This window comes from Candidatus Zixiibacteriota bacterium, assembly GCA_019038695.1.
Taxonomy (GTDB): Bacteria; Zixibacteria; MSB-5A5; order GN15; family FEB-12; genus B120-G9.
This window is the reverse complement of sequence record JAHOYZ010000007.1, coordinates 173015-230685: the sequence shown is the minus strand read 5'-3', so window position 1 is coordinate 230685 and position 57671 is coordinate 173015. Positions and strand designations below refer to the sequence as shown.

Genomic DNA, 57671 nt, shown 5'->3' with positions numbered 1-57671 from the left:
CCACTACTGAGGCGACACAAGACTACCTCCTAAGTGATGATATTGTGTGTAACTTTAGAACTCCACGTTCTCCTCGCAATGGCAGAAACGTCACTTTTTCGATAAACTGCCAGAGTTTCGATATCTGCTCACCAATTATTGATGAATTCGTCGTTCTTAGATGCTAAGGCTCGCGACACATGTGGCCGATAACTCTGGAGAAGCTCTCAAACGCGGAAGGGACGAAATGTGATTCTCCGCGAACGGAAGCATTACATATGAAAGTAAGAGAATTGAGTATGTGTGAACAATATGCTAAGGAGGTAGTGCCTTGCGTATCAGCATAAGTCCGGCACCATTGTTATACAGTGGTTTGCTGGTGTTATTGTTGGCAACAGGCGCCTTGGGAGGTGTTAGCGGGAAGATATCAGGACAAGTTCTTGATGTCACTACGGGTGAACCTGTTGTCGGGGCTATAGTAACGGTTGTAGGTACCAACCTTGGAACACTTACAGATATTGATGGAGAGTACTTCATCATTAACCTTCCAAGTGGTAAGCACAACCTCTCGATTGAGGTGATGGGCTACGAGCCGGTGATCAAGACGGATGTCAGAGTACTGGTCGACCTCACAACACCGGTCGATTTCGAGTTGGACCCGTCACCGGTCGAATTGAGCCAGGCTGTAATAGTTAGGGCTGAGAACCCAATTATTCAGAGAGACCTCACGGTTTCGAGAGTTACGTTCACGGCCGATCGGATCAAGGATCTACCGAATATGATCAGCGTTCAGTCCATCTTGTCGAACTACCCCGGTGTAGTTGTTGATGGCGGAAGCGATCTTCATGTCCGGGGTGGTCGAGCAGGGCAGGTAACTTATCTGTTCGACGGATTCAATATCCAGGATCCGTTTGTGGCCGATGAGGGGATGCACATCATTACGGGGTCACTGGAGGAACTCTCTCTGACCGCCGGTGGGTATAGTGCCGAATACGGTGATGCCCTTTCCGGCATTGTTAACTCCGTGAGCCAGCACGGAACGCATACATATCATGGTGGCATTCGGGTATTCGAAGGAGCTACTCACCCCTACGATGTCACCAATGGCAAAATTGGTGGTCTTGAGCGGCTCGGGTATCGGTCTGCATCGATTGACCTGTCGGGACCGATTCCAGGATTGGATCCGCAGCGCTGGACGTTCTTCACGGCTGGAGAATACCTGCAAAATCCCTCATACTTGCCGCACAGCAGTCGCCAGGCATACACCGGAACGGCAAAATTGAATATGCAGCCGGCTAGCCGGATGAGACTTAAGACAAACCTGTCTTACAACTTCATCACTGGTGAGTCCTATGATCACCGCGATGTCAACGGCGTCTCCTACGACTTTAATCTGGACGGTCTCCCGAAGATTGAAAGAAAAGCATACCTGATTGGCCTCACCGGCGACTACGCCTTCAGCGAGCGCACGGTTCTATCGGCCTCAGTGAACCGCTTCTCAACCTCCACCAAGATCGCTCCAGAGCATTTGTTTGATCTGTATTGGGATCGGTGGCCAGGTTATTCGGTCGACGAAGACGGAGTATACAATGGCACTGTCCACGAAAACAACTACGGTAATGATATCGATTGGACCAATCCGCAGGAGATTGTTGGTTTCACGTCAGGTGACGATTTCAGGCCAATATATGGATATCGCCAGTCGAACTATGATGCTTTCAGCCTGAGCGCAGTAAACCAGATCAACAAGTGGAACCAGATCAAGACCGGTTTTGAATATCGCAAGTACAACGTCAAATGGGATGCCAAGCAGTTCCTTAATGACAATCCCTATGGCGAAAAATTCGATTGCGGGCCAACTTATGCTTCGGTCTATATCCAAAACAAAATGGAATACGACTACTTTATTGTTAATGTAGGTTTGCGCTACGATTATCGTGATGCCGACATTTCGTACAACGCGACCCCAACCGGTGACCAACCTATTTATAAGAATGCAGAATCCCAGGGTCGAGTGTCTCCTAGATTGGGTGTATCATTCCCGATCTCCCAGAAATCGGTCATGCACTTCAACTACGGACTTTATTACCAAACACCGCAGTTCTACTATATGTACACGAACCTGCAGGGTGATATCGAAACGGGTCTTCCCTTGCTCGGTAATCCGGACCTGGAACCGGAGCAGACCGTTGGTTATGAGTTGGGTCTGGATCACATGATTGGCAATAACTACCGTATCAATGTTACCGCCTTCTACAAGGACTTCCAGGACTTGGTTACCACCCGATCGTCATATAAGATAGCCGGAAGTCCGGTAACATATTTCGACAATGATGACTATGGTTCTGCCAAGGGCATTGATCTGGCTATTGAGAAGCTGCCGACCAACAGCAATCTCAGCGGCTCCATATCATACAGCTATATGATAGCCCGTGGCAACGGCTCTGATGCCACCGAACCATATTACACCTACCTGTCGGCCAGTGTTGACACTCTGGCACCGATTTCGGAGTTCCCGCTTGATTTCGATCAACGACACACGGCCAGCGCTGTGGTGAGCTATCGGGCGCCTCAGGACTGGCAGGCCAACCTGCTGGGCTTGAAACTGCCCAGTGCCTGGGGTTTGACTTTCGTTGGTTACTACGGTTCGGGTCTTCCTTACACTCCGACCGACGGTGCGGGTAATCGTCTGGGTGAACGCAACGAGGGTCGTCTACCGGCCTCGTATTCGGTCGATATGCGCTTCAACAAGGATTTCGGTTTCCGGACGGGGGATTTGAAACTGACCATGTTTGTTGAGGTCGACAACCTCTTCAATCGACGCAATGTTATAAACGTCTACTCCCGTACCGGTCTTGCAAACAACGACGGCTGGGACACCCAGGGCGGTCTGGCTCTGGATCAACAGGAGGTAGACCACTATGATGACCTGTACGATAATGATCCCCAAAACTATTCATCTCCCCGGACAATCAGGACCGGGTTAGAACTAAACTTCTAGGCCGGAGCTAATGACTATGAATACGTACAAACGCGTTTCAATGATTTTCCTGGTGGCGGGCCTCATGGTCCTTTCACAGGCAGTCGTGGCGAGCGGTGCAGATCCGGAAAACCGACTGGCGGGGGGGCCGGGAGGTGACTTAAGTCTATCTCCACAACCTTCCACAATGGACTACGCCACCCACAATGTTGCCAACGTGATGACCACCATCGACAACTTCGGTCGTATCGGAGGGTATTCTCATTACGGTCTACCTTCCGGGGAATGGCCTCGCAACTCGGGCCATTCGTATCTAGCCGAGATCAAATACTGGATGGGTACCATTACTCCAGACGGCGATACGCTAGTGGCTAACACCAATGACGACTTTCAAGCTCTGCCGGAAGCGTCTTTTACAGATAATCCGTACAAGATTCTCCTGTCAACCGATACGACCCGTTACTACAACTACGACCCTGATGATACTACGGGTATCGGTGAAGGCCGTGCGGCTCGCGGTTGGAGAGTCTGGAATTCGGAAGTGGCCGAGTGGGAATACAATGAGGTCTACAGCACCTTATCAACGAGTTATTCCCCTGGCGGACCCACTTCGATGCAGGATTCTCATTTCCGATTTGGTGATATAGCTGGCGGTGACCCGTTGATGGGTATCGAAGTTGCCCACACCTGCTATCAGTGGAGCTACTGTTACAATGAAGACTTCATGTTCGTCATTCTCGACATTACCAATACTTCTGCTGTTGATTACGCCAACTTCGCCTTTGGTCTATACACCGATATTGATGTGGGTGGTGACGATGGTCAGGGTGGTAATGGCCGGCTGATGGATGTGGTGGGCTATGATGCCGATGAAAACCTGGCCTGGACCTACGACGTAGGTGCATTTGATCCCGGCTGGGGACCAACGGTGAAGCCAGGCTTTTTCGGAACGAAACTACTGGAGACTCCTGACGATATTGGTATGACCTCGTTCCGTACCGGAGAGTGGGATTTGCTGCCGACCGATGATGCCGGCAGGTTTGAATTGATCGATGGTACTCAATTCAATGCCCCTCTGCCGCCAACCGATCAGTATTACATTCAATGTACGCGAGGTATCGACTTAGACGCCGGCAAGACTGTTCGGGTGGCTTTTGCTATTGTGGCCGGGGCTGATCTGGAAGAATTCCAGGCCAACGCTGCTATGGCACAGGACCTCTACGAAAGCAAGTATGCCGGGCCGGAGCCGCCGACAACGCCGGTTCTGACTGTTAGTGGTGCCAATGGCAAAGTCTATATTGATTGGAATGATTCCGCAGAAGTGGCTATTGACCCGATGTCCGGAGAGCAGGACTTCGTAGGCTACAAACTCTATCGCAGCGATAACCAGGGTAGAACCTGGGGCGTAGTCAATTATCAGACCGGCAATGATTGCCTCACGATTGACTATGATCCGCTGGCCTTGTACACCGTCACAAGTCCGGGAGATCCGATCCCCCATTCGTATATTGACACCGGTCTCCACAACGGAGTTGAGTACTGGTATTGTCTGGTCGCATTCGATGGTGGCGATACGACTCTCGGTGTAGATCCTCTGCAGTCAGGTTTCGGTGTTGCGGGCCAGGCCACCAACGTGGCGACCGCTACACCAGTCGATGATCCGGCCGGGTATTTTGATGCCGCCGGGACGGTAACTCACGATTACGATGGTTTGCAGGAGCCGTCGGAAGGTGAGGTGTTTCCTATTGTTTTTGACAGCGACCTCTTGCAGGGAGCTGACTATGCCATAGTGTTTGAGGACACACCGGAACGTTCCTATTGGCATCTGATCAACGAGACTACCGGGGACACCGTGTTGGCCTATCAGGATCGTGTCAATACCGACCCCGGCGAGTACGAGGTGATCCAGGGGTTGCGGGTGGTGGTTACCGATGGGGACCGCGTACCTGAAACCCATGGACAGACTGCCTTTACCGGAGCCGACACGACAATGGTGATGGCCTACTTCTACGGCGCTGCTATCCCTCAATTTACTGGCTCAAACGATGATGCTTTCGCCAACGCTCAATACAGAGCAGACTATGAATTGCGATATACCAGCGACTCCACCCGCGCCACCTGGGTGCTGGATGGATTTTACGCCACCGATTTCGAGTTCATGGTGCCTTTTGAAGTCTGGAACATGACTACCAACCAGCAAGTCTCGTTGGCCGTCTACGACTTTGATGAGAACTGGGTCTGGGATCCATGGGACTTACTCACCATCGTTGACTATCCCTATGACGGGACAACTTCGGTGACCGAGTTTGCTTTCCCCAATTACTACGGGTGGATGTTCGGTTTGGACGAAACATTGCCCTCTCCACAGGATGGAGATGTTCTCTCCATTGAAGGCGCTCCGCTAAACGGCCCCGACGATCGGTTCACCTTTAAGGCGGACGGTATCAACACTGCTGCAGCGATAAATGAATTGGCGGATATCAAGGTCGTACCTAATCCATATTTGGGCCGCTACTCATCTATGGTGGAGACGGCTGAAGATGAATCGGCAATCTATTTCAATGGCCTGCCAGGCGAATGCGCTATCCGCATTTACACACTGGCAGGAGATCTGGTGCAAACTCTAAATCATACCGATGGGACAGGTTCCACGCGCTGGGATCTTCAGTCCCGAAACGGCCAATTGGTGGTTTCCGGTGTCTATTTATTCCATGTCGAATCGACCTACGGTGAACACCTGGGCCGCTTCGCCATCATCAAGTAAAGGAGGTGGATGATGAAGAATATTATTACAACTCTCGCCATACTCCTGCTTCTGGTGGCCGGCAGTGCCCTGGCCGATTTCGCCAAAGTAGGTTCGACCGGCGCCCAGTTTCTCAAGATGGGAGTCGGTCCTCGGTATCAAGCTATGGGTGACGCTTCGGTAGCGGTTGCGGATGATATCTATGCTGCCTACTGGAATCCAGCCGGTTTGTCCGAGGTGGAAAATGCCACTGTGGGCTTCACTAATATCAACTGGGTGCTTGATGTCAATCTCAACTATTTCGCTCTGGCACGGTATTTCGAGGATGTAGGCACTTTTGCTGTGTCGGCCACCGTGCTATCGATGGGTGATCAGGAGATTACGACCTTTGAGCAACAGAATGGGACCGGAGATTTCTTCACCGCCACCTCTTACGCCATTGGGCTTTCGTATGCCCGCCAGTTGACCAACCGGTTTGCATTTGGAGGTACGGTGAAGTTTATTGGTGAGCGTATTCACAATGAAAACGCCAGAGGTATGGCCTTCGATTTCGGTACCCTGCTATATACCGGGTATCGCTCCCTTCGCTTAGGTATGTCCATCAGCAACATGGGTCCGGAAATGAAATTTGATGGCCCCGATCTGGATGTTTCCTACGATGAACGGGAAGGAGAAGGTTCCAATCACGGCGTCGATGCTCAGGTTAAGACGAGACCATACGAGCTGCCGATGGTTTTCCGTGTTGGTATGGCTTACGATTTCGAGATGGGACCCAAGTCGATTGTTACTCTGGCTGGGGAATTGAAACACCCCAACGATAATCTACAACAGAGTTCACTGGGAGCCGAGTATTCATACGCCGAGAAGTTCTTCGTGCGTGGTGGCTACAAGTTCAACTACGATGAGGAAGGCCTGTCTGCCGGAGCTGGACTCAAAACGGCTGTTTCCAGTGGTACCAGACTATTTGTCGATTATTCCTGGCAGGATCTGGGTCGTCTTCAGAACTCCCAGAGATTCTCGGTTGGATTTACGTTTTGATCATAGAGCCAATACTCACAAGGCCGTGATGGTAATCATCACGGCCTTTTTTCTGCGTGATTTCATCTCCTATCCACCTCCGATGCCTGAAACTACTACGCTGGCTCCATTTTGATGACTCGACACCCAAAACAGGTTATCCTGCGATATTATCGGTAACGTGTTGTAATACTGTGCATTAGAAGACGTGCTACAGGTTTATTTCAGGGTAATTACAGTCAAAATCTATTGGGCAAGCTTGCCTTCGAGGCAGCTATATGCTATATTTGAATACACACACGGTAGATCGCTTTGCATTTCCCGATTGTGGAGAGGGATTCACTACGGGACGCTTGCCGGATAATTGATTCAATCAATGACTTGGCATTATTAAATAACCGGCTTGCTGGCGTCGCCAAGGAGGCAAACTGCCCTCAGCCGTACAGAGCGATCCCTGAGAATGGAGGCTTAGCCATGCGTGTGACATATAGAGATGGGGTATCGCGGAGAGGAAGACCCCGGTCAGTACTCAACCTTAACAAAACACCACTGACCGACCGTGAGAAAGACAAGCTCCGCACGGTGATGAGGAGATATGCCTTTCGGGCCAATGACTACTATCTGAGGTTAATCGACTGGTCGGACCCGGATGATCCCATTCGGCGACTGGTGATTCCTCACGAACGAGAGATGGAATTCTGGGGTGAACTGGATGCTTCGCGTGAGGGTCGTATAACGGTTCAGAAGGGGGTCCAGCACAAGTATCGTTCCACGGTCCTGTTGCTGGTTACAGATTCATGCAATTCCTTCTGCCGTTATTGCTTTCGCAAGCGTCTCTTCATGGACGGCAACAATGAGGCTTGGCACGACTTGAGCCCTGGACTGGAGTACATCCGTCAACATCCCGAGGTGGACAATGTGTTGCTGAGTGGAGGGGATCCGCTTATACTCGGCACAGCAAAACTTGAGAAAATCGTTAGTGCCCTGCGTCGGATTGATCATATTCGGGTTATCCGTATTGGCACCAAGATGCCTGCTTTCAATCCGTTCAGGATACTCAATGATGACTCCCTGCTGGCGATGTTCAAAAAATACTCTTTGCCCGATCGGCGTATCTACCTGATGTGCCACTTCGATCACCCACGGGAGTTGACCCCTGAAGCCCGTGAAGCAATTCGACTCGTGATCGACAGCGGCGTTATCTGCCTTAACCAGAATCCCATTATCCGAGGTATCTCCGACCGACCGGAAGTGATGTCGGAGCTGTGGAATGAACTGTCACACATGGGCGTGTCACAGTATTACGTCTTTCAGGGGCGTCCTACAGCAGGGAATATCGCCTACGAAGTACCCATTGTTAAGGCGTTCCGTGCCATTGAAAAGGCCAAGCAACGCTGCTCCGGTCTGGCCAAACGCATCAGGTATGTCATGTCGCATGAATCAGGGAAGGTCGAGATTGTGGGGGTCGATTATCGGCGAATCTATCTCAAATATCACCAGGCCAGGAACGAGCGCGATAACCAGCGGATGTTCATTTGCCTACGCGATGACCAAGCTTACTGGCTGGACCAGCTCAAGCCTGAAGGAGGGTACGAGAACAAGTACCAGGATCGAGACCAAAACTACCGGCCATACTCGTGATCGCCAGACTTCTGATATTTCGTTCTCGACATACCTGTATCCTGCTGAAATCGCCGATCAGGATGTGAGGTGCTGGCTTGGTCTCTGTCTTCGGTAGTTGTTGTTGACGCCAACTCAGGGTGAAGATATTCTTGATTGTGAAAATTGTCTGACTCAGAGCTTTGCCCCACGCGGGAAGAGAGGAATATTCCGTGAAGTTACTACTGCCCGGGTTGTTGTTGGTTATTGCTTTGGTCTGGTGTACTTGCGATGAAGGCCATCCGATTATTTCTCCTCCTCCCCCTGCTCCCGTTCCTGCTCCCCCGGGAGGCTTGTTTGGTGTCCCTGCTGATGTTGATGAGGACATTAGTATGCTTCTTATGTGGGTTGCTCCCGATACAGGTACTAGTCCGACCGGATACGACGTTTATCGAAGTGTGAATGGCAACTTGTTTGAGAAGATCAACGAGTCCACTATCACAGCAACGTCATTTGGCCCCATAGGTCAAGATTACCCGTTAGCACTATCTTTTGCAGATACCTCCTATGACACGGCTTCTGCCCAACTCCATAAGTATTATGTTGTTTCGGTTGGCACTGACAGCGTCAGTGATCCTTCCGATACTGTCTCCTGCATTCCCAATACAATTAGTCGCGATAGCAGTGTTGCCAATATCACACCAGAGGATGGGGCTGTCAGTGTTGATCGGGTACCAACGCTGGGTTGGGATGCCAAAGCTAGTGCTGCTTCGTATTTTGTCTTTCTGAGAGAGGCCGACGAATACTACCCATTATGGATGCACAGGTGTTTCGATATTACTTGTGGATTCAAAATCACGTCTGGCACTACTTATCTGGTTGGCATTGGAGACAGTCTCGAATCAATTCACGAATACGAATGGCTGGTTTGGGCCATATCGAGTGACAACTGTGGATTCGCCCTTTCCGAGGGGACTTTCACTACTACCTATTCGGCAGTTGTAGGTACTGTTGTGGATGCTATCCAAGCTCCGGGATTCTACACGATCTGTTGGGACCAGACCGATGATCTCGATGTGCAGGTACCTGAGGGTATCTATGCGTTTCATATGGTCTCGAACTCTTTTGATGATCTTGGTCACCCCTTTGAGATTGCCGATGATGCCGAGCATGTCGGATCTATCTGTGACACTCCAGTAACGGTTCCGAGTGTTCCGTATCTTTATCAGACTGGCGACATCATACCGATCAAATATTCACTGCCAGAAGAAGCTGCTGTTCGAATCGATATTGTCCGTTAGTCATCTGTAGTGTCGATTGTGTTATACTTTCTGGGAGGCTGACCCATTGAGGGGTTGGCTTCTTTTGCGTTGTCTTGGGATTGGTGTTAGTTGACATTTCTTGCTACCTGATGTTTCTTGTCTCCCATGAACAAATCGGAAAACAAACAGGGTTTGACCTATGCCGAGAGCGGGGTCAATATTGCCGCCGGAGATGAGGCGGTGGAGCGTATCAAGACGCTTGCACGCGCTACCTTCAATCCGCAAGTTTTGTCCGACATCGGTGCTTTTGGAGGGCTTTTCAAACCAGATATCTCCGGCTTGAAGAAACCGGTTCTGGTGGCCTCTACTGATTCGGTCGGAACCAAGCTGAAGCTGGCCTTCATGACCAGCATCCATAACACGGTCGGCGAAGATCTGGTCAATCATTGTGTCAACGATATCCTTGTACAGGGTGCCCGACCGCTGTTTTTCCTGGACTACATCGGCGTTGGACATCTGGAGCCGGAGGCAATGGCCGAACTTGTAAGCGGCGTCAGTCGTGGCTGTGTGAGTACTGGTACGGCTTTGCTGGGAGGCGAGACAGCCGAGCTACCCGGCTTGTATAAGCATGGTGAATACGATCTGGTTGGCTTCATTGTCGGTATGGTCGATGAGAGAAAGATCATCGACGGTAAGTCGATTACGCCCGGCGATGTCTGTCTTGGGTTACCATCCAATGGACTGCACACCAACGGCTACACAATGGCGCGCAAAGTGGCTTTTGAGATCGCGGGACTCAAGCCTGATGATCATGTCGAAGAACTGGGTACGACTATTGCCGATGCTCTGATGAAAGTTCATATTTGTTACGCTTCTGTGATTCACAAATTAATGGACAAACACCCCATCAAAGGTCTGGCGCATATCACCGGCGGAGGAATAGCCGGCAACCTCAACCGTGTGCTGCCCGACAACTGTGATGCCGAAATCAATAAGCAGTCATGGCCTGTTCCACCGATCTTTGATTTCCTGAAGGAGCGTGGAAATATCGACCCGGATGACATCTATTCCGCCTTCAATATGGGAATCGGGTTTGTCCTGGTAGTTGAAGAAAGTAAGGCAGATGCAATTGCGGCCGACCTAACAGGTATGGGTGAGACGGTCTATCGAATTGGCCGAATTGTCAACGGTAATCGCATCGTGAAACTGACGGATTAGTAGACCGATAGCCGACACTTTGCGGATTGTAGCGAGTGATTATCTGTAATCCTTGATGGAGACTGAACACGGATGTTGAAGAAAGTAATATTTGTAATCTGTGATGGATTGGGCGACCGTCCGGTGAAGGGGCTGAACAACATGACCCCCCTGGAGGCGGCCAAAACGCCAAATCTTGATAAGCTGGCTACAGGCGCAGAATGCGGTCTGATGCACACCCTGGGACGTGGAAAAACGCCCGGAAGCGACACGGCCCATCTGACAATCTTTGGCTATCCCATCGATCAATGTTATTCCGGTCGTGGCCCTATCGAGGTCGCCGGTCTGGGGCTGAAGTGTGAGGATGGCGATGTGGCTCTGCGTGGCAATTTCGGAACCGTCGATGGAAACCTGACCATCAAAGACCGTCGCGCCGGACGCATTCTCGAAGTCGGCCCACTGACAGAAGCGATTGACGGCATGGAAGTAGATAGCGTGAAGTTCATTGTCAAGCCTGGCACCGCTCACCGAGCGGGTGTCATCATGCGGGGGAAAGGTTTGTCGGGGGCAATCGTTGATGCTGATCCGCATGTACCCGATGTTCCTGTTCGTACTGTAACTGCTACCGACGACACACCCGAGGCCAAACACACTGCCGATGTACTTAATAAGTTCCTGGGGAAAGCCCACGAAGTGCTTAAAAATCATCCGTTCAATGCTAAGCGTGTGAAGGACGGAAAACTCCCGGCCAATTTCCTCCTGGTTCGCGGAGGAGGTCAGTACAAAGAACTGGCATCCTTCAAAGAGAAGTTCGATCTATCCGCCTGTTGTATTGCGGGAGGGGGACTCTACAAGGGTGTAGCGGCGTTTCTCGGTATGGACATCATTGACGTACCGGGTGCGACCGGACTGCCCGACGCAAATGTCGAGAACAAATTCCGAGCCGCCCTTGAAAAACTCGAAGAGTTCGATTTCGTTTTTGTTCATGTGAAGGCGGCCGACTCCCTGTCCGAGGACGGCAACTGGGAAGCAAAGCGCGACTTCATTGAGAAGATTGATGCTGCCGCTGTGCTCCTGACCGATTTGTCACCGGAGACTTTATTGGTTGTGACTGCTGATCATTCGACCGCCTCTGAGATGAAAGCCCATTGTGCCGATCCGGTCCCGATCATGTTCTACGGCGGTGGGGGAGAGAGCATCAGAGTTGACGATGTGACCGCCTTCAACGAACGCGCCTGCGCTTCCGGCGGGCTGGGGCATATGGTTGGTCTGGACGTTATGCCGCAAGTCCAGAACCTCCTGGGCAAATTGCACCTGGTCGGCGCATAAGGATCATAATCTGTATTGTCGTTCGAGTAGGTCGAAACTGTCTTCAGTTTCGACAGGCATTGCTTGAGCCCTGCGCTCCGTATGAATAGGTTCCATGTTGCTACGTCGTCCTGAGCGGAGTCGAAGGGCGACCACACAAGGCGCACATCTTTGCGCTTCGACTCCGGATGGGTGCCACACAGCTTGCTGTGGGTTCCGTAATTTTAAGCCGGTCTCTTAGGCGGTGCTGTCGTGCATCACCCCTACGCCCCCAACTTTATGTTTACATGATAGGTCGACGTACTTAACTTAGTCCTTGTCAGATGAACCGATCATACGGACATGAGAGGGACATAGCAGGCGACCAATGGTTACTAATGACTCAGATGACGACAAGACCCAGTCCCACGTGATCCTGACCAAAGGCACGATGGTGTCACACTATCGTATCATTGAGAAGATCGGCGCCGGTGGTATGGGTGAGGTCTATCTGGCGGAGGATACGAAGCTCAAACGCAAGGTCGCCCTCAAGTTCCTTCCTCCGCATCTGTGTCAGGATGAAGATTGTCGCGAACGTTTCAAACGCGAAGCCCAGGCAGCAGCGAAATTGAACCATCCTAACATCGTCACCATCCACGAAGTCGCCGAACATAGCGGACGACCATTCTTTGCCATGGAGCATGTCGAAGGACAATCACTTAAAGATGTGATCAGGGACTACCAACCGGGTCTTGATGACATCATCAATCTCGTATTACAAATCTGCGAAGGATTAGCCAAAGCGCACGAGGCGGGGATCACGCATCGTGATATCAAACCCTCGAATATTGTTATTGATGCCGACGGCCGCCCGAAGCTTGTTGATTTTGGTCTGGCAACGATTCAAGGGACTGATAAACTGACCAAGACCGGCTCCACCCTTGGCACTGTTGGCTACATGTCACCGGAGCAGATCAAAGTGAAGGAAGTCGATCACCGGTCGGACCTGTTCTCCCTTGGTGTCGTGCTGTATGAAATGATCGCGGGACGGTTGCCGTTTGCGGCCGATAACGAAGCGGCCACGATGAACGCCGTACTCAACGAAGTACCGGAGCCGCTATCGCGGTACAAAAGTGGTGTCTCTGGCGAACTTCAGCGTATCGTATCCAAACTACTGGAGAAAGACCCCACTCTACGTTATCAAAGTGCGGTTGGTCTGATCTCCGACCTCAAGACATTAACCCGCGATGAGCCATCAGTTGCAAGCAAACCTCCCGTGGACTGGTGGAACCGTTTCGTGGTTGTCGGTGCTGTCATTGTGTGTCTTATCATGGCTGGGTACTGGTTGCTTCCGATGACAGAAGAGAAGGCAACTCAGGTCCAGTCGGAGAGAATCATGTTGGCCGTGCTGCCCTTCGAAAACCTGGGCAATCCGGATGATGAGAACTTCGCAGACGGCATCACTGATGCGATCACATCGCGCATAGCCAAGATTGGCGGGTTAGGGGTCATCTCCCGCACAAGCGCTATGAAATACAAAAAAACCGACAAGACGCTTAAGCAAATTGGTGCCGAACTTGGTGTGAGCTATATTCTTGAAGGAACGATTCTCTGGGACAAGAGTGGTGATACCGACCGTGTGCGCATCATTCCACAGTTAATTCGGGTCTCAGATGACAGCCACATCTGGACTGAAACCTATGAGCGCGTAATGACGCAGATTTTTGCGGTCCAGGCCGGCATTGCTACATCAATAGCGGAAAAACTTGATATTACGCTGCTCGAACCAGAACGTGATGCCCTGGCCGAACAACCTACTGAAAACGCTGATGCTTATCATGCGTATCTTGCGGGAAAAAGGTATGATGCAGATTCGCTCGCAGTGCAGATGTATGAGCGAGCAATCGAATTGGACCCGAGCTTCGCTCTTGCTTATGCAGCCCTTTCGAAAACTCACTCTGAGATGTATCACTACCAGTACGATCATACGGAGGAACGTCTTCAACTTGCTAAGGAAGCGGTGGATAAGGCTCTGGCGTTGCAACCAGGCCTACCGGAAGCGCATCTGGCTCTTGGCTACTACTATTATCATGGGTATCGGGAATACGATAAGGCATTAAAAGAATTTGCAATTGCAGAGAAAAGATTGCCGAATGATCCAAGAATCCTTCAGGCGGAAGCGTTTATCTGGCGGCGATTAGGGCGTTTCGAAGAGGCACAAGTCAACCTTGAGAAAGCTTTCCAACTGAATCCCAGAGATGATGATGCAGCCATACAGGTTGCTGTTATTCATCAATGGTTACGTAATTATCAGAAGGCTATTAACTACATAGACAAAGCCATTTCAATTCGCCCTGACATTTCGATGTATCACTATATCAAGATGATGACACTTATATTGATGGGTGATCTTCCTTCGGCTCACCAAACCATATCCAACGCACCACATCAGGAAGCACTCGCGTTGCCTTGGGTATATCTGCTTATGTTCGAAAGAGATTATGATGCAACTTTCAAGTATTTTGATTTAGGAACCAAACAATACGTTCTTGCTGGAAGTTCATTCATGTCTGTTGACCTATGGAAAGGCTCTATTTACAGGTTCATGGGTGAAGACGAACTTGCATATGCTGCCTTCGATTCATCACGTGTTTTCTTGGAGTCACACGAACAGGAATTCAGTGGTTTTTTTGGATACTATATGTCATTAGGACTAACATACGCAGGATTAGGTCGTAAGGAAGAAGCAATCAGATTCGGTCAACTTGCGGTGGAGAAATACCCAATATCTAAGGATGCCCTGTTGGGTACTCGTCAGGAGAAGGAACTTGCCGTTGTATATGTGATGTCGGGAGAATATGATTTAGCGATTGACCTATTAGAGCATGTCATGAGTATCCCCTTCAATCTTGAATCAGTTGCGACTCTGCGTCTCAATCCCATATGGGACCCCCTCCGCGACCACCCACGCTTCCAGGCGCTGATAGAAAAGTATGATACGAAATGACAGAGCATAATGACGACCGTACTCAGACCCATGTGATCCTGACCAGGGACACGATGGTGTCGCACTACCGGATCATCGAGAAGATTGGCGCCGGTGGTATGGGTGAAGTGTACCTGGCGGAGGATACGAAGCTCAAACGCAAGGTCGCGCTGAAGTTCCTGCCCCCGCATCTGTGCCAAGACGATGAATGCCGTGAACGTTTCAAACGCGAAGCTCAGGCCGCCGCCAAACTCAACCATCCGAATATTGTGCATATCTATGAAGTCGCCGAACATAATGCTCGGCCGTTCTTCGCCATGGAGCATGTCGAAGGACAATCACTTAAAGATGTGATCAGGGACTACCAACCGGGTCTTGATGACATCATCAATCTCGTATTACAAATCTGCGAAGGATTAGCCAAAGCGCACGAGGCGGGGATCACGCATCGTGATATCAAACCCTCGAATATTGTTATTGATGCCGACGGCCGCCCGAAGCTTGTTGATTTTGGTCTGGCAACGATTCAAGGGACTGATAAACTGACCAAGACCGGCTCCACCCTTGGCACTGTTGGCTACATGTCACCGGAGCAGATCAAAGTGAAGGAAGTCGATCACCGGTCGGACCTGTTCTCCCTTGGTGTCGTGTTGTATGAGATGATAGCGGGCCGATTACCGTTTGCAGCCGATAACGAAGCGGCCACGATGAACGCCGTACTCAACGAAGTACATGAGCCGCTATCGCGGTACAAAAGCGGTGTGTCGGGTGAGCTGCAGCGTATCGTTTCCAAACTACTTGAGAAAGACCCCACTCTACGTTATCAAAGTGCGGTTGGTCTGATCTCCGATCTAAAGACATTGACCCGCGATGAGCCATCGGTTGCCGGCAAACCTCCCGTGGACTGGTGGAACCGTTTTGTGGTCGTCGGCGCGGTGATTGTCTGCTTGATAATGGCAGGCTATGCTCTGTACCCAAGGCAAGAAGTCTCCTCAGGTGACAAAAAGAAGTCCCTGGTCGTGCTCCCCTTTGAGAATCTTGGCACCGACGAAGACGAATACTTCGCCGCCGGCATTACCGATGAGATCACGGCGCGGCTGGCGGGCCTAAGCGGACTGCGGGTTATTTCCAGAACAAGTGCCGTCCATTATAAGGACTCCGGCAAACCTCTCAAGCAGATAGCCAAAGAGCTAAAGGTCGATTATGTGTTGGAGGGGACAATCCGTTGGGACAAGTCGGGCGATGTTGACCGCGTACGAATCATCCCGCAGCTCATACGCGCTTCCGATGATTCCCATGTCTGGGCCGATACTTTTGAACGGGCTCTTACCCAGGTATTCGTTGTCCAGGCGGAAATCGCCACGCGTATCGCCGATGCTCTTGACGTAACGTTGCTGGAGTCGGAGAAGCAGCTTCTGACAGTCCAACCGACTGAGAATCTTGTCGCTTACGACTATTTCTTACGTGCTAAGGATCACTGGAATGAAGGAAATCACGCTTCTTTGGACAGCGTGATTCATTTGCTTGAGAAAACGACCAGTCTCGACAGCACCTTTTATCCTGCTTACTCCTGGTTAGTGCGCATGTATGGGGTTGAGTACATCAACGCTTACCGGCGGACCGATGAGTGCAAGGCGCAGGCAAAGGAGGCTGCCGAGAAAGCCCTTGAGTTGGCCAAGTCGAAACCGGACGGTTACATCGCTATGGGGACCTACCATTATTACATCAGCCGTGATTACGAATCGGCCCTCGAGCAATTCGAATTGGCGGCCCGGAGCCAACCGAACAACAGCGATCTGCTAACCATGACTGGTTATGTCTATCGGCGTATGGGAGAGTGGGATATCGCCGCTGATTATCTACAGAAAGCACTCATGCTCGACCCGCTGTCGATGAACATTGCTGCCGGGCTGATCCATACCCTCTTTATGATGCACCGACTTGACGAAGCACAGATCGTGGTTCTGAAAGGACTTGAGTTCGAACCTACTAACAGGGGGCTTCTCTTCTGGAATGTGGCTCTGCCCGGCTTAGGTAGTGGTGACAGTCTATACATTATGAAGGCAATAGAGAGGTACGAAGAATCCACGACCGAGAAGATGGCCGGGGTTCTTCAGGAGTCGGCTGACATCTATATGCGCCGCTACGAGTCGGCCCTTGCGCGACGAAGTTCGACGGACTGCAGAAACCTGAGCGACTCAGCCGTTTACTACCAGCAGCGGGGGGAAATCTATCGTTATCTCGGCGACACCAACCAAAGCCGTGTCTATTTCGATTCGGCCAGGGTCATTTGGGAGGCGCAGGTAGAGGCCAGTCCTGACGTAGCTGATTTCCACAGCCCCCTGGCGGAGGTTTATGTCGGCCTCGGTCAGAATCTCAGGGCCGTTGAACATGCAGAATTGGCTACCAGACTTATGCCTGTCTCCAAAGACGAGGTCGCGGGTTCAGAAAGACTTGTCTCCCTGGCGGTGGTCTACGCTTGGGTTGGTGAGTATGACAAGTCTATTGATTTGTTGGATTATCTACTGAGCCATCCTTCACGGATCCAGGTTGGTGGAATTCGTCTGCACCCTCGATGGGATCCACTCCGCGACCACCCGCGCTTCCAGGCGCTGATCGAGAAGTACTCCGACCAAACCGAACAATAAGTACACGCATCAAAATACTTGTTCCGGACTGTTCAATCTTGTAAGTAGTCTTGTAGGGCAGGAGCCCTGCGCTCCTGCCGGAAAACAGGCGATGCCTGGCGGAACCGCTAAAGGGTTCCACCCTACGACACTTGTCATTCCTGCGAACGCAGGAATCCAGAAGCCTGCGTCAGGTTGCAAGCAACCTGACTTACTATTGTCACCCTGAGCGGAGTCGAAGGGTGACCAAGCATTGAATAAGACCGCCGTACTTCGACTCTGCTCAGTATGACGGCCTGAAAAGGATACGACAACTGACGAACATACTGAAAAAAATTGGCCGATTCTTCCTACCGGCCGACATTGACCTGCGCAAACGCCGTCTGGAGTTAATTATCTGGGCGTTCCTCTTGTCGCTGGCGTTTTATCCCGGCTACTGGGGAGTCCTGGCATGGGTGGCGCTGGCCAGACCAATCATGATTGTCGCTCGTCTCAAAGGTCGTCAGGCCTTTAACGCCGCGTATTTCTTCAGCTTCTTTTTCAACCTGTTCTCAATCTACTGGGTAGCTATGGTGACTCCTCCGGGTATGGTGGCGGCAGTCGTGATCGTAGCCTTCTACTATACCGCTGTCTTTATGCTGTTCCATCGTCTGTACCACATACGGCCCATTCTTGCATTTGTGGCGATGCCATTCCTGTGGACGGGCATGGAGTATTTTCGTACGCTTTCGGAATTTGCTTTTCCGTGGTCGGACCTGGGCTATACGCAAGCGTACTTTCTTTATGTCCTGCAAGTAGTATCTGTAATCTCAGTTCATGGTCTGACCTTCCTGATTGTAGGCGTTAACGTTTTACTCTGCCAACTGCTCAGGCGATGTTTGTCACCGGAGAGGAAGCTCACTTCCGTCTTCGTATCGCTGGCCATCGTGAGTAGTCTGACCGCCTATGGCTGGGTTGTCACCCCGCCCTATCCGGTGCCTGGGACAATTGATGTCGCCCTGATGCAGGGATCGGTGCCTATAGAAGTCAAATGGGCGAAAGGAAATCAGGAGCACAGCTATCGTCTATACGATTCGCTTGCCCGTGCCGTTGACGACACTACGATTGATCTGTACATCTGGCCGGAAACTTCCGCGCCATCCTATCTGTCACACGATCAAAAAGCTCTTAAGCGAGTAGGGGGAATTGCGGCCACAACATCAGCTCCGCATCTGGTAGGAGCGTTGTCTGCCTCAAGATCAGGTGGACAGGCGCGTTATCACAACGCCTGCTTCCAGTTTGACTCTACCGGCCGGGTAGTTGGACAGCATGACAAGATGAAGCTCGTCCCGTTTTCCGAACATGTTCCTTACCAGGATCATCTTACGTTTCTGAAGAAAGGTGCGCTTGAGAGTTACCTGACGTTTATTGACCAATGGGGCGTACGCTGGTGGTCGGATTTCTATCCCGGTGATTCAGCCCGGTTGTTCGAGCTGGGTGATCATCTCTATGGGGCATTGATATGCTTTGAGTGTACTTTTCCGGAGTTTGTACGACAATCAATCCTTGATGGCGCTGACTTCATGGTGGGCATTACCAACGATACATGGTTTGGCAGGTCGGTGGGTATTCACCAGCATTCTCGTATGTTCATCACCAGGGCAGTAGAAAATCGGTGTTGGATGGCCAGAGTTGCCAACAGTGGCCTTACCTATGTAGTTGACCGCTATGGTCGGGTCCGAGACGAACTGGAGCTGTACGAGGTTGCGACTCTTGTCAGTAGTGTGGGTGTCGTGGATGGCTACTCGGTATTTACACGATTTGGGGACGTTGTGGGTCGGTTCTCTTTCTTGCTGACAGCTGTCCTAAGCTGTATATTCATTACCCTATGGTTAGCACGAAAACTATTGGCCATTATTTGGCGACGTTAAGTCTCTGCCTTTTCCTGCTGATGTTATTGTCGACAGGACTGACGGCGGCGGACGGCGACTGGACAACACTTACATCGTTTAGGGATGTACGACGGCTTTTGGTAATCGACGATGCCCTCTACGCGGCTACTTCGGGCGGGCTGTTGATAATCGACAACCCTGACCAACCAGGTCGACAATTTCTTAACACCGATGGGCTCGGTACAATCGACATCTCCGACGTAATGGTAGACGCCGATGGACAAACCTGGCTGGCCACTTTCGGAAGGTTGATCAAATTCGAACCGGATGATCCACAGCAGTTTCTGTTTCGTCCGACCGATGCCGATCTGTTCCTTTTGACCGCGCTTGAAGACGACGGTGACAATCTATGGGTTGGTACCGACACCGGCTTGGTTTTGTTTTCGAAGATCAACGACGGTGGGCAGATCGAGGGCCATTTCCCGCTGACGACTATCAACTCATTTCCGTCTGTCTATGATGTTGCTGTCGATGGAGACCAGGTGTGGGTGGCTACATCATTTGGCTTGGTAGCAGCCGACAAGAGCGGTTCCGGTTCATTGTTTCCACCGTCAGCCTGGACGCATTTTACTGTCTCAGATTATCCCGAACTGGGGTCCGATACGATTACGGCCGTAGCTGCTTTCGACTCCGAACTCTATATTGGCACATCACAGGGTCTCTTCCAGCTTGACATCAGTGACTCCGATACTTCGTTTTCTTTGGCCTCGATAGCAGCCGGACGACGTGTCTACGATCTCGTGACTGAGAATGATTCGCTGTTTGTGTACTTTTCATCCGGAATGGGGGTTGTCGTTTCGGGTATGGCTACAGTTCTTTCGACTGTCGGTCTGCCCTCTCTTCCGGTAACCGGTACTACCTGGCGGGGTGAGCGTTGGGTGAATGTTACCGGAGGTGGCATCTATACCGACCGTTCAGGTAATTGGGAGGAATATCAGCACACCGGATTGCCTGGCGATTTTGTGACAAGGGTGGCCATTGACGGCGAAGGGCAAATCATTATCGGACATGGCCCTGAGCTGTTTGCGAAATATGCTCGGTTCAACGGAGAAATCTGGGAAGATGCCAATACCGGTACTCACGAGTTGACCACCAGTCTCATCACCGACTCCAGTGGCATCGTGTGGGGGGGAACCAAAGGTCACGGGCTTTGGCGTTTCGATGGAGATTCACTGGCCAGATATGACAACAATAACTCCACCTGTGTGGGTATCCCGGCCGGGCACAACTTCTCTGTGGTCAATGGTGTTGCAACCGACGGTGTCCGCATTTATGCCAGTTGTTTCCTGGCCTATAATAATGCCCCGGTCGCCTTCTGTCCGCTTGACCGTCTTGATGATCCCTCTGCCTGGGGCTCATTCGGTGAAACCGAGGGTTTGACCGACAACCTGGTAACCGGACTGGGATGCAGTCCTCAACAACTGGCAGTTGGGACCCAAGGTTCCGGCGTGTATCTATGCGATTTGTCGAACGAACCAGATGGCTCGATCAGTGCGGATTGTATTCAGTATACTCGTGAAAACTCTCCTTTGATTTCAAATACCATTAATATCATCACATATTCTCCCACGGGTGACGCTTGGGTCGGTACAAACTTCGGCTTGTCGCGCTGGGATTTTGGTACCGAACAGTTCGTTGACGTAAACCTGCCGGTTGGGATTGGTTCCGACATCACCGCCCTGACCTTTGATGGACGTGGCAATCTCTGGATTGGTACCGGCTCTGGACTGGCTTACCGAGAGGCTGGGACAGGTTATGTTGTCGCCTACACGGTTATCAATTCCGACCTTGTCTCCAATGGTATATCCGACTTGGCACTCGATGGTACGACCGGCGATTTGTATATCGCAACGGACGCTGGTCTCTCTATCCTGGAGCCTCAGATCAGGCACCGCACAACGGTTCTGAACTCGGTTGTTCCGGTTCCCAACCCGTTCGTTATTCGCTCCGATGACGACCGCCTTGAGTTCAACTACAATCGCCCGGGAACAGTATGCCTTTTCACTGTCGCCGGTGAGGCGGTAGTCGAGTTTCAGGTCAACAGTTCCTGGGACGGCCGCAATCACGATGGACGCAAAGTGGCCTCCGGCGTCTATCTCTTTATTCTTACTGATGACAATGGCGGTATAGCTCAAGGTAAGGTTCTGGTGGTTCGAGAGCGATGAAAGTCTATCGCACTCTGGTGGAACAATTGGCAGGTGAAGATTCTCTGCTGTTGACGAACGGTCCATTTTTTACTTCGCCGGGGTTTGCCTTTGTTTGGGAATCCCACGGGGGAACACCGGTCGTATGGATAGCGGAAGAAGACGGTGAGATAGTCGCCCTTCTGCCGGGAGTTGAGTACGGTCGGCGACCTATGGTGCGTTTCATGTCCATGCCCAATGGCTGTTATGGAGGTCTTGTGTTGTCATCGAAAGACGGAGACAACAAGCAGGAACTGGGTCGTTTGCTGCTGGCCGCCATAGCCGACTACCACTATGCCACGACGCACATCTACGACTTCAGGTCAAACTTGCCATCGGACAATCGTTTCAAACATGAGCCGTGCCAAACCAGTCTGGTCGATATTAGCGATCCCGATTGGCAACCGCCCGACAAGAAGCTCCGTCAGCAGATTCGCAAAGCTGAGAAAGAGGGGATTGAAGTTATCCCCTTTAGTGGCGATACACACATGTCCGGGTTCCTTGACCTTGTTAGTATATTCGAACAACGCACTGGCCAGAAATGCAAGTACTCGCCGGAGTTTTTCTCTGCGATGGCTGTTCTGGCCGCAGGTGATGATCGTGTGCGATGGTTCTGGTGTGAGTTTGAAGGTCACCCCGTGTCTTCCAACATCTTCATTGTTAATGACGACCAGTTGCTCCACTGGCAGGCATACTTTGACGAGGCATATTCTTTCCTTCATCCATCTAAGTACATTCCCTACTATGCCGCGCGGAACGCTGTCGGGCACGACTTGAAATACCTGAACCTGGGTGCATCGCCCGAGGACGTTCCGGGCGTAGCTTCCTATAAGGCCAAATGGGGAGGAGTGGTTTATCAGTATAACTGCCTGATTCGACAGAAAGGGTTGGGGCGTTTTCTGTGAGCCGGGACAGGTTGAAAATATTGCTTTTGGCCGACAGCCGCTCGTTCCATACGGAACGCTTCGCCGGTGAGTTGCGACGGCTGGGTTGTCGGGTATTGGTAGCCTCTGTCGAGCGGGGTCGTATGCTGCATTTCCATCTGCGACCAAGGGGGGAAGTACGCACTCAGCATTACATCATGTCGGCTTTTCGGGCCAGAGCGTTGCTGAAACGTTTTAAGCCCGACATCATTAATGCCCATTTTGCTTCGGGTTACGGTTTCCTTGCATCACTCATGGGACACCATCCTGAGGTTCCTTATCTGCTTCATGTGCTGGGATCGGATGTACTCATTGTGCCGCATATGTCGTCTCTGCGACGTCGAAAAGTACGAAGAGCCTTATTGACCGCTGACTGTATCGTGACGGACTCAGATTACCTGGCGGAAGAAACATCGTCTTTGGCACCAACCAGACGTATCGAAACCATCGGCTGGGGAGTTGAACGAGCGGCGTTGGATCATCATCGGGTAGACTATGCCCTTGGCCGACCGCTGCGGATAATTGTCCCTCGTGGTCAAGAACCCGTCTACAACAACAGCTTTATCATCGATGCCCTGAAGCCATTGATCCGGGAAGGCAAAGTAAAGATAACATTCCCTGCTTCCGGATCACTTCTTGGTGAGTTCCGTAATAGGCTATCGTCCCTATCCGACGCTGGGGTCCTATTCTATGACAGAATGCCAAGATGTGGCTTTGTGCCCTTCATGGCCGGTTTTGATGTCTGTCTCTCGGCCGCCATATCAGACTCCTCGCCGACCATCCTTATTGAAGCGATGGCGCTTGGCTTGATTCCGGTGGCGGCCAAAATCCCCGGTGTGAGAGAGTGGCTAAGTCCGGACAGTGGCTATTTGTTCAATCTCGGAAAGCCGGAAGAACTTCGACACGTGATCAAGAAATTGATCTCCGACAACGATCCGCATACGACTATGAAGCAACGTAACCTTGAAGAAGTGTGTAACAGGGGAATCTTCGAGGAGAATATGGTGCGCCAAGTTGAGTTGATGCGTTCTCTGGTTCTGGAGACACGATCATGAGCCGCCGTCGTATTCTTCTGATCTGCTACTATTTTCCACCTCTGGGTGGAGCTGGAGTGAGCCGACCGTTGGCCCTGTTTAAGCACCTGCCGGAGTGTGGTTGGGATTGTCATGTTTTGACTGTCAAGCCCGTTGTCTATCGCGCCTACGAGCCGGAGCTACTCTCTGAGCTTAACACCAGTGGAGTCTATCGAGCCGGTTCTCACGATCCTCAGCGACTGATGTATCTGCTTGGCATCAGACAGGTCAAAGCTTCGACGATAGCGCGTGGCAAAGTGGCCTCTGATCGCTTTTTCCCCGATTCGAAAGTCGGTTGGGTGCGTTCTGCTATCGGGTTGGGACGAGACCTATTGAACAACCGTGTATATCACGCCATCGCATCAACTTCACCGCCGATGTCCAGCCATCTCGTTGCCCGAAAACTGGCCCGCGAGTTTTCGATTCCGTGGGTGGCCGATTTCCGTGACTACTGGACCGCCTATCGGGCCGAGGATTTCTACGATTCGCAACCACGAAAAATCAGGCGGGCTCGGAAGCTGCTGACCGCTATCAAGAAAGAGACAGTAGCCATTACTGCCATCAACGACTCTATCGGGGAATACGTTGGCGCTACCGATATCATTTACAACAGCTTCGACCGTGATCTGGCTCGCCTTTGGAAGCTACCTCCCACGACCGGAGACTATTTTATCGGCCTGCTCGGAACGCTCAATGACATCTATCCTGTCCGACCCCTCCTCCGCGTATTGTCCTCCTTACGCACAGCTCACCCTGAACTGTTCGCACTGGTGAAAATGATCCAGGTGGGGCTGTTTGATAAGGACTGGCTGTTGCCCCAGCTTGAGGAGTTCGATCTGGTGGAGAAGTTTGAACTGCTTGGCTTCCAGAAGCGAGCAGAGACTATCGGGTTGTTATCGCAGACTTCTTTGTTGTACGTTGGACTTCCATCGGTTCGAGAGAAGGGCTTTTCGACTGGACGGATTTATACCATGCTTTCCTCGGGGCGTCCAATTCTGGCTGCTGTACCGCCCCAGGGGGAGATCGCCCGACTCCTGGCACCGTCCGGCAACGGATTCTGTTACTTCGGCGATACTGAAGATATGGCTGTATCCTGGTTGGCTGATCAGATATTGCAGTGGGGACGTGGCGAGTCGGCCGTTCGATTAGAGCCGGACTATGCCCGACCGTATGCATCAGATTCAATGGCAATGAAATTTGCCGATGTCCTCGATAAACTTTAACAGGGCGCTAACGTACCAGCAACATCTTCTTTGATCGAGTGATCTCGCAGGTGGACAAGCGATAGAAGTACATCCCCGAAGCCACCGCCTGTCCGGATTGATCGATGGCATTCCATATCACCGCATGACGTCCGGCCGACATCGATCCCTCTGCGATAGTAGCTACTTTCTGACCAAGAACATTGAAAATGGACAGATCTACATCCGCCCGATTCGGTAACTCGAACGCAATCGAGGTTGAAGGGTTGAACGGATTGGGATAATTCTGCTCCAAGACGAACCCAGACGGCAGGATAGTTTCATCATCAATGTCGGTAGTAATCAATGGCGAATAGCTGGTGCGAGCTATAGTATGACCGGCCTTGACAGCGGCAATCGTATATTGTAATCCGAGGCTGAGACTTGACAAAAAGACAACCTGCCCGTCGGGTTCAGTCAGGGCGCTTTCAACAAAAGTACCACCGATGCTGAGAACCATCAGACAACTATCCAGGAGCATCGCACCGGAGGTTGCAGTAGCAACCAGCCCGGATTGCGTGGGTTGGATTATCAGGTCAATCGAAGTGGGTATACTCGTGTAGATTCTAAGAGTAGGATCACCGAGGAAGTTCTGACTATAGACGAGGTCGCGATAATAATAATACTTCGCTGTGGACGCATTCATGGCGTCGACAGCCGGTCGGTCAGGATGGGCAAAGAGGGAATCAAAGAAAGCCCTTTGTAAGTAATGGCTTGTCCCCACCCAGCCGGAGCGCGAGTAGCCCACCAATCCGACCGCACCCGCATTAGGCAATGCCAGAAGTTGTGAGCAGAGTGGATAGCCCGACAGATTCAGGGGTGGTTGATCCTTGTCGAAGGTGGCTCCGTTGCAGGCGAGCGAGTAGTAGAAGGATGTTCGATCATTGCGGGTCAAGCTGTCGAAACTGCCGTGTTCTTCGGATGGTTCCCCGCTATAAAAGTACGATTTGGGAAAATTGTTGTAACCGGAGGTCCGTACTTCGAAAGTAGTATGGCAACCATGGGCAATGATATTCACGATACCAAATCCCTCCGATAGATCATCGTGCAACTCACTGGCCGGAACGTTGGTCGGATTCAGATCACTACCGCTGGCCGCTTCCACACCGTGGGTAGTATCAATTATAAACTGGTCGGGATAAGCCTGTGCAATCCGATTATGTTGTCCGCCTTCGCTGTAGTCGCGCATTTGATCGGAGGAGAAGAAGAAAGCTCGTTCCAGATATTCAGATTGACCGTCACCGGGGTTGGTCTCATAGGTGATAAGTTTATCAACGTAGGCCGACATCTCCTGAGCCGTATTGAATGGTAACCGACCAATACGAAGCTCCGGGACGAGGTCCGGCTCGTCGCTGACTGGTTCGCCCCAGACATTGTCGCCGTCGGTATTCCAGTCGCCGGTGAGATCAGCAAAGTACAAATCACATTGCTTCAGGGTGGATAAATCTGGCTCGATGGTTGTAGATCGATGGTACGCATAGCGTATTGGCACCAGACTCTCATCCCCGGTCAGAAGAGCATATTGGCCACCGACAGCATGAAACCCTTTCAGATATTCACGCAGTTTTTCAGCATCATCTCGTCCGGCATAGGTGGCGAGAATATCCTTAATCATTATCGTCGCAGTTGCGAAACCAGTACTGTTCTTATAAGCTGCCAATTGTTCGCATGGCTCCAGAAGAACAGTATCGGTGATGATGACGTAGACGGGAGAGCTATCTGATGAAGTCAGCCAACGATCGATTCTTTTGTTTTCCTCTTCCACGGCAAGATCAGAAGGCGACAAAAGCTGATCCTCCATCAACAGTCGATCTCCTACGCGGATAGATATCGAATCCACGAAATAGCAATCTCCGACTGAGTCGACCGTGACCGGGAAGACCAGGATACGTGCATAGCGACGATCATCTTTCGAAACCGATCCATCGAGCCAGACCGGAGTACTTCCCAATTGAATCCTCGAAGACGGTTGGGTCTTACTGTTGTCCAGTGCTGTTGGCAGATCAGCCCAGGGATCTGTGTTCTGAAGCCGCGCAATCAATCTGGATGGTGTGGTTTGCCAGTGAATGGCTTGTGCCTTTTCATCCGACTGCAACTCTACGAAATATGTACGGCTACTCAAGCAAAGAGAGATGCCCACGGCTGTCAGCTCGTAATCAGCATACTTGATCTCATTTTGGAGCAGATCAACCTCTACTAAGCCGTCATTCAGGTCAAAAGTGACTGATTCTGCGGTGCACGCCACCGTCAATATGACGACCAGGCATATGTAAATCACCTTGAGTAACACAAATATCTCCCTGTTCCAACGTGAACTGACAGGGGTAAGTGCAAAGCAGTAACCCGAACCCGGCACAGGGAAAAGAAAAACCCGAAACCTAGAACTCCTTGAGTAATAGCCATATACGAGACAGTGTTTGTGGGCAACTCGGAGTGCCGGCGCAAACTATGGGTGTTGGCTGTGGTATCGATTCAATACTCTATTGGAGGGCGATTGGCTTCATTTTTCAGGTATCAACAAAAATAACATGGGTTGGGTCTCTTTAGGGGACTTCAGATTAGCTCTGAGGAAAATAATCTACCTTTATTACTTGTTGGGTTGACACCAGTTAGAAGAGTTTGATTTCTCAATCAGAATTAAAAAACCCCTTGACAGCGACCACCAAAAAGTGATTTAATAGGTGTGGGTCAAAATAGGACCTATTAGGCAATAGTGGCGATTTGTGGGAGAAACCTCGATGAGCGGGTTTTACGGCCAATATAACACGACCATGGACAGCAAAGGGAGGTTTGCCTTACCGGCTCGTCTGCGCAGTGTTGTGGATTCTGATGGCCAGTCCTGTCTGAAGGGTAACCTCATTCTCGCTAAGGGTCTTGAGGGATGCTTGAGTCTGTATCCTGAGGACGAGTGGCAGAACATTCAGGATCGACTGTCCTCGCTCAGTTTTACCCAGAAAGATTTTCGGTATTTCAGTCGTCGTTTCTATTCATCAGCGGCGTCTGTCTCACCCGACAAGAACGGCAGAATCCTGATTCCGGCCCTGTTGGCCGGAGAGGCTCACCTAAAGAAGGATTTGATCGTTATTGGTGTGAATCGATCGATTGAGATCTGGCACCCGGAACGATTTGAGTATTACCTCGAGCAGTTCCAGGGCAGTTGGGAAGAGGTTGCGGAACGATTGTTTGCCGCCGACAACGGTCGGCAGGAGTGACCCAATGCACCTGCCGGTGATGGCCGGTGAAGTCGTTAGCCTGCTTGTTACGGACCCACGCGGGGCCTATCTCGATCTTACTGTTGGAACCGGAGCTCACTCCGAGGCGTTAGCCACCCGGCTGGAGCCGACGGCGCGAATCTATGGCCTCGACAAAGACTCAGAGGCAGTCAATCTGGCCCGGCAGAAATTGGCGACCCTGTCACAGACTGTGCGAGTTGAGTGTGCTTCGTATGGCCATGTCGTCCGGATGGTAGAGAATTTCGAAGATCAGACATTTGATGGGATTCTAATGGATCTGGGTCTTTCCTCAGTTCAGCTGGATGATCCGCAACGCGGATTTTCCTTTCGAATGGACGGTCCGCTGGATATGCGGTTTGATCCGCAGCATGGCGGATCGACTGCAGCCGATCTGCTGGCATCATATTCCGAGAAACAACTGACGAAAATTTTCCGTTCCTACGGAGAACAACCCCAGGCTGTTCGTTTGGCTCGGGCTATTGTGAAGGCTCGTTCACAGAAGTCACTTAGTTCCACTTCTTCGTTGGTCGGTCTGATCGAACAGACAATCTCCCCGCCGCACCAGAAAAAAGCGTGTATGCGGGTGTTCCAGGCGCTCCGCATTGCAGTCAATGAGGAGCTTGATCTTCTCCAGAGCACTCTTCCGCAACTTGTAAATATGCTGAATGATGGCGGACGATTGGCGGTTATCGCTTATCATTCACTCGAAGACCGTATCGTTAAATGGTTCTTCCAGCGCGAGTTCAAAGGCTGTGACTGCCCACCTGAACTGCCTGGCTGTGTGTGTGGTCGCACCCCGCGCCTGGTGCCGATCACCCGTCGGCCGGTAAGACCCGGCGAGTCGGAAATCGACGACAACCCGCGAGCGCGGTCGGCCCTGCTACGCGTCGTTGAGAGGGTGACGGTATGAAGACACGCATACGCAGGTTCAGCGAGACAGTCAAAATACGATCATCAGTTTTCAACCGTCTGCGATCCCATAAGTATTTCTCACTTTCGCTGTTGATCACGGTCGTGCTGGCAGCGTCGTGTATTCATATTTGGCAACGAGTTGTTGTGCTTGATCTGGTTGCTGATGTTTCCCATCTCAGGAGTGAGAATGCGTCGCTGATTGACGCCACGCGGAAAGTTCATTCGGACATTACAGCATTGTCGTCATCGGCACGGATAGAGCAGTATGCCTCTGATTCGTTAGGTCTGGAAACGATCTCCGCCGAGCGATTGTACACCCTTGTCGGGGAACGTCGCGATGCTCCTGAACCATCCGACGAAATGGCAACTGTTCTGGCAGCAGTTAAACGGGTAGCGGCTCACATTCCTTCCGTGACCAGATCCAGTGCCTCGGCCGGTGAACTACCACGGACCACCATTGATTCACTAACCGAAAAGGGTGCGGACAAATGAAACGTACCCGGAATGAGCGTGCTCGTCTTTCCTTTATCATGGTGGTGGTGTGTTTCGTGTTTGGCATTGTGGTCCTGAGATTGGCACATTTGCAGATAGTGCTTCATCCTCAGTACAGCAAGATCGTCGAGCGACAATCCAGTGGGACTATTAGTATCCCGGCTCCAAGGGGTATGATCTATGATCGTAAAGGGACAATTGTAGCCAGCAACATCACTCGTTCATCGTTGTATGCCTACGCAACTGACCGACAGGAGATGAAGCGGGTCGGGCGTTACCTTGATTCTCTGTTCGATCTCAAATCGGGTACGGCCCATACCAGATACGCTCTGAAGCCCAGAAAATTCAGATGGATAAAACGGCGAATCAGCGATGAACTAGCTGATCACATTGATACGACCGCTCCCAAGGGGCTATACCTGAGGGCCGAAACGCAGCGTGAGTATCCCCAGGGGTTGATAGGAAAACAGATATTGGGCTTCACCGATATCGACAATCGAGGTCAGGCGTGTCTTGAGTTGGCGGCCGATTCCGTCCTGTCGGGCTGTGAAGGCAAAACGGATATCCGTCGCGACGGACAACGAAATCTGTATCGCGTCAAAGAGAGCGCTATGATCAAGCCGGTGTTGGGAAAATCATTGGTGCTGACTATCGACTGGCGTTTGCAGGAGATTCTTGAGGAGGAGCTACGAAGCGGTGTTGAGAAGTACAACGCGGTTTCCGGCCAAGCCGTTTTCGTCGACTGCAATACTGGTGAAATCTTGGCTATGGCCCACTATGATCCATCCGAAAAGTATCCTCACCGGCCGGTGAAGCTGCGCACAGTCACAGATCAATATGAACCCGGCTCGATTTTCAAAGCTATCACAGCGGCCACATTGCTGGATGCAGGACTGGTCAATTTTGCCGAGACGACTTACTGCGAGATGGGACGCTGGAAAGTTGGTCGTCGCATTCTCCACGACGACAAAGAACTCGAATGGCTGACTTTCAGGGAGATCATGGAGCTATCCAGCAACATCGGCGTAGCTAAATATGCGATCATGCTGGGCGGTGACGGTCTCTATCAGGCGGCACTGGATTTCGGGTTCGGGCAGCGCCTTAACACCGGACTTGGCGGCGAGACACGAGGAAGAGTTCACTGTCCTGATCTCTGGTCCGATTATACTGTGGCCGCTTTGGCGATGGGGCACTCAATAGCTGTCAACAGTCTCCAGATGGCGATGGCCTTCGCTGCTATCGCCAACGGAGGGGAGTTGCTTCAGCCATTGTTACAGAGATGCAGTGTGACGGAAGATGGTGGTTTGAGCGACCAATGTGTGCGAACGGTTACCAGGCGCGTTATGAAAGAGGCTTCCTCCGACAGTCTGCGGGCATTTCTGCGCGGCGTTGTCGAAAGGGGAACAGCCAAAAAGGTAAACTCGCCCGCCGTCGCTATTGCCGGTAAAACCGGCACGGCCGAAATCGTTCGTCCCGATGGTCGGGGGTATTTCAAGAACAAGTTCATGGCCAGTTTTGCAGGCTTCTTCCCGTATGAACAACCGAGAATTGCCGGTATCGTCGTTCTTAAGGAACCCAAGCCGATACACTACGGAGGATATACCTCCGGTGTCATGTTCAAACACATTGCTGAGAACTATATGATTATCAACCCGGACATATTTGCCTCCACCACCCAGACTCTGGCCGCCGGACCGACCTCAGAAGGGCGCACGGTTGAGGTGCCGGACCTCATCGGTCGGCCGCTGGCGACAGCCAGCACCATGGTTGAGTCTAAGAGCCTTGAGTTGCGGCAGAATGTCGATAGCGGTGTCGTGGTGTGGCAGTATCCTCCGGCTGATCGACTGGTGTTTGCCGATGACAAGGTGTTGGTCGCCGTAGAGACGATGTCGGACTCGGCCTGTGTGATGCCGGACCTGCGCGGTCTATCAATTCGTCATGCCTCAGCTTTTCTGGATTTCATTGGTATAAGCAGCAGGATAACAGGACGTGGGCAAGTCTTCAGACAGTCAATCCCGCCCGGGGATGAGGTTTCAAAACATACAGAATGCCGGCTCGAGTGCCGGACAGGTTAGGGAGGAGTTATTACACTCAGGGAGTTGATTCAAGGATTAGAATCAATCGAGGTTCAGGGAGATATTGACCTCGACATTGATCACATAGAATACGATTCGCGCCTTATTAAAGAGAACGGCCTTTTCCTGGCGGTGAAAGGGTTCCAGCAGGATGGATATGATTATGTTCAACAAGCTCTGGACCAGGGTGCGGTGGCTGTCATGGGCGAACGTGAAGAGTGCGACCAGGCGTCTACCCATATTCGGGTGCCGAACATCCGGCAGGCAATGGCCCATGTCGCGGCAGTATTCTACGGTCATCCCGGTTCAAAAATCAAGGCCATCGGTGTCACCGGCACCAATGGCAAGACGACCGTCTGTCACCTTATCAAACGTATTCTCGAAAAGCGCAATAAGACAGCCGGCCTGATCTGCTCGACCGTCTATGATACTGGTAAAGAGACCTTTCCTGCAGAACGAACCACTCCGGAAGCGCTCGACCTGCAACGGTTACTGTTTCTGATGAAAAAGAATTACTGCGTCAATGCTGTCATTGAAGTATCGTCACATGCCCTGTCGCTCCACCGCGTCGATCAAATAAACTTCCGCGTCGCTGTCTATACCAACATATCTCGTGATCACCTCGACTTCCACGGGACCATGGAAGAGTACCTGGAAACGAAGGCGAAACTGATGAAGAAGCTTGAGGGACCCCTCAGCTATGCCGTGATCAATCTGGACGTTCCGGAGTTTCGTAGTTTCTTCGGTGACTTCTCGTCATCATACATCAGCTATTCCCTCGAAAACACCAGTGCTGATGTCCATTGTGCCAACTACGAAATCAACCCGGATGGGACTGTTTTTAATCTCGTGACCCCGATGGGAACCCAGACGGTTTCTTTCCCATTGCCAGGAAGATTCAATCTGATCAATGCGTTGTGTTCTGCCGCTGCGGGATTGGCCTGCGGTGTTGATCTTGACAATGTCATTGCCGGGCTGGAAGATGCTCAACCGGTTCCGGGTCGGTTTGTCCTTGTGAATCATGGCCAGCCTTTTGGCGTGATAGTAGATTTCGCCCATACACCGGATGCCCTCGAACGGCTTTGTCAATCAGTCAGAGAACTGACCGATGAGCGACTGCTAATACTGTTCGGTTGTGGTGGCGACAGGGACAAGGGCAAGCGCCCCCTGATGGGGAGAGCGGCTACCACTGGTGCCGATTTCGCTGTTGTTACTTCTGATAACCCGCGCGGAGAAGACCCGGCAGCCATTATCGAAGACATCAAACCCGGACTGCAAGGGAAGAACTACGAAATCTGTCTCGACCGGAAGAAAGCTATCAAACTTGTTCTTGAACAGGCGCAACCGGGTGATATCGTTTTATTGGCTGGCAAAGGTTGCGAAAACTATCAGGAGATCAAGGGCACACGCACTCCTTTTGATGATTCGGCTGAGGCGCGAGCCATCCTGAGCAGTATGGGTTACCAGCCCGAGGAGATACTTGAAAGTTCATGATCGAATTACGATTTGACAGACTGGCTGCCGTCACCGGCGGAACACTCTATAACACCGAAGGAGCGTCCGATACATTCTCCGGTGTTACCATCGACAGTCGGGCAGACTGTGGTGGAAAGCTATTCGTGGCCCTGCGCGGTCCCCGGTATGACGGACATGACTATATCACTGCGGCTGTTGATCGCGGTGCCAGCGGAATAGTGGCGGAGTTAAACTATTCCGGCTTGCAGAGAATACCCGGCTGTGTTCCGGTTGTGGCCGTCGGTAACAGCCACGAAGCAATGCTTTCGCTGGCGTCTAATTATCGCGCTACCAGTCGGGCGCGGTTCGTTGCTATCACCGGCTCCAACGGCAAGACCACTTCCAAGGAATTGACCTACCTTCTGCTGCAGGTTGTCGAGTCAAACGTCTATCGTTCGCCCGGTAATCTCAATAATTTGTTTGGCGTGCCCCTAGCGCTTTTCGGCGTACCCTCCGATGCGGTCGTCGCAGTGTTGGAACTTGGCATCTCAACCAAATCCGAAATGCCCCGTCTCGCGGAAATCGTCCGACCGCAGTTGATTGCCATTACCAATGTAGGCCCGTCACATCTTGAGTCCCTGGCATCTGTTGAAGACGTGGCTCGGGCCAAACTCCAACTTGTGAACAAGGCCGACCACGATGTGCCTGTGATTGTCAATGCCGATGATCCGATTTTGGTTCATGAAACGCGTCGACTCAGAAAGAACTTCATTACCTTTGGTTTCGATACCCAGGCCGATTTTCATCCGGACAACGTAGAGACACTGGAATCGGGAGCCACGCTTGTCACCATTGAGAACAACCGTTTCCATCTGCAACTGCCGGGTCGGCACCAGGTTTCCAACCTTCTGGTCGCGTACGCCATTTGCCGGACGCTTGGCTACAGTTTTTATGAGATCGACACCGAGAATATCACTCTAAGTACTGCCCCCATGCGTGGCCAACGGATGACGCTGAGGGAAATAGACTTCGTCGTCGATTGCTACAATGCCAACCCGCCCTCAATGCAAGCTGGTCTGGAGGCGTTCTTCGCTTCGAAAAGTTCCGGACGGCGAGTGCTTATCTTGGGAGATATGCTCGAACTTGGACCTGAAGCGGTTAAGTATCATCGCGAAGTAGGGGAGATGTTGGCCGGGTATGAATTTGATCTGGCTGTTCTGGTTGGTCCTCTGAGTGTGTCTATTGCCGATGCCGCCAGAGGTGCTGGTATCGAGAGTAACAAGATACAGCATTTTGACTCTGCTACGGAATGTGCCGAAGTTATTAAAGAAAACCTGCAATCCAACGATCTGGTGTACCTCAAAGCATCGCGGGGAGTTGGTCTTGAAGTGGTGCTCGATCAATTTCGTGATGAGGAGGTAAGCTGATGTTGTATTACCTCCTCTACCCTCTGGCCGACCAGATATCCGGGCTCAATTTGTTCAGGTACATTACCTTCCGCACTGCCGGGGCCACCGTTACAGCTATCTTTATCTGCCTGGTTCTTGGTCCTTTCTTCATCAACATGTTGAAGAAAAGGCAGGTGCGCGAGAAGATTCGAGCCGAAGGCCCGAAGTCTCACCTTGCCAAAGAAGGCACGCCCACCATGGGTGGTCTGATCATCCTGGCCGGCATTATCATTCCGACTTTGCTCTGGGCCGACATGTCGAACTTCTTTGTACTGATGGCTCTTCTGGTAACGTTCTGGCTGGGTCTGATTGGGTACATCGATGACTACCTGAAAGCTATCAAAGGTCAGCCCAAAGGCATGGTGGCCCGCAAGAAACTGATCGGACAGGTAACACTGGGGGTAGTGTTTGGCTTGCTCCTGACTTGGGCCGCGCCATCTCAACTATTTGATGGCACTACTGGAATACCGTTTTTCAAGAACTACCTGCTTGTTCTCGGACCGTTGTACATTCCGTTTATCGTGATCGTTTTGACCGGCTCCTCTAACGCGGTCAATCTTACCGACGGCGCTGACGGGTTGGCCATTGGGCTATGCGGATTGAGTTTCCTGACTTTTGGCGGCATCGCCTATGTTACCGGACGTCTGGACTATTCGAGCTATCTGCAAATCCAGTACCTGCCCGGAACGGGGGAGCTGGCCATATTTTGTGGAGCGGCTATCGGATCAGCCCTGGGCTTTCTCTGGTTCAACAGCCATCCGGCAGAGGTCTTCATGGGTGACACCGGCTCTCTGGCGTTGGGTGGTGCGTTGGGAGCGATTGCGATTATGCTCAAGAAGGAATTACTCCTGGTGATCGTCGGCGGTGTGTTTGTAATCGAAGTGCTGTCAGTGATCATTCAGGTTATGTCATACAAGTATCGCGGTGGAAAACGAGTATTCAAAATGGCGCCCATCCACCATCACTTCGAGCTGCTCGGTTGGCCGGAGTCGAAAGTCGTGGTGCGTTTCTGGATAGTAGGGGCACTCTTTGCCCTGGTGACGTTGGCAACTTTGAAGGTACGATGACCGTTGAAGAACGCATAAAAGGCCGCAAGATCGGCATTATCGGCATGGCCCGTTCAGGTGTGGCGGCAGCGCTACTGGCCCAGAAGTTGGGTGGCCGACCGTTTGTCTCTGACATTGGTGGTGCTTCCAATTTGGCTGATCAGTTGCAGCAACTAAAGACGGCAGGAATCCCGTTCGAAACCGATGGCCACACCGATCATCTACTCGATTGCGACTATATAATCATCTCGCCGGGAATCCCGCTGACCAGCGAGATTGTCGGGCGCATTCAGAAAAAAGGCTTACCGATATTCTCCGAAATCGAATTCGCTTTCTGGGTGTGTCAAGGGAAGATCGTAGCCGTGACCGGCTCCAACGGCAAGACCACCACCACCACTCTGATCGGTGAGATATTCAAGGAAGCAGGGTTGAAGACCTATGTCTGCGGTAACATCGGACTGCCCTTTGCTGAAGTTGTCGCCGACATTCCGCCTGATGGTGTGGCCGTGGTCGAGGTCTCTAACTTCCAACTTGAGACCATTGCCGATTTCAAGCCGCAGATTGCGATGATCCTGAACCTCACCGAGGATCACCTCGACCGTCACGGCGGGTTTGAGGAATACAAAAAGGCCAAGTATCGCATCACCGAGAACCAGACAGCCGATGACCACCTTATTCTTAATCGGGACGATGCCAATACCAAACCGGATGTTATTACGACCTCGGCCAACAAGCTGTTATTCTCGACCAGTGACTCCGCAGCGACGGCGACTTTTGTTCGTAATGGCACCCTCTACCTGCGACGCGATGGCAGTGAGGAAGATGTGATTGCCTGCAACGATATTCTTATTCCCGGTCCGCACAATCTGCAGAATGCAGCCGCTGCCGCACTGGCCACATCGTTGTTGGGTGTGAATGTGAACAGCATGAAACAGACCCTATCTACTTTCACGGGGGTGGAGCATAGACTCGAGCGAGTTGACAATATCGCCGGTATTACTTTTGTCAACGATTCCAAAGCTACCAACGTGGATTCAGTTCGCTTTGCTTTACAGTCTATCCCGTCGCCATTGTACCTGATCGCTGGTGGGCGCGACAAAGGGGCGTCCTATGAACCACTCGTGAAACATGGGCGTGGCAAAATTAAGGGCATCATTGCCATTGGTGAAGCCAGCGAGAAGATCATGCAGGAGTTGGGGCGCGAATTCCCAGTACAGTTCGCCGGCTCTATTCAGGAAGCCGTACACCGCTGTTTTGACATGGCTTACCCCGGAGAGACAGTGCTGCTGTCGCCGGCCTGTGCCAGTTTTGATATGTTTGAGAATTTTGAACAACGCGGCCTGGCTTTCAAAGAGGCCGTCAGAGAACTGAGAGATGGTAAGAAAAACCACCAGAGCCCAAAAGTCTGAAGGGCACATTGATGAACGCCTGCTGATAGCCTACCTGCTGATGTTGGTGGCTGGCTTGATCGCAGTCTATTCGACTTCGTCAATGATTGCTGAAAGTCGTTTTGGGTCGCACCTGTTTTTCCTTCAGCACCAGTTTGTCTGGGCTTTGCTTTCGTTGTGTACGATGTGGGTACTCGTTCGCCTCGATCTGGTGCGTTTTGCTGCCTGGTCGGTCCCGGCCTTTTTCATTATGCTCGGATTATTGGCTCTCGTCTTTCTCGCCGAGCCTCGAAATGGTTCGCATCGCTGGCTGTTCCTGGGCCCACTCACGATTCAGCCGTCGGAGTTCTTCAAGTTTGTAATGATCTACTTCCTGGCCTTCTCACTTTCCAACCGCGATCGCAACATGGGCGACTGGCGAGGGCTACTTCTAAGATACGGCCCCTTGATGGGTGTGGCGCTGTTGCTGATTCTGCTGGAGCCTGACCTTGGTACTACCATAGTGATATTTGGTACTGCCGTGGGCGTGTTCTTTCTGGCCGGGGCGAAAATTAAACATCTCCTGATGGCAGCGACGCCTATGGTGGGTGCGGCAGCCATTCTGGTTTTCGTGGTTGGATACAAGAAAGCGCGCGTTATGGACTACATCGCCTCGTTAGCCGATCCACTCCAGGGCAGCTACCAGGGTACGCAAGCTGCTCTTACTTTGGGTGCCGGAGGACTGTTCGGTTCTGGTCTGGGTGAGGGCAGTCAGAAGCTCTTTTTCCTGCCCTATCCGCACACGGATTTCATATTCGCGGCTGTTGGACAGGAAGTTGGTTTCTTGCGGTTGGTACTTCTTCTGGTGTTGATGATGTACATGCTGCTACGCGGATTCAAGATCGCTCTGGGGCAGCCGGATCGTTTCGGCTACCTGTTGGCTGCCGGTATGGCGCTGTCCCTGTTTGTCAACATCGCGGTTAATCTTGGTGTTGTGACCAGTCTATTGCCTGTCACCGGACTACCGTTGCCCTTTGTATCTTATGGCGGATCGTCGCTGTTGATTTCCAGCGTGGCCATCGGAGTGTTGCTCAACCTGTCGCGGAGGGTAAGATCATGAGCCTTACTCGTCCGGTCAGGATCATATTCGCCGGTGGTGGTACCGGTGGACACCTTTTTCCCGCGCTGGCCATCGCCGGACGCATCCGCGAACTGATGGCTAACAGCGCCGGAACCGAGATCGTCTTCGTCGGCACACGCCGGGGAATCGAGTATCGAATGCGCGACAAACTGGGTTTTCCTCTGCATCTTATCAATGTTCGCGGATTAGTGCGATCATTCACGTTGAAAAATCTGCTGGTGCCGTTTGTATTGATCGGTGCGCTGCTGAAGGCGCGATCACTCCTGGCTCATATGGTTCCCGATGTTGTGGTGGGTACAGGGGGCTATGTATCCTGGCCGGTTCTGAAGGTCGCGGCTTGGAAAGGCATCCCCACCGTTTTGCAGGAACAGAATTCATTCCCCGGTGTTACTACCCGCCAACTGGCCGGTCGTGCTCACCGCATCTATCTGGGTTTCGCCGGAGCAAAGGAATATCTGTCCACCAATGCACAACTTCTCGTGACCAGCAATCCGGTGCGGCGTGATCTGCTTGATGGGGATCGTAATAGCGCCTGTGCCGAGTACGGACTCGATCCATCGAAGAAAACAATTCTTATCCTGGGTGGAAGTCAAGGGGCGAGGTCAATCAATCAAGCGGTATTGAAGAGTCTGAAAGATAGCACGATGCCCGATGGGTACCAATTGTTGTGGCAAACGGGGAGGAGGGATTACAAGGATGTCGCCGCCAAGGTGGGCAGCAAGGTACACGGCTGCACCCTTTTCCCCTTTGCTCATGACATGCGCAATGTCTATGCGGCCGCCGATCTGGCGGTGGCTCGAGCCGGAGCGCTTACTCTGGCCGAGTTGGCTGCGTGTCGGCTACCATCGGTTCTTATTCCGTATCCATTTGCTGCCGGAGATCATCAACGAAAAAATGCCCGTGATGCTGTTCGTCGGGGATTGGCGGATATGATTGATGAGAACGAACTGGACGGCGCCGATCTGCTGGAGCGGGCGGTATCGCTGATGGGTTCGAAACGGTTTGGGGAGATGCGGGAGCGACTCGTCGAGGAGAGTGAGAGAACACGTTCGGCGGTGGATGTCATCGCCTATGACATTATGGACCTGATTGCGCAGACACGAAAGGATGTAATTGGAAGCCACAACTCAGTTAGTTAGCCCGCAGAAAGCGGAAGAGTTCAGGTGTAACAAAGTGATGTTTGGTAAGATTCGTAAATTGTTCTTCGTTGGGATCGGCGGAGCCGGTATGTCCGGGATTGCCGAGATACTCCATAATCTCGGGTTTGAGATTCGAGGTTCCGACTCTGTGCCCAGCGATATAACAACATATCTCGGCTCGCTCGGTATCGACGTCCATAACTCCCACCGTCCGGATAACCTGGGTGATACCGACGTGGTTGTGATTTCATCAGCAGTCGGCGAGGATAACCCGGAAGTGATCGAAGCTCGACGGCTCGGTATTCCGGTCATCAAGCGGGCTGAGATGTTGGGCGAATTGATGCGTCTCAAATTCTCAATCGGCGTGGCCGGGACGCATGGCAAGACGACTACCACATCAATGATAGGCAAGATTCTCCAATCGAGTCGCTTGCAACCAACCATTATTGTCGGTGGCGTTGTGGCTGAATTGGGTACTGGTGCGGCTCTCGGCAGTGGTGAATATCTGGTTGCTGAGGCAGACGAATATGACCGGTCATTCTTGTCGATGTTCCCAACGGTCGCAGTCGTGACCAATCTTGAAGCTGATCATCTTGATTGCTATGACGGCATAGACGACCTCGTAAACTCCTTTCTGACATATATGAACCGCGTACCGTTCTATGGTTCAGTCATTATTTCTGCTGACGATAAACGGCTGGCTCGACTTCGAGACCAGATAACCCGTCCTTATGTGACGTTCGGTTTTGGCGTTGACGCCGACTATCGTGGCCTTAATGTCGAGTTGCAACCAGGACGGGTGAGTTTTTCCGTGTACTTTCACGGGGAACTGCTGGGCGAGATTATCATGAGCATTCCGGGACGGCATAACGTGGCTAATGCTCTGGCGGCGGTGGCCGTATCCCGCGAGTTGGATATTCCCTTTGAGACTATCGCCGACGGATTGCGAACCTTCACAGGAGTCAGTCGCCGCTTTGAGATTATAGACGAGATCAATGATATCCTGGTAATTGATGACTACGCTCATCACCCGACAGAAATAGCGGCCACGCTCAATGCTGCCCGGGAGGTGTACGACCGCCGACTGATCGTTGTCTACCAGCCGCATCTGTTCAGTCGTACGCGTCAGTTCGCCGACGAACTGGCCGAAACGCTGGCGCTGGCTGACATTTGTCTACTGGCCGACATTTATCCGGCGCGCGAGAAACCGATTGAGGGAGTCACGTCGCAGCTAATTGCAGACAAGGCTCTGACCAGGGGGATCGGTACTTTTGAATGTATAGGTCCCAGGGAGAATGGTGCCCAGGCCGTAGCCGGAGTAGCCCGACCAGGGGACATTGTGATAATCATGGGTGCCGGATCGATCACACTCATCAAAGACGAGATAGTGAAACGACTCAAGAGTTTATGATGATTTTGTCGAAGAGAACAATCGCATCTTGTGTTGCCGTGCTCGTAGCCGGGCTAACGATGATTTTAATAGTGAATTTCACCGATGCCTGCCGTTTGCAGGGAGCAACGCTTGACGGGATGGCTGTAGAAGAATGGGCTAGCCGGTTTGCCCTTGATGGGGAGAAGCCTATAATCCGTCAACCGATAGATAGTCTGGCGAAGGCTCTGCTGGACAATGATGGCGTCTTCAAGGTTGACATAGCCTACCGCCTGCCGCATGAGCTGGACATTCGTACCAACGCCTTCGAACCGGTCTGTTTTGTTGTTGGACAGTCATCCGGCAAGTTGTTTGGATTAAATATCGAGGGGCGCCTGATCCGCCTGAGTGGATATGAACCAGATTGGGAACGTCCGGTTCTCACCGGCGTTGAAACGGGGAGTCTCTATTCGACGTGTACTGATGCGCGGGTGAGTGTGGTTATTGACGAACTTGAAACGCTTCGCCGGGAGCGGATCGACGTTTACCGTCTGATTGACGAAATTGATTTTTCGGATTCCGGTTTCCTGCGCCTGGTTGTCTCTGGACTATCCTTTCATTTGAAGGTGCGAGCGCGGGTCATGGTCGATGATATGCAGCGTTTTGTTGAATTCATAATGTCCTACGATGCAGACCTTAACGATGCGAAATGCTTCGATCTGCGCTACGACAATATGATCATTTGTTCCCGGGGAGATCGGTAGGATGGCTATCGAAAATATCACAGCCGCCGTAGATTTGGGCACATCCGACATTGTTGTGTTGGTTGCGGAGATGGATGCTGATGGAAAAGTCTATGTGATCGGCCACGGAAGCCATCCCTCTGAAGGTGTCCGCCGTGGAGTGGTGGTTGATATGGACAAGACCGTGGCTTCGATTAAAAAGGCCGTTGCAGATGCCGCGCTTGTGTCCGGGACCGAGATCGACAGGGTGACTGTCGGTATTGCCGGGGAGCACATTCGTTCCATTAACAGCCACGGCGTGGTTGCGGTCAGCCGCACTGACAATGAGATTACGCAGGCCGATGTTGATAAGGCTTTGGAGGCGGCGCGGTCCGTTGCTATTCCTGTTGATCGTGAGATTATCCATGTCATTCCCCAGGAGTTCTCAGTTGATGATCAACGGGGAATCAAAGACCCCATAGGGATGTCGGGCGTTCGCCTTGAGGTGGAGGCGCATCTCGTCACCGCGTCTATCGCCACCGCTCGTAACATCTATCGCGCCTTCGAGCGGTGTCATCTTGATGTCGATAATATCGTGCTGGAGTCGTTGGCGTTGGAAGAGACCTTGCTCACCGATGAGCAGATAGACTATGGCGTGGTGATCGTTGATATCGGCGCCGAATTGACCGGCATTTCAGTATTCTTTGACGGGGCTATCCGGCATACAGCGGTGATTCCCCTGGGGAGTAAGAACATCACTAATGATGTTGCCATTGGGTTGCGAGCTACAATTGAGCAGGCTGAGAAGCTTAAGATCAATTATGGAGCGGCGCTGGCTTCGCTGGTCAATCCGGAAGAAATGGTTATGGTAGAATCGGCTGGAGGACGTGGACCCCGCGAAATATCCCGGCATGTGCTGGCATCCATTGTCGAGCCGCGAGTCGAAGAGATTCTGTCGCTGGCCGTGCGCGAAATCAAACGAGCCAATGCGGGGGAGATGTTGACTGGAGGACTGGTCCTTTCCGGTGGCGGGGCGTTGCTGGCCGGGACTGTTGAGCTGGCGGAGCAAATGATGGATATGCCGGCCCAGCGGGGGGAGGTCAAATACTACGAACATATTCCCGACAGCCTGAACACGATTAGCCATGCCACTGCCCTTGGGTTGGCTTTGTATGGTTTCAATAACGAACCAATGAAGGGTGGAGGATCGGGAAGAATGCGACGCTTGCTTCGGAAGTTCGAGCAATGGATAACAAAGAAATTTTGATTTGAGATAAGATGTCCAAGGAGGGACCAAGATGACTGATCAAAAGCACTCTTTCAGCTTTTCCGATGACTACATCGGCTACGCCAACATCAAGGTTGTTGGAGTTGGGGGAGGTGGCGGTAACGCCATCAACCGAATGATTGATGCCAGCCTTAAAGGCGTCGAGTTCATTGTCGTCAATACCGATGCACAGGTGCTGGACCAGAACCGGGCTGACAAGAAAGTCCAGATTGGCAGCAGTCTGACAGGCGGACTGGGGGCTGGTGCCAATCCTGAGGTTGGCAAGGCGGCTCTTACGGAGAGCCGTGAGCAGGTCATCGAAGTGCTCGGCAATCCCAATTTAGTATTTATCACCGCTGGCATGGGTGGCGGAACCGGTACCGGTGCCGCCCCGGTGATGGCGGAATACGCACGGAAGGCTGGTGCGCTAACTGTTGCCATCGTGACGACGCCGTTCCGTTTCGAGGGAGCCCAGCGTATCAAGCGGGCCGAGCAAGGGCTCGAAGAGCTTCGTGTCCATGTGGATACTCTCATCACCATTCCCAATGAGCGGTTACTCAAGATCGTCGACAAGAAGACTACGCTTACTCAGGCCTTTGCCACAGCCGATGAAATTCTGCACCAGGCAACCAAGGGCATCTCCGACCTGATAACCATCCCCGGGTTGATTAACTGTGACTTTGCCGATGTCCGCACCGTTATGCTGGAGCGCGGCGATGCGCTCATGGGCACCGGTTATGGCCAGGGCGAAGAGAAAGCAATTGATGCTGCCCAGGAGGCAATCTCGTCACCGCTATTGGGCGATGTTTCCATCAGTGGGGCCAGGGGTGTGCTCATTAATGTCACCGGTGGCGAGGACATGACGCTCTTTGATGTTAACACAGCTACTTCGCTGGTTTATGAAGCTGCCGGCAACGATGCAAACATTATCTTCGGAGCGGTTATCGATCCTGAAATGGATGACCAGATGCGAGTGACTGTAATCGCTACCGGATTTGGAAAAACCGGAGCAAAGGCTGGTATCGAAGAAACGAAAAAGGAAGAGACTCCCCGGCCCGTTAATAACAAACCGATGTCGCTTTTCCCTGAACGCGAGGTGTGGCAGGAACAAAAGACTACGGTCGATCAACCTCCCGTCGAGGCCGAGCCGGAAGTGGCTCTCGTCGGAGCCGAGGAAACAGTACCGGGCAACGGTAATGGCAACCACGGTAACGGACCCAGCCGAGTTCCATTGTTCACCGAAACCGACCGGACTATTCCAGCCTACATCCGTAGATTGGGGGATTCCTGATAGCCAATTGGAAGTTGATGAATAGATACAAATACCCATAAAGCAGACGAAATCTGCTGTTTGGTTCCTCCACAGTGTCGCCGGGTAAACTACCCTACCGGCGGCATTTTTTATGTTCTGGATCTATTTGGTGAACTGTCCGCCAAGTGCAACAGGGTGTGGGGATCATACCATAGAATTGACAAGTAGTAGTCGTGGGCTCAATTTATCACGCAGCGTAATGCATTATCAATGCCGGAGTTATGTTTCTTGCTCGATTGGCACCAACGATGCTCTACTCATGCCTGACCTAAATAGCCCCTGGCTGGGGCGGGAGAGTTCTATGGCTTTTAGTATCAATACAAACCTGGGCGCGATGAGTCTCTTTCAAGGTATTAGCAAGAGTCGCTCAAAGATGTTTCAGTCACTGGAACGCCTGTCTTCGGGTATAAGGATCAATCGAGCTTCAGACGGACCGGCAGATTTGGTTATTTCGGAACAGTTACGTTCGCAGATTGCTGGTCTCAATCAGGAGATAGAGAACGTCTCAGCCAATATCAATCGTTACCAGTACGCGTCATCGAGTGTCGGGCAACTTCGATCCAAATTGACCGAGTTGCGCACCCTGGCGATCGGGGCAGCCAATGAAGGCGGCAACAGCGATGCAGCACAGGCGGCCTACGAGGCCGCTGCGGTAGCGACAACGGCCGGTTACAATCACGCTATCAATACAGCCGAGTACAATGGCAAAAACATATTAGACGGATCTGAAGGTTCATTGGCGGCTGTAAGCACACTTGATGACATTGATCTGTCAACAGCCGAAGCTGCTGAAGATTCGATTGCAATGATAGATGCGGCCATTGCCGAAGTTGACCAGGTCCAGGTCAGTCTCGGTGCTATCCAGGCCAACGATCTCGAATCCCGGCGAGCCTCGCTTGAAGTAACGAAGTCAAACCTGATCTCAGCCGAAAGCAATTTGCGTGATGCTGACTATGCCGCTGAGTATACCAATTTCATAGCGGAGTCATTCAAACTCAAAGCGAGTGTTATGCTTCTGGCCCATTCTAATATCGGCGCCAGTTCGGTTCTGAAGCTGTTCGGACAATAGTCTCCACCTCAACCTCCTTGTACAATGGCATGGATTGCCGAGCTCCTTGTGAATGCCGTCGGGTCTCCCTACCCGGCGGTTTTTCTTTTACCTTCAGAGTTCCAGGCTTCTGTCAACAAAACGATTGCAAAGAACCCGAACTTGACGTATACGAAAGACAGAATAAATTAGTTATTCAAGGAGACGCTGTGGATCGACAAGAAATCGCACAGGCCAACCGCCTGGCCTGGAACGAAGCTACGGTCAAGCATCGGGAAGCTCGCAAAGACGAACTGAAAAAGGCTTTTGGCAAATCGGGGTTCTCTACTCTTGATGAACACATAATCACCAAATTGCGCGAGCTGAATCTGGAGGGCAAAGCTGTCGCTCAAACTTCGTGCAACAACGGTCGCGAGGTCATCTCAATGGTGAATCTCGGGGCGAAATCGGGCGTGGGATTCGACATTTCCGATAATGCCATCGAAGAGGCGAAGGAACTTGGTGAGATTGCGAGAGTAGATTGTTCATTTGTTCGCACAGATGTTTATGACATAGGAGAGGTATACAACGGTTCTTTCGATCTGGTCTACATTTCCATCGGGGCGTTGGTCTGGTTGCCTGATCTGGATCTGTTTTTCATGGCCGTAGCACGAATACTCAAACCGGGTGGCAAATTGTTGATCTACGAAACTCATCCGTTCCTCTATTGTTTTCCTGCCGAAGATGAACCTGAGTTTGATCTGAACAATCCGCTTCAGGTCGCCTATTCCTATTTTCGTACCGACCCGTGGGTCACCAATGACGGTATCGACTATGTCGGTGGCACAAGGTATGATGCCAAAACTTCTTACTGTTACACCCAAAAGGTGTCGGATATCATCAATCCGATCATCCGCAGTGGAATCGCTATCAAGGAACTTCTTGAATACGAACACGACATCGACGGGACGTTCGGACCGATTGAGAAAGAAAAGAAAGTACCATTGTGCTACATGCTCATAGGGGAGAAATCATGACGATTGATCTACGACCGGTCGACGCCGACAACTGGCTTGATGTTATCGCTCTGAGTGTTCATCCCGAGCAGGAGGAACTGGTGCCATCGACGGCGTGGTCGCTGGCCGAGGCGTATATCAAACCGGAAGCTCCCCGTCGGGGGTATTACCCCCTTGCTGCATATGATGGAGACCAACTAGTTGGTTTCTTATCTATCACCTGTTCGGCGTCCAGTGATCGTGACTACTGGATCAACGGTCTTGTGATCGACAAATCGTGTCAGGGCAAAGGGTATGGCCGGGCGACTATGATCGCCGCGATGACTTATATCAAGACAACCTTTCCGCAATGCATCCAGATCGGCGTAACGATTGTCCCCGGCAACGATCCAGCTTCTGGTCTTTATGCAAGCCTGGGTTTCGTCGATACGGGCATTGTCTATGACGGCGAAATCGAATGGATATGCAAGGTGAAGGACTGAGCCTGTCCAACCGTCTTGTAGGGCGGAACCCCTTGGTGGTTCCGCCACTTCGATAGTTCGAAATATGTCCCCAGTCTTTGGTAGGGCAGGAGCCCTTAGCGCTCCTGCCCTACTGAAGACTCAACAGAGCCATGGATCCCACAGCAAGCTGTGGGCCACCAAGAAGTTAGCATGGCACCCATCGCCCTCCCCTCACCCCTTCTTATTCAGCACCATCGCCGAAGCCTGGGCAGTAGGATAGATGACAATCTCGCCAATCTGAACATGAGCAGGTCGGTCGGCTGTCCATACCACCGCCTCCGCAATGTCGTCTCCGGTCAACGGCTGATAACCCTGGTACGTCTGCGCGGCTCGTTCCTTGTCTCCGTCAAAGCGAACCGTCGCAAACTCTGTTTCCACTAAACCGGGATCAACCGTCGAAACCCTGATCGGCGTGTCAACCAGATCAATCCGCATCCCCTTCGTGATCGCATCGACGGCATGTTTAGTCGCGCAATAAACATTCCCCCCGGGGTACACCTGATGGCCGGCGATGGACCCGATATTGATAACATGCCCCCGTTCACGAACGACCATCCCCGGCAGCACCGCCCGGGAAACATGAAGCAGACCTTTGACGTTGGTGTCGATCATCTCATTCCAACCGCCAATATCGCCATCCTGTATTTTGTCCAGTCCACGTCCGAGACCGGCATTATTGACAAGCACGTCGATTTCGTTCCAAGGATCAGCCAGCCCACTAATCGCCAACTCGACCGCCTGATGGTCGCGGATATCCAATTCGAGCAGACAGCAGTCTGTGTCGAGTTTCTTCTGCAATTGCTCCAGACGATCCAGACGACGTGCTACCAGAACAAGCTTAGCTCCCTGCTCGGCGAATTTCCGGGCGCACGCTTTACCGATACCGGCCGAAGCGCCGGTGATCATTACTACTTTATCTTTCAGAGTTGACATAGGCCTCCTGTTGTCAATGAGCGAGTATTGTTTCTTTTGACAAATCTAAACAATCACAGTGTGATCGTCAACTGGCGGGGCTGTCAACTTGCGGGGGGATGGTAACAGCAGGAATCGTGCACACCTGCATAGTTCTCGAACAATCCTGAGGGAACAAGGAAGAGGGTACGACAATTGGAGTTAGCAGGGCAAATGATGGATTGACCCTGCAGAATTGGTCATAATGTTACCCTTAGTTACCCGACAACTTGCGGAAGGGTGATGTTATGTTGTTGTTATACAATAGCATACGGGACGAGAAAAGCTCATATAATCCTGCTGATATCCGGCATAGGACGTGCATTGAGCTGTTCCAGTGAAATAGCCTTAATTTTTACGCCGATCCACCCGATAATGGGAGCAATAGTTGAGGCCTCTTACGGGTGGACAGAGACCGCCTGGAGGTAGCAACTGATGAGTAGTAAAAAGATTAACCGCCCCCGTCCGGGGTTACCTAAGAAGATGTACTGGCATCTGTATAGTTTGCAGATGTTACAGTCCGACAAGCTGGCCAGGATTGTTGATAAGGTACTGAAAAGAGAGTACGTGCTCATTAAGTGAGATGACTGCGATAAAACTTGACAAGGGGCAGGCCGAGGAATACGTTAGGCCCCAATGTGGTGGTCATGTTGGCTGCCCGAAGTTGTTTTACTGATTTGAACGTATTTTGAAAGAGTATTTGGTTTGTTAAAGAAGAAATTGACAGTAATGCTTATCCCCGGCTCGGAGGGGGCACTAAAACAGGTGCGTCTCCCTGTCGTTTTGATTTATGGTTGTGCTCTGGTGGTTGTCCTGCTTGTGCTGGGCAGTTTCTTTGCTTCATCCGGTTATTTCTCAAACCGTGTGGATAGCAAGGAGCTGGAAGCGTTGCAGGCTGAGAACCGATCGCTGCAGGAGGGGTTCGAGCAGATGCGCTGGCATATGGCCGAGGTTGAGAAGCGCTACGAGGAGTTAGTCCAGAAAGAGATCCGTATCCGTTCCCTGTTCGATCTTCCCGAAATTGATTTGCAGCAGAGACAACTGGGAATAGGTGGTCCTACCTCGCCGGAATTGGTGACACGTTCGGAAGTGGAGGTAGAGGCTCTCGAAACCGAAGTGGAAGTTGATCATCTTCTACGGTTATCGCAGTTTGAGCTTGAGAAGTATGCCGAAGTAGAATCTTCGATGTTATCGGTCAAAGATCGCCTCGATCATACGCCTTCCATCTGGCCCTCCAGGGGCTGGATATCTCGCAGCTACGGTATGAAGGCGGACCCGTTCACAGGTATTAAGCAGATGCATAGAGGTCTGGATATCGCCAACCACACCGGTACGCCGATAGTGGCATCCGCTGACGGGAGAGTATCATCGGTGCGGAAGAACGGCGGTATGGGCAAGACAATTGTGATTGACCATGGCTACGGGTTTGTATCCCGTTATGCTCACTTGTCTGAATATAAGGTCAAACGCGGGCAACAAGTCAAGCGTGGCGATGTCATTGGATTGATGGGTTCGACTGGTTACTCCACTGGTCCTCATCTGCATTACGAGGTTATTCGCAACGGCAAGTCCATCAATCCCTACCGACATATCCTGAACGACATGTAAGTATCTTATTGCTTGGCCGAAAAAGATAACCGCCCTATTTCAGGGCGGTTTTTTTGATCCCCGATCCCAATACCAATCAAGCTGTGTTTGACCAAATATCTGCCCTCATAGTGGCTAACCAAATCGTGACCGTCTGACGATACTAATATGAAAGGAAGGGCGCCTTCTGCCATGCGCAGGATAGGGGACCATTAGAGGAGATCGATGGGAGTATTAATAGATGATAAGGACGCACCGGGTCTAGTAACCGAAGGCCACGAGGCTGATAAATGGCTTGAAGTATTTTCGTTGTTTATTCACGATCTTGAACCTCCGTTGGCCTCCATGAAGTACATCCTGAAGCTCCTTGATGAGGGGAAGTACAATCCTGAGAAGGCGACACATCGTGAATTGGTCTCTTCCAGCAAGGTGGCAATGCACCGGGCAGAGACGATTGTCTACGATATTCTTGCCGTAGCCAGGTCTGGAAGTGTTGGTTTGCCGGTCAATATGACCGAATTGGATCCGGATGTAATCATTGATGAAGTAGCTAGTCTGGCGCAAGGAGCGGCGGCCGAAAATGATGTTAGCGTCAGTGTCAACCGAGATGGTGACAGTCCCCTGATAAAGGCCGATGCCGGTTTGCTCGCAAGGACTCTTGATAATTTCATTTATAATGGTCTACGTCACACGCCCACCGGCGGTGAGATCACGATCTACACATCGGTGGGAAAGGCATCTTTCTACATTCACGTTAAAGATTCTGGTCCAGGGTTTGATGATATCGAGCCTGGTGTTCTGTTTGAGAAATTTGGCCAGATCAACATGAGAGCGGCCGGAAAACACCGAGGAGTTGGTCTGGGTCTATATTTTTGTATGCTGGCCGCAACCGGTATGAAGGGTACAGTGATGGCTGACAATCACCCGGATGGCGGTGCAGTCTTTTCAGTGAAATTACAAATGGTTGAGGAGAAATAAGATGACCGAGAAAATGGATGCCGAATCATATCTGAAATCGGGATCAAATGAACTGCGAGTCCTGGAATATAACGCCAGCGGGTTAGCTTTCGGGATCAACATTCTCAAGGTCAGTAAGATCGTTTCGCATTTGAATGAATTTACGCAAATGCCTGAGTCTCATCCGGCCGTACAAGGTGTGTTCAAAGACATGGACCAGTTGATTCCGGTAGTCGATCTGTCCGCCTTCCTGGGGATAACCAACGAAAACACCAAGCATAGCAAGGTCATCGTGACCGAGTTTTTTGGAATCCAGACCGGTTTTTGGGTCGATGGCATCGATTGGCTACATCACTTCAAGTGGGAAGATGTCATTGACGCTAATGATGTTTTCAGTGGCATTAAACAACGCTACACGATCGGTATTGTCCGCCCTACTGAACGCCAGATGATTCAATTGCTGGACTACGAGACGATTCTGATGGACCTCTGTCCGCATCTGGGCGTTCAGGATATAGCTGCTCGCAGCGTGGAAGTCGATTTGCGCGGCAAGCGCATTCTCATAGCTGAGGATTCTCCTGCCGTTCGTACGATGTTGGTAACCGAGTTTACCGATCTGGAGTGCGAAGTGCAGACTGCACCCGATGGAGCTCGGGGCTGGGAAGTCTTTCAGCAAGCAAAGTTCGATCTGGTTGTCTGTGATGTTGAGATGCCCCAGATGGACGGGCTGGCCATGACCTTGAGAATTCGTCAGTCGGACAGACCCGAAACGCCCGTAATAGTCTATTCGTCAATCGGTGATATTGGCATGAAAGCGCGGGCTGAGTTTCTTGAGGCCGATGCACACATAACCAAACTTAATCTCGATCTGCTTCTGCAGACGGCTGACAAACTGATTCGAGGCGAAAAGCTCGACCGCACCGAGGCGGGCTTTGATAAGGTGAGAGTGCCGGTATCCCAGGAGACGGTTCCTATTGAATAGAATTGTTGTTACACGTTAACAGTCGTGTGAATGCGGGGAATGCCGGCCGAAAGGTCGGCATTTTCTATAGTTGACCAAGATTGTTCCCGGTATTGAATGAACAAAAACAAGGCCCGGCTAACAGCCGGGCCTTCTCTTGAAATACAGGTCTGTTCGGAATCTTTAAGTATTATTACTTAGCGTACAGAACCTTAAACGCTGGGTAGATGCTGCCGCGCTGATCCAAATGAGCCGGGATCGAGTCGTTTCCGAGTGCTTCCAGCTCTTTGCGGTCAGCGATCACCATCAATGAATTGTTCGGCGAGGTAGTGGTTGTATCAACACCAAGCTTCTCAATAGTCTTGCCACCAAGGGAAGATACAAAGATTGTTGCCAGTCGCCCTCGTCCGGCGGCCAACACGTTCTTAGTTGGTCCCAGATTGGCAATCATGCCAAGCGTGACACATTGAATGACGGTGTCGGGGCGAAAGCTCTTATATGCGAAGTGCTCCACTCGGCCGCCCACGTACACTGCTGAGTCGGCCACAATCTTCACTGCACCGGCCGTTAGTTTCAGCGGCACGGACAAACCCAATATGGCTTCATCGTTTGTGTAATTGATCGTTATTGACCAATTAGCGTCGTTGATTTTGGCAACATCGGCATAGATTGTATCCACGACACCAAAATGATCAACCTGGGCCGAAGATATTGATGGCAGGATTAAGATGGTTAGAACTCCAAGTATCCATAGAAATCGCTTCATGTTTCCTCCTGGCGATTGTTCTTAGTTTCTCTATTGCTTCTACAGTTTGTGTCGGTGAAGGTTCTACTTTTCCTGAGTACCGGTGATCTCGGCGATGGACGCTCGGAAGATATCTATGAGCGAATCGGCAGTGACAACATCACCCAGTTTGTGCTTGTAAATACCTGACGCTCGTAGCAAAGCCCGCCGTCCGGTCTCGGTCTCGGGGAAACGCTCGAACAGATGCAAAAATAGCTTGGCGGTCTTAGGCCAGTCTTCCTGTCTGGCAAACAGATCAGCCTGATAGGCCAGTGCCTTGGCCTCGACAATTGTTCCCGAAGAGGTGGCGGCAACTTGCTGATAGTATTTTTCGGCATCCTCAAACTTGCGCTCCGCCTCAGCTTTTCGACCCGCATTCTCAAGGTATTCAGCCACATACAGGAAAGCGGCTAGAGCTTCATCTGAGCCGCGATAGTTTTCGATAAGATAATTGTACTCGATTTCGGCCCGATTCCAGTTGTCCTCTAATTCGAACGATCGGGCTATGAGGTATTGAGTCAACGGACTAGTGTCGAAATACCAGCGATAGTTCCTTTTCAACTTAGTGCCAATCTGACGAGCCTCGGAATATCTGCCCTGCTCCATCTTCACCGCCGCTATCTTATGCTGTACTATGGCATAGAGGACGGAATCAGTTCCCTCCAGTTCGGTTGCAAGTTCATTGTACAGTTCAGTAGCTTGCGAGAATTGCCTGAGCCTGATGCCGTACAGGTCCGCAATCTTGATCCGTATGGTAGCATATGCGGAAGAGGTAGAGTCGAGCAGAAGGTACAGCTGATCGATTTCCTTCTGCCACTGACCGGTTTGGTCATAGAGACGAGCCAGATTGCCATGCGCGGCTGCCTTCAGATTGGCTTCCGGGAAAGTTTCTACCAGGTTGCCATAGTACTCAAGCGCCCATGCGAGTCGTTCGGCTGCTGCGACCGAGTCACCGGCGAGATGTTCGATGCGATGGATATGAGTCGGAAGGTTTAGCAGGGTCAAAAGAACATCACCGGTTTCATCGATGGGAGGGTAGTGTCCCTCAAGTGCCATATCATAGACCGCCAGCGCCGAATCCCATTGTCTCGAAGCCTGCAGCGAACGACCAAGATTGATCTGAGTGGCAAGAATGTATAGTGGTTGAAGATCGGTGATGCTCAGAAGGCGCTCCAGAGCCGTGATTGCCTTGGTAAACTGCCGGTCATAATAGTACATCCGAGCCAGCTGGCCGGTGGCCTGGAAGGCCAGGTGTTGTAGCTCACGGTACTCGACAGGGAATCGTTTCTGATCAATCGAATCCAGGGCAATTACGCCAAGATCAGCCGCTTCGGCATAAAGTTGCCGGATTTCAGCGCTGGCTTCGGGGGTGACAAGCTCCGGTTTGATGTTGGATTTTTCGAGCGCTCTTTCGGCCCGGTGAAGTTTCTTTTCAACTGAGTATCGCAGGCTGACCGCACTGTTGTCAGCGCAGCCGATGGTGAGCACTACCATAAGCAATAGTGCGAAGGTTGGAATGCAATAAGGTCTGTTCATAATTCTCAAGATTGTGAAACCGCTTTCAGATACTACTGATTTTCACGGAATATACGCCATTCTGATATACGGGTTCAAGTGGAAAGTTGGGTAATGTGAGAATCGAATTTCTCAGAAACCGGGGAGAATTTCGCTAATAACCTTTGATTCTCGTTTGCTCTTATGACCGAATCTACTCTACAAAGAACAGGCTGTGCCCGTCGCCAACTTTTAATACAAATGTGATTGATTTAAATCGGGAAACGATTTCTTTCTATAGAAAAGCATAGGATAAAGCAAATGGCCAAAGCAACAGTACTTTCAAAAGTACCGTTTGAAGACAGGTTGTCGTCTAAGTATGTACCCTTGTTTACCGGACGGGTAGCTGCCGGGTTTCCGTCGCCGGCGGATGATTATCTCGAGGGGCCGCTTGACCTGAATAAGCATCTCATTCAGCATCCGGCAGCGACGTTTTTTGTCCGAGTAACCGGGGACTCAATGATTGGCGCCGGCATCCATTCGGGGGATATGTTAATTGTCGATCGCGCTTTGGAACCGGCAGACAACAAGGTGATCATAGCAGTGGTCAACGGAGAGTTGACGGTTAAGCGATTGTGCAAACGAAACAACCAGCTGGTATTGATGCCGGAAAACGATAATTGCAAACCGATTCCTATTGAAGATGAAACGGACTTCGAAGTCTGGGGAGTAGTAACGGTTGTTATTCATTCATTGTGATGATGGCAGGTATCAAGGGTATGCAGGTAAGTGATTATGGAGAAGGTAGCACCTCAGGAAATAACTTGTTCGTCAAGAGTTCTCAACGATTGTATTGCCCTGGTGGATTGCAACAATTTTTATGCTTCTTGTGAACGGGTATTTAATCCAAAACTGCAAAACAAGCCTATTGTGGTTCTATCCAACAATGATGGTTGTATTGTGGCGCGCTCTAATGAAGCCAAGGCGCTGGAGATCGGTATGGGACAACCGTTTTTCAAGTATCGTAATGTTATAGAGAAGCATAACGTCCATGTATTTTCTTCCAATTATGCACTGTATGGCAACATGTCCGGACGGGTAATGGCCACATTGGCGCAATTTACGCCGAAAATGGAGATTTACTCAATTGACGAAGCGTTTCTCGACTTGTGCGGCAGCGACCGTTTTCACGGGTATAACGACCTGGTCGAATATGCTCATACACTTCGTGCTACAGTAAAACAATGGACCGGTATCCCGGTATCAATCGGTATTGCCCGTACAAAAACGCTGGCCAAAATAGCTAATCGACTGGCCAAGAAATCAACCAAAGTGAACGGTGTGCTTAACCTGATTGATTCACCATACATGGATCAAGCGTTGGAAAAAGTTCATGTTGGAGATGTCTGGGGGATAGGCCGGCAATCAACAAAGTGGTTGGTTGGTATGAATATCAACAATGCCAGACAGTTGCGGGATATTGATGATAAAGTAATTAGCAAGCGGATGGGGGTAGTTGGTTTACGTCTGGTCTATGAACTAAGAGGGATATCATGCTTGTTACTTGAAACCTGTTCGTCACCACGTAAAGGGATTATATCGTCGCGTTCTTTTGGACGTAGAGTTGAATCCCTTGATGATTTGAAAGAATCCGTAGCGGCTTTTATTACCAACGCAGCAGCCAAGCTTAGAAAACAAAATCTGGCGGCGCGGTTGTTAACCGTCTTTTTAACAACCAATCCTTACAGTAAAAATGATAAACAGTATAATAACTCGATAGTGATTCGTTTGCCAGGGGCGATCAATGACACTGCCCAATTGCTTCACCATGCTACGCGGGGAACGGAAAGTATTTTCAGGAAAGGTTTCCGATATAAGAAAGCCGGAGTGATGCTCGATAATCTTATACCGGCCGATCAGGCACAGGCAACTCTATTCGATGATAATAATATTAAGCGCAATAGAAAGCTGATGGAGACCATTGACTCGGTGAATAAAAAAATGGGTTCGGGAACGCTAAGGTACGCTACCCAGGGTTCAACGCAACCGTGGAAGGGAAAATGCGGTAATCGCAGCCCATGCTATACCGGTAATTGGGACGAGTTGGTTAATGTCATTACAAAATAATCTTTATCGTCGGCTGGCTGGGGACTCCGCTTAATTCCTTCTCCCTACATCGGTCCGCCGGGTGCGTGGCGGCGGGAGATATCCTGGTTGATTTTCTCTGCCGAACGGTAAGCATCATACATCCCGTATATCCACATGATCGGGGTCGTGATCAGCCCTATGAGGATGATGATCAGGAATGCTGAGATTGTGTACATGACGATGAATGCCACACCCTTGCCGATCTGACCGTTGTATATCTGTCCCAATCCCATGTAGAAAAACGACAGAATAGCAGCCAACCCGGGATTTTTGTAGAAGGTCGGACTCGTACCATTAGTCATCGTGCGCTCCTTTATATAGTGACTCGTTGTGCAAGCTGTCTCTTTTATCTAAGATACCAAATTTTGCCCGTCCAATTCAATCATTTTCCAGCAAAACTATCGCCTAGGATTCCCTTACTGCTCCTCCGTTTGCTCCAGCAGTTTCACTACCGTAGTATCGGTGGCGGTGAGGGTTGAATGGTAGTCGGTATCGGAAACATTCGAATCGATGATAACGACAATAAAGTGCTGCTGAATCATCAGCACCACCGGTTCACCCGCCTCATCAAGGACCAACTCGCAATCCAGCTTGGTGTAGTCGCGGTCGCGCCTATAGTTATAATCCTTCACTAATGACTTGACGAGCAGGCTGTCCTGATACAGATAGAACGCAAACGATCCCCAACCGTCTTCCATGTCCTCACCTCTGACGCTTACCTGCAAAGCTATTTTGTCTTTGTCAAATTCGACCAAGGCGTCAATCACGGGACAGGCGTACAGCGATAGGGGGCCCGGGGCGTATTCGACTGCTTCTAGCCACCAGAGGTTGTCATAGCTGCCATGTTTCCAGATGGTCAGAGCCACACACACGGTGGTCTCATGTTGGCCGCTCGAATACAAACAGGCTGCGGTTCTCCCCCCCACTGCGAAAAACCTGTTTGTCTGCCTTTCCCTCCAGGCAGACGAGAAGGTCATCAGATTGTTGATACCGATCCAACCGGTGATGCCATTATGATATATCCTGAATTTCTCACCGCCAAGAAGGGCATATTCGCGCCGAGATGCAGAGTAGGGTTTGCCAACAAGCTCCGAACGCCGGTCGTATCTGACAAAACTATGATTGGCGATTGTACCTATCTTCGTGGTTGAGTCCGGGTCGGCAAAGACATCAATAGGTGTGGTACTGTCGCAACTCCGCCCACCGTTAGTAACAATTCCGAGTGCCTTGATGTGGTCGATTGAGACAGCCGTGGGGTGATCGGTCTCGAGAAGAGGATTTGGCAGAGATTGACAGAACGTACTTCTTCCGGCAACACAGAGAATGACTAACAAAAGTAATACTGACTTGTGTGTCATGACCGAAGCTCCCGTAGTTGATCGCGTCCGTCTTATCTGCCAAAGAATAGCCCCCGTATAAGTTCGATGGAAACAAGAACTTTCCACGGTTGTATGTATGCGTAGTCCTGACATTCTTGTCGAAACTGAAGACAGTTTCGACCTACTCAACAACGTCTTAACAATATCACATGTTTTGTGTGCAACTTTTGCACAGAGGGTGATGTTCACGGGTTGGTCGCCGTTTCCGATAATAGAGTATTATGCACCGATTTCAACATTCATGGCTCACGGCAATTGCGATTATACTGACTACCATGCTGATAGCCGGCGGTTGTAGCCGTAACTTCACCGTAGTGAAAGCTCAGCCGAAAGCTCAGGTCAATCAGCAAGACCGAACGCAGTACGATCCTGACCGGGTTCCATCAACGACCGATGAACAGTTGCACGAGGGACTCATTCTTTTCCGCGAGGGGCGTTATACTGAGGCTCAAGGATTGTTCGAGCAGGCGATTGCAGTTGAGCCGGATGATTGGTCCGGGTATTACTACCTGGCCCGCTTGATGATTCGACAGGAAAATTATGCCGTAGCCATTGAGCAATTGTATTTCGCTCTTGATCTGGTCCCCGATGAACCCCGCACTCGCAGTAACATCTATCGTTCCCTCGCAGAGTGTCTGGAACTTCAGGGGCAGTTTACCAAAGCAGAACTGCATTACCGTACGGCGTTGAATCTATTCCCGGAATCAACTCCGGCTCGGGAAGGATTGTCACGCATGCAGTCGGTTCGTCGGCCATCTCCGTAGTAGCTTTTTTCTTCATAGAGCGACAAAGTTAACATATATTGCCAAAATGAAACGGCAATACCCCACTTATCATCTCGGTCCCGATTTTGACAAA

Annotated in this window: 45 protein-coding genes (1 of these 45 cut by a window edge); 39 read left to right on the top strand and 6 right to left on the bottom strand. The window is 51.3% G+C overall.

Annotated elements, in window-relative coordinates:
• The first annotated feature begins 310 nt into the window (after positions 1-310).
• The 14 genes from KOO62_02955 to KOO62_02890 all read left to right on the top strand — a co-directional run bounded on the left by KOO62_02955 (position 311) and on the right by KOO62_02890 (position 25010).
• Positions 311-2980: a TonB-dependent receptor gene (locus KOO62_02955; GenBank protein MBU8932946.1), complete on the top strand. Its 2670-nt coding sequence runs from the start codon at positions 311-313 to the stop codon at positions 2978-2980.
• A 16-nt stretch (positions 2981-2996) separates the two neighbouring features.
• Positions 2997-5723, top strand: coding sequence for a hypothetical protein (locus KOO62_02950; protein MBU8932945.1), 2727 nt, complete (start codon positions 2997-2999; stop codon positions 5721-5723).
• Positions 5724-5732: 9 nt separating this feature from the next.
• Positions 5733-6740, top strand: coding sequence for a PorV/PorQ family protein (locus KOO62_02945; protein ID MBU8932944.1), 1008 nt, complete (start codon positions 5733-5735; stop codon positions 6738-6740).
• Between the two features lie 453 nt (positions 6741-7193).
• Positions 7194-8360, top strand: a complete 1167-nt coding sequence (locus KOO62_02940) for a KamA family radical SAM protein (GenBank protein ID MBU8932943.1) — start codon at positions 7194-7196, stop codon at positions 8358-8360.
• A gap of 191 nt (positions 8361-8551) precedes the next feature.
• Positions 8552-9619, top strand: a complete 1068-nt coding sequence (locus KOO62_02935) for a hypothetical protein (GenBank protein MBU8932942.1) — start codon at positions 8552-8554, stop codon at positions 9617-9619.
• Positions 9620-9745: 126 nt separating this feature from the next.
• Positions 9746-10798 (top strand): phosphoribosylformylglycinamidine cyclo-ligase, encoded by a 1053-nt coding sequence (gene purM, locus KOO62_02930; protein MBU8932941.1) that lies wholly within the window; start codon positions 9746-9748, stop codon positions 10796-10798.
• A gap of 75 nt (positions 10799-10873) precedes the next feature.
• Positions 10874-12106 carry a 2,3-bisphosphoglycerate-independent phosphoglycerate mutase gene (gene apgM, locus KOO62_02925; GenBank protein MBU8932940.1) on the top strand — a complete coding sequence of 411 codons (1233 nt, stop codon included), beginning with the start codon at positions 10874-10876 and terminating at the stop codon, positions 12104-12106.
• A gap of 346 nt (positions 12107-12452) precedes the next feature.
• Positions 12453-15071 carry a protein kinase gene (locus tag KOO62_02920; GenBank protein MBU8932939.1) on the top strand — a complete coding sequence of 873 codons (2619 nt, stop codon included), beginning with the start codon at positions 12453-12455 and terminating at the stop codon, positions 15069-15071.
• Complete coding sequence (locus KOO62_02915; GenBank protein MBU8932938.1) at positions 15068-17698, top strand: protein kinase; 2631 nt, start codon at positions 15068-15070, stop codon at positions 17696-17698. The genes KOO62_02920 and KOO62_02915 overlap by 4 nt, the downstream gene beginning before the upstream one ends.
• Before the next feature lie 389 nt (positions 17699-18087).
• Positions 18088-19587, top strand: a complete 1500-nt coding sequence (gene lnt, locus KOO62_02910; GenBank protein MBU8932937.1) for an apolipoprotein N-acyltransferase — start codon at positions 18088-18090, stop codon at positions 19585-19587.
• Positions 19545-21773 carry a hypothetical protein gene (locus KOO62_02905; GenBank protein MBU8932936.1) on the top strand — a complete coding sequence of 743 codons (2229 nt, stop codon included), beginning with the start codon at positions 19545-19547 and terminating at the stop codon, positions 21771-21773. The genes lnt and KOO62_02905 overlap by 43 nt, the downstream gene beginning before the upstream one ends.
• Positions 21770-22696 carry a GNAT family N-acetyltransferase gene (locus KOO62_02900; GenBank protein ID MBU8932935.1) on the top strand — a complete coding sequence of 309 codons (927 nt, stop codon included), beginning with the start codon at positions 21770-21772 and terminating at the stop codon, positions 22694-22696. Before KOO62_02905 ends, KOO62_02900 begins: the two co-directional genes overlap by 4 nt.
• An 11-nt stretch (positions 22697-22707) precedes the next feature.
• A complete protein-coding gene (locus tag KOO62_02895; protein ID MBU8932934.1) occupies positions 22708-23769 on the top strand; it encodes a glycosyltransferase in 1062 nt (353 codons plus the stop codon).
• Positions 23766-25010: a hypothetical protein gene (locus KOO62_02890; protein ID MBU8932933.1), complete on the top strand. Its 1245-nt coding sequence runs from the start codon at positions 23766-23768 to the stop codon at positions 25008-25010. Before KOO62_02895 ends, KOO62_02890 begins: the two co-directional genes overlap by 4 nt.
• Before the next feature lie 7 nt (positions 25011-25017).
• Here KOO62_02890 and KOO62_02885 read toward each other — a convergent pair whose 3' ends face one another.
• Positions 25018-27318 carry a T9SS type A sorting domain-containing protein gene (locus tag KOO62_02885; protein MBU8932932.1) on the bottom strand — a complete coding sequence of 767 codons (2301 nt, stop codon included), beginning with the start codon at positions 27316-27318 and terminating at the stop codon, positions 25018-25020.
• Between the two features lie 448 nt (positions 27319-27766).
• Between KOO62_02885 and mraZ the strand changes: the two genes are divergently transcribed.
• From mraZ to KOO62_02800, 17 genes are all read left to right on the top strand, one after another.
• Positions 27767-28240, top strand: a complete 474-nt coding sequence (mraZ, locus tag KOO62_02880) for a division/cell wall cluster transcriptional repressor MraZ (GenBank protein ID MBU8932931.1) — start codon at positions 27767-27769, stop codon at positions 28238-28240.
• 4 nt (positions 28241-28244) lie between these two features.
• On the top strand, positions 28245-29171 hold the full coding sequence (rsmH, locus tag KOO62_02875) for a 16S rRNA (cytosine(1402)-N(4))-methyltransferase RsmH (GenBank protein ID MBU8932930.1): 927 nt from the start codon (positions 28245-28247) through the stop codon (positions 29169-29171).
• On the top strand, positions 29168-29665 hold the full coding sequence (locus tag KOO62_02870) for a cell division protein FtsL (protein MBU8932929.1): 498 nt from the start codon (positions 29168-29170) through the stop codon (positions 29663-29665). Before rsmH ends, KOO62_02870 begins: the two co-directional genes overlap by 4 nt.
• On the top strand, positions 29662-31740 hold the full coding sequence (locus KOO62_02865; protein ID MBU8932928.1) for a PASTA domain-containing protein: 2079 nt from the start codon (positions 29662-29664) through the stop codon (positions 31738-31740). Before KOO62_02870 ends, KOO62_02865 begins: the two co-directional genes overlap by 4 nt.
• A gap of 24 nt (positions 31741-31764) precedes the next feature.
• Positions 31765-33234, top strand: coding sequence for a UDP-N-acetylmuramoyl-L-alanyl-D-glutamate--2,6-diaminopimelate ligase (locus tag KOO62_02860; GenBank protein MBU8932927.1), 1470 nt, complete (start codon positions 31765-31767; stop codon positions 33232-33234).
• Complete coding sequence (locus KOO62_02855; GenBank protein ID MBU8932926.1) at positions 33231-34622, top strand: UDP-N-acetylmuramoyl-tripeptide--D-alanyl-D-alanine ligase; 1392 nt, start codon at positions 33231-33233, stop codon at positions 34620-34622. Before KOO62_02860 ends, KOO62_02855 begins: the two co-directional genes overlap by 4 nt.
• The gene (gene mraY, locus KOO62_02850; protein MBU8932925.1) at positions 34622-35710 is read left to right on the top strand and encodes a phospho-N-acetylmuramoyl-pentapeptide-transferase; all 1089 of its coding nucleotides are present in this window, start codon (positions 34622-34624) and stop codon (positions 35708-35710) included. Before KOO62_02855 ends, mraY begins: the two co-directional genes overlap by 1 nt.
• Complete coding sequence (murD, locus tag KOO62_02845; GenBank protein ID MBU8932924.1) at positions 35707-37098, top strand: UDP-N-acetylmuramoyl-L-alanine--D-glutamate ligase; 1392 nt, start codon at positions 35707-35709, stop codon at positions 37096-37098. The genes mraY and murD overlap by 4 nt, the downstream gene beginning before the upstream one ends.
• Complete coding sequence (locus KOO62_02840) at positions 37064-38176, top strand: putative lipid II flippase FtsW (protein MBU8932923.1); 1113 nt, start codon at positions 37064-37066, stop codon at positions 38174-38176. The genes murD and KOO62_02840 overlap by 35 nt, the downstream gene beginning before the upstream one ends.
• Positions 38173-39336, top strand: coding sequence for an undecaprenyldiphospho-muramoylpentapeptide beta-N-acetylglucosaminyltransferase (gene murG, locus KOO62_02835; protein MBU8932922.1), 1164 nt, complete (start codon positions 38173-38175; stop codon positions 39334-39336). Before KOO62_02840 ends, murG begins: the two co-directional genes overlap by 4 nt.
• Before the next feature lie 37 nt (positions 39337-39373).
• Positions 39374-40747, top strand: coding sequence for a UDP-N-acetylmuramate--L-alanine ligase (gene murC, locus KOO62_02830; GenBank protein MBU8932921.1), 1374 nt, complete (start codon positions 39374-39376; stop codon positions 40745-40747).
• Between the two features lie 59 nt (positions 40748-40806).
• Complete coding sequence (locus KOO62_02825) at positions 40807-41469, top strand: hypothetical protein (GenBank protein MBU8932920.1); 663 nt, start codon at positions 40807-40809, stop codon at positions 41467-41469.
• Position 41470: 1 nt separating this feature from the next.
• Complete coding sequence (gene ftsA, locus KOO62_02820; GenBank protein MBU8932919.1) at positions 41471-42694, top strand: cell division protein FtsA; 1224 nt, start codon at positions 41471-41473, stop codon at positions 42692-42694.
• A gap of 31 nt (positions 42695-42725) precedes the next feature.
• Positions 42726-43985 carry a cell division protein FtsZ gene (ftsZ, locus tag KOO62_02815; GenBank protein ID MBU8932918.1) on the top strand — a complete coding sequence of 420 codons (1260 nt, stop codon included), beginning with the start codon at positions 42726-42728 and terminating at the stop codon, positions 43983-43985.
• Between the two features lie 322 nt (positions 43986-44307).
• Positions 44308-45075 (top strand): flagellin, encoded by a 768-nt coding sequence (locus tag KOO62_02810; GenBank protein ID MBU8932917.1) that lies wholly within the window; start codon positions 44308-44310, stop codon positions 45073-45075.
• Positions 45076-45263: 188 nt separating this feature from the next.
• Positions 45264-46070: a class I SAM-dependent methyltransferase gene (locus KOO62_02805; protein ID MBU8932916.1), complete on the top strand. Its 807-nt coding sequence runs from the start codon at positions 45264-45266 to the stop codon at positions 46068-46070.
• Positions 46067-46531, top strand: a complete 465-nt coding sequence (locus tag KOO62_02800) for a GNAT family N-acetyltransferase (GenBank protein ID MBU8932915.1) — start codon at positions 46067-46069, stop codon at positions 46529-46531. The genes KOO62_02805 and KOO62_02800 overlap by 4 nt, the downstream gene beginning before the upstream one ends.
• Before the next feature lie 192 nt (positions 46532-46723).
• Here KOO62_02800 and KOO62_02795 read toward each other — a convergent pair whose 3' ends face one another.
• A complete protein-coding gene (locus KOO62_02795; protein MBU8932914.1) occupies positions 46724-47485 on the bottom strand; it encodes an SDR family NAD(P)-dependent oxidoreductase in 762 nt (253 codons plus the stop codon).
• A gap of 453 nt (positions 47486-47938) precedes the next feature.
• Here KOO62_02795 and KOO62_02790 point away from each other — a divergent pair, with 453 nt between their 5' ends.
• The 4 genes from KOO62_02790 to KOO62_02775 all read left to right on the top strand — a co-directional run bounded on the left by KOO62_02790 (position 47939) and on the right by KOO62_02775 (position 51029).
• A complete protein-coding gene (locus KOO62_02790) occupies positions 47939-48085 on the top strand; it encodes a hypothetical protein (protein MBU8932913.1) in 147 nt (48 codons plus the stop codon).
• 123 nt (positions 48086-48208) lie between these two features.
• Positions 48209-49111 carry a M23 family metallopeptidase gene (locus KOO62_02785; GenBank protein ID MBU8932912.1) on the top strand — a complete coding sequence of 301 codons (903 nt, stop codon included), beginning with the start codon at positions 48209-48211 and terminating at the stop codon, positions 49109-49111.
• A 204-nt stretch (positions 49112-49315) separates the two neighbouring features.
• Entirely contained in the window at positions 49316-50068 is a 753-nt protein-coding gene (locus tag KOO62_02780) for a HAMP domain-containing histidine kinase (GenBank protein MBU8932911.1), read from the top strand.
• A 1-nt stretch (position 50069) separates the two neighbouring features.
• On the top strand, positions 50070-51029 hold the full coding sequence (locus KOO62_02775) for a chemotaxis protein CheV (protein MBU8932910.1): 960 nt from the start codon (positions 50070-50072) through the stop codon (positions 51027-51029).
• 172 nt (positions 51030-51201) lie between these two features.
• Here KOO62_02775 and KOO62_02770 read toward each other — a convergent pair whose 3' ends face one another.
• Together KOO62_02770 and KOO62_02765 are read right to left on the bottom strand one after the other, a co-directional pair.
• Positions 51202-51774, bottom strand: a complete 573-nt coding sequence (locus KOO62_02770) for a hypothetical protein (GenBank protein MBU8932909.1) — start codon at positions 51772-51774, stop codon at positions 51202-51204.
• A gap of 63 nt (positions 51775-51837) precedes the next feature.
• A complete protein-coding gene (locus KOO62_02765; protein MBU8932908.1) occupies positions 51838-53328 on the bottom strand; it encodes a hypothetical protein in 1491 nt (496 codons plus the stop codon).
• A gap of 279 nt (positions 53329-53607) precedes the next feature.
• Between KOO62_02765 and umuD the strand changes: the two genes are divergently transcribed.
• Both umuD and KOO62_02755 read left to right on the top strand, forming a co-directional pair.
• Positions 53608-54045 (top strand): translesion error-prone DNA polymerase V autoproteolytic subunit, encoded by a 438-nt coding sequence (gene umuD, locus KOO62_02760; protein MBU8932907.1) that lies wholly within the window; start codon positions 53608-53610, stop codon positions 54043-54045.
• Positions 54046-54081: 36 nt separating this feature from the next.
• Positions 54082-55413 (top strand): Y-family DNA polymerase, encoded by a 1332-nt coding sequence (locus KOO62_02755; protein MBU8932906.1) that lies wholly within the window; start codon positions 54082-54084, stop codon positions 55411-55413.
• Between the two features lie 44 nt (positions 55414-55457).
• On the opposite strand, the gene KOO62_02750 is transcribed toward KOO62_02755, so the two are convergent.
• Positions 55458-55736, bottom strand: a complete 279-nt coding sequence (locus KOO62_02750; GenBank protein ID MBU8932905.1) for a hypothetical protein — start codon at positions 55734-55736, stop codon at positions 55458-55460.
• Positions 55737-55850: 114 nt separating this feature from the next.
• A complete protein-coding gene (locus tag KOO62_02745) occupies positions 55851-56792 on the bottom strand; it encodes a hypothetical protein (protein MBU8932904.1) in 942 nt (313 codons plus the stop codon).
• A gap of 242 nt (positions 56793-57034) precedes the next feature.
• On the opposite strand from KOO62_02745, the gene KOO62_02740 reads away from it, so the two are divergent.
• Positions 57035-57577 (top strand): tetratricopeptide repeat protein, encoded by a 543-nt coding sequence (locus KOO62_02740; protein MBU8932903.1) that lies wholly within the window; start codon positions 57035-57037, stop codon positions 57575-57577.
• Positions 57578-57623: 46 nt separating this feature from the next.
• Positions 57624-57671: the beginning of a DUF116 domain-containing protein gene (locus KOO62_02735; GenBank protein MBU8932902.1), read on the top strand. 633 nt of this gene lie beyond the right edge of the window; 48 of the gene's 681 nt are visible here — the first part of the coding sequence; it begins with the start codon at positions 57624-57626; its stop codon lies off the right edge, out of view.

Excerpts from the sequence above, each read along its gene's own strand:
- KOO62_02950 (MBU8932945.1), top strand. The coding sequence starts at position 2,997 with ATGAATACGTACAAACGCGTTTCAATGATTTTCCTGGTGGCGGGCCTC.
- KOO62_02945 (MBU8932944.1), top strand. The coding sequence starts at position 5,733 with ATGATGAAGAATATTATTACAACTCTCGCCATACTCCTGCTTCTGGTG.
- KOO62_02940 (MBU8932943.1), top strand. The coding sequence starts at position 7,194 with ATGCGTGTGACATATAGAGATGGGGTATCGCGGAGAGGAAGACCCCGG.
- purM (MBU8932941.1), top strand. The coding sequence starts at position 9,746 with ATGAACAAATCGGAAAACAAACAGGGTTTGACCTATGCCGAGAGCGGG.
- KOO62_02920 (MBU8932939.1), top strand. The coding sequence starts at position 12,453 with ATGGTTACTAATGACTCAGATGACGACAAGACCCAGTCCCACGTGATC.
- KOO62_02915 (MBU8932938.1), top strand. The coding sequence starts at position 15,068 with ATGACAGAGCATAATGACGACCGTACTCAGACCCATGTGATCCTGACC.
- KOO62_02905 (MBU8932936.1), top strand. The coding sequence starts at position 19,545 with ATGGTTAGCACGAAAACTATTGGCCATTATTTGGCGACGTTAAGTCTC.
- KOO62_02900 (MBU8932935.1), top strand. The coding sequence starts at position 21,770 with ATGAAAGTCTATCGCACTCTGGTGGAACAATTGGCAGGTGAAGATTCT.
- KOO62_02890 (MBU8932933.1), top strand. The coding sequence starts at position 23,766 with ATGAGCCGCCGTCGTATTCTTCTGATCTGCTACTATTTTCCACCTCTG.
- mraZ (MBU8932931.1), top strand. The coding sequence starts at position 27,767 with ATGAGCGGGTTTTACGGCCAATATAACACGACCATGGACAGCAAAGGG.
- rsmH (MBU8932930.1), top strand. The coding sequence starts at position 28,245 with ATGCACCTGCCGGTGATGGCCGGTGAAGTCGTTAGCCTGCTTGTTACG.
- KOO62_02870 (MBU8932929.1), top strand. The coding sequence starts at position 29,168 with ATGAAGACACGCATACGCAGGTTCAGCGAGACAGTCAAAATACGATCA.
- KOO62_02865 (MBU8932928.1), top strand. The coding sequence starts at position 29,662 with ATGAAACGTACCCGGAATGAGCGTGCTCGTCTTTCCTTTATCATGGTG.
- KOO62_02855 (MBU8932926.1), top strand. The coding sequence starts at position 33,231 with ATGATCGAATTACGATTTGACAGACTGGCTGCCGTCACCGGCGGAACA.
- mraY (MBU8932925.1), top strand. The coding sequence starts at position 34,622 with ATGTTGTATTACCTCCTCTACCCTCTGGCCGACCAGATATCCGGGCTC.
- murD (MBU8932924.1), top strand. The coding sequence starts at position 35,707 with ATGACCGTTGAAGAACGCATAAAAGGCCGCAAGATCGGCATTATCGGC.
- KOO62_02840 (MBU8932923.1), top strand. The coding sequence starts at position 37,064 with ATGGTAAGAAAAACCACCAGAGCCCAAAAGTCTGAAGGGCACATTGAT.
- murG (MBU8932922.1), top strand. The coding sequence starts at position 38,173 with ATGAGCCTTACTCGTCCGGTCAGGATCATATTCGCCGGTGGTGGTACC.
- murC (MBU8932921.1), top strand. The coding sequence starts at position 39,374 with ATGTTTGGTAAGATTCGTAAATTGTTCTTCGTTGGGATCGGCGGAGCC.
- KOO62_02825 (MBU8932920.1), top strand. The coding sequence starts at position 40,807 with ATGATTTTAATAGTGAATTTCACCGATGCCTGCCGTTTGCAGGGAGCA.
- ftsA (MBU8932919.1), top strand. The coding sequence starts at position 41,471 with ATGGCTATCGAAAATATCACAGCCGCCGTAGATTTGGGCACATCCGAC.
- ftsZ (MBU8932918.1), top strand. The coding sequence starts at position 42,726 with ATGACTGATCAAAAGCACTCTTTCAGCTTTTCCGATGACTACATCGGC.
- KOO62_02810 (MBU8932917.1), top strand. The coding sequence starts at position 44,308 with ATGGCTTTTAGTATCAATACAAACCTGGGCGCGATGAGTCTCTTTCAA.
- KOO62_02800 (MBU8932915.1), top strand. The coding sequence starts at position 46,067 with ATGACGATTGATCTACGACCGGTCGACGCCGACAACTGGCTTGATGTT.
- KOO62_02795 (MBU8932914.1), bottom strand. The coding sequence starts at position 47,485 with ATGTCAACTCTGAAAGATAAAGTAGTAATGATCACCGGCGCTTCGGCC.
- KOO62_02790 (MBU8932913.1), top strand. The coding sequence starts at position 47,939 with ATGAGTAGTAAAAAGATTAACCGCCCCCGTCCGGGGTTACCTAAGAAG.
- KOO62_02780 (MBU8932911.1), top strand. The coding sequence starts at position 49,316 with ATGGGAGTATTAATAGATGATAAGGACGCACCGGGTCTAGTAACCGAA.
- KOO62_02775 (MBU8932910.1), top strand. The coding sequence starts at position 50,070 with ATGACCGAGAAAATGGATGCCGAATCATATCTGAAATCGGGATCAAAT.
- KOO62_02770 (MBU8932909.1), bottom strand. The coding sequence starts at position 51,774 with ATGAAGCGATTTCTATGGATACTTGGAGTTCTAACCATCTTAATCCTG.
- KOO62_02765 (MBU8932908.1), bottom strand. The coding sequence starts at position 53,328 with ATGAACAGACCTTATTGCATTCCAACCTTCGCACTATTGCTTATGGTA.
- umuD (MBU8932907.1), top strand. The coding sequence starts at position 53,608 with ATGGCCAAAGCAACAGTACTTTCAAAAGTACCGTTTGAAGACAGGTTG.
- KOO62_02755 (MBU8932906.1), top strand. The coding sequence starts at position 54,082 with ATGGAGAAGGTAGCACCTCAGGAAATAACTTGTTCGTCAAGAGTTCTC.
- KOO62_02750 (MBU8932905.1), bottom strand. The coding sequence starts at position 55,736 with ATGACTAATGGTACGAGTCCGACCTTCTACAAAAATCCCGGGTTGGCT.
- KOO62_02745 (MBU8932904.1), bottom strand. The coding sequence starts at position 56,792 with ATGACACACAAGTCAGTATTACTTTTGTTAGTCATTCTCTGTGTTGCC.
- KOO62_02740 (MBU8932903.1), top strand. The coding sequence starts at position 57,035 with ATGCACCGATTTCAACATTCATGGCTCACGGCAATTGCGATTATACTG.